At 59.6% G+C, this 53,857-nt stretch carries 58 protein-coding genes and 2 tRNA genes (2 of these 60 cut by a window edge); 31 read left to right on the top strand and 29 right to left on the bottom strand.

Annotated features, from left to right (window positions below):
• The 3 genes from J5Y17_RS03410 to J5Y17_RS03400 all read left to right on the top strand — a co-directional run.
• A protein-coding gene (locus tag J5Y17_RS03410; RefSeq protein WP_255571836.1) for a capsule biosynthesis protein crosses the window boundary here: on the top strand, window positions 1-1,221 show its 3' portion. 93 nt of this gene lie to the left of the window's left edge; 1,221 of the gene's 1,314 nt are visible here — the last part of the coding sequence; its start codon lies beyond the left edge, outside the window; it ends in the stop codon at window positions 1,219-1,221.
• Between the two features lie 243 nt (window positions 1,222-1,464).
• A complete protein-coding gene (locus J5Y17_RS03405) occupies window positions 1,465-2,595 on the top strand; it encodes a polysaccharide biosynthesis/export family protein (RefSeq protein WP_219783806.1) in 1,131 nt (376 codons plus the stop codon).
• A gap of 5 nt (window positions 2,596-2,600) precedes the next feature.
• Window positions 2,601-4,352 (top strand): capsular polysaccharide biosynthesis protein, encoded by a 1,752-nt coding sequence (locus tag J5Y17_RS03400; RefSeq protein WP_219783805.1) that lies wholly within the window; start codon window positions 2,601-2,603, stop codon window positions 4,350-4,352.
• Here J5Y17_RS03400 and ribD read toward each other — a convergent pair.
• From ribD to J5Y17_RS03370, 6 genes are all read right to left on the bottom strand, one after another.
• Complete coding sequence (gene ribD / locus J5Y17_RS03395) at window positions 4,338-5,441, bottom strand: bifunctional diaminohydroxyphosphoribosylaminopyrimidine deaminase/5-amino-6-(5-phosphoribosylamino)uracil reductase RibD (protein WP_219783804.1); 1,104 nt, start codon at window positions 5,439-5,441, stop codon at window positions 4,338-4,340. The two genes, J5Y17_RS03400 and ribD, sit on opposite strands and share 15 nt — an antisense overlap.
• On the bottom strand, window positions 5,438-5,905 hold the full coding sequence (gene nrdR, locus J5Y17_RS03390; RefSeq protein ID WP_219783803.1) for a transcriptional regulator NrdR: 468 nt from the start codon (window positions 5,903-5,905) through the stop codon (window positions 5,438-5,440). The genes ribD and nrdR overlap by 4 nt, the downstream gene beginning before the upstream one ends.
• 142 nt (window positions 5,906-6,047) lie before the next feature.
• Window positions 6,048-6,467 carry a secondary thiamine-phosphate synthase enzyme YjbQ gene (locus J5Y17_RS03385; protein WP_219783802.1) on the bottom strand — a complete coding sequence of 140 codons (420 nt, stop codon included), beginning with the start codon at window positions 6,465-6,467 and terminating at the stop codon, window positions 6,048-6,050.
• A complete protein-coding gene (locus J5Y17_RS03380; protein ID WP_219783801.1) occupies window positions 6,464-6,916 on the bottom strand; it encodes a hypothetical protein in 453 nt (150 codons plus the stop codon). The genes J5Y17_RS03385 and J5Y17_RS03380 overlap by 4 nt, the downstream gene beginning before the upstream one ends.
• Before the next feature lie 105 nt (window positions 6,917-7,021).
• Window positions 7,022-7,279, bottom strand: a complete 258-nt coding sequence (locus J5Y17_RS03375; RefSeq protein WP_219783800.1) for a hypothetical protein — start codon at window positions 7,277-7,279, stop codon at window positions 7,022-7,024.
• 134 nt (window positions 7,280-7,413) lie between these two features.
• The gene (locus tag J5Y17_RS03370) at window positions 7,414-7,803 is read right to left on the bottom strand and encodes a helix-turn-helix domain-containing protein (RefSeq protein WP_219783799.1); all 390 of its coding nucleotides are present in this window, start codon (window positions 7,801-7,803) and stop codon (window positions 7,414-7,416) included.
• Window positions 7,804-7,911: 108 nt separating this feature from the next.
• Here J5Y17_RS03370 and J5Y17_RS03365 point away from each other — a divergent pair, with 108 nt between their 5' ends.
• Window positions 7,912-8,766: an SDR family oxidoreductase gene (locus J5Y17_RS03365; protein WP_219783798.1), complete on the top strand. Its 855-nt coding sequence runs from the start codon at window positions 7,912-7,914 to the stop codon at window positions 8,764-8,766.
• A gap of 72 nt (window positions 8,767-8,838) precedes the next feature.
• Window positions 8,839-9,270, top strand: a complete 432-nt coding sequence (locus J5Y17_RS03360; protein WP_219783797.1) for a nuclear transport factor 2 family protein — start codon at window positions 8,839-8,841, stop codon at window positions 9,268-9,270.
• Between the two features lie 38 nt (window positions 9,271-9,308).
• On the opposite strand, the gene J5Y17_RS03355 is transcribed toward J5Y17_RS03360, so the two are convergent.
• The 4 genes from J5Y17_RS03355 to dnaG all read right to left on the bottom strand — a co-directional run bounded on the left by J5Y17_RS03355 (window position 9,309) and on the right by dnaG (window position 14,340).
• Entirely contained in the window at window positions 9,309-9,611 is a 303-nt protein-coding gene (locus tag J5Y17_RS03355) for an HlyU family transcriptional regulator (RefSeq protein WP_219783796.1), read from the bottom strand.
• A 154-nt stretch (window positions 9,612-9,765) separates the two neighbouring features.
• On the bottom strand, window positions 9,766-10,023 hold the full coding sequence (locus J5Y17_RS03350; RefSeq protein WP_219783795.1) for a hypothetical protein: 258 nt from the start codon (window positions 10,021-10,023) through the stop codon (window positions 9,766-9,768).
• A 49-nt stretch (window positions 10,024-10,072) separates the two neighbouring features.
• On the bottom strand, window positions 10,073-12,064 hold the full coding sequence (gene rpoD / locus J5Y17_RS03345; RefSeq protein WP_219783794.1) for an RNA polymerase sigma factor RpoD: 1,992 nt from the start codon (window positions 12,062-12,064) through the stop codon (window positions 10,073-10,075).
• Window positions 12,065-12,354: 290 nt separating this feature from the next.
• Window positions 12,355-14,340 (bottom strand): DNA primase, encoded by a 1,986-nt coding sequence (dnaG, locus tag J5Y17_RS03340; RefSeq protein ID WP_219783793.1) that lies wholly within the window; start codon window positions 14,338-14,340, stop codon window positions 12,355-12,357.
• Between the two features lie 372 nt (window positions 14,341-14,712).
• Between dnaG and J5Y17_RS03335 the strand changes: the two genes are divergently transcribed.
• The 3 genes from J5Y17_RS03335 to J5Y17_RS03325 are packed head-to-tail and all read left to right on the top strand — an operon-like array spanning window position 14,713 to window position 17,636.
• Complete coding sequence (locus J5Y17_RS03335) at window positions 14,713-16,407, top strand: TadE/TadG family type IV pilus assembly protein (RefSeq protein WP_219783792.1); 1,695 nt, start codon at window positions 14,713-14,715, stop codon at window positions 16,405-16,407.
• Entirely contained in the window at window positions 16,404-16,949 is a 546-nt protein-coding gene (locus J5Y17_RS03330; protein ID WP_219783791.1) for a TadE/TadG family type IV pilus assembly protein, read from the top strand. Before J5Y17_RS03335 ends, J5Y17_RS03330 begins: the two co-directional genes overlap by 4 nt.
• Window positions 16,950-16,958: 9 nt before the next feature.
• Window positions 16,959-17,636: a TadE/TadG family type IV pilus assembly protein gene (locus J5Y17_RS03325; RefSeq protein ID WP_219783790.1), complete on the top strand. Its 678-nt coding sequence runs from the start codon at window positions 16,959-16,961 to the stop codon at window positions 17,634-17,636.
• Window positions 17,637-17,708: 72 nt separating this feature from the next.
• Here the strand turns inward: J5Y17_RS03325 and J5Y17_RS03320 are convergent, their stop codons facing one another.
• On the bottom strand, window positions 17,709-18,212 hold the full coding sequence (locus tag J5Y17_RS03320; protein ID WP_370628845.1) for a hypothetical protein: 504 nt from the start codon (window positions 18,210-18,212) through the stop codon (window positions 17,709-17,711).
• A gap of 122 nt (window positions 18,213-18,334) precedes the next feature.
• Here J5Y17_RS03320 and J5Y17_RS03315 point away from each other — a divergent pair, with 122 nt between their 5' ends.
• From J5Y17_RS03315 to J5Y17_RS03295, 5 genes are all read left to right on the top strand, one after another.
• The gene (locus J5Y17_RS03315) at window positions 18,335-18,685 is read left to right on the top strand and encodes a hypothetical protein (protein WP_219783789.1); all 351 of its coding nucleotides are present in this window, start codon (window positions 18,335-18,337) and stop codon (window positions 18,683-18,685) included.
• A gap of 125 nt (window positions 18,686-18,810) precedes the next feature.
• Entirely contained in the window at window positions 18,811-20,121 is a 1,311-nt protein-coding gene (locus J5Y17_RS03310) for a homoserine dehydrogenase (protein ID WP_219783788.1), read from the top strand.
• A gap of 232 nt (window positions 20,122-20,353) precedes the next feature.
• The gene (glpX, locus tag J5Y17_RS03305) at window positions 20,354-21,316 is read left to right on the top strand and encodes a class II fructose-bisphosphatase (RefSeq protein ID WP_219783787.1); all 963 of its coding nucleotides are present in this window, start codon (window positions 20,354-20,356) and stop codon (window positions 21,314-21,316) included.
• 105 nt (window positions 21,317-21,421) lie between these two features.
• Window positions 21,422-23,167: a single-stranded-DNA-specific exonuclease RecJ gene (recJ, locus tag J5Y17_RS03300; protein ID WP_219783786.1), complete on the top strand. Its 1,746-nt coding sequence runs from the start codon at window positions 21,422-21,424 to the stop codon at window positions 23,165-23,167.
• A 125-nt stretch (window positions 23,168-23,292) separates the two neighbouring features.
• A tRNA-Glu gene (locus tag J5Y17_RS03295) sits at window positions 23,293-23,367 on the top strand.
• A 104-nt stretch (window positions 23,368-23,471) separates the two neighbouring features.
• Here J5Y17_RS03295 and J5Y17_RS03290 read toward each other — a convergent pair.
• Both J5Y17_RS03290 and J5Y17_RS03285 read right to left on the bottom strand, forming a co-directional pair.
• Window positions 23,472-24,107, bottom strand: a complete 636-nt coding sequence (locus tag J5Y17_RS03290) for a ChrR family anti-sigma-E factor (RefSeq protein ID WP_219783785.1) — start codon at window positions 24,105-24,107, stop codon at window positions 23,472-23,474.
• Window positions 24,100-24,693 (bottom strand): sigma-70 family RNA polymerase sigma factor, encoded by a 594-nt coding sequence (locus J5Y17_RS03285; RefSeq protein WP_304518547.1) that lies wholly within the window; start codon window positions 24,691-24,693, stop codon window positions 24,100-24,102. Before J5Y17_RS03285 ends, J5Y17_RS03290 begins: the two co-directional genes overlap by 8 nt.
• Window positions 24,694-24,903: 210 nt before the next feature.
• Between J5Y17_RS03285 and J5Y17_RS03280 the strand changes: the two genes are divergently transcribed.
• From J5Y17_RS03280 to J5Y17_RS03260, 5 genes are read left to right on the top strand one after another with little or no spacing between them, the layout of a single operon-like run.
• Window positions 24,904-26,229 (top strand): NAD(P)/FAD-dependent oxidoreductase, encoded by a 1,326-nt coding sequence (locus J5Y17_RS03280; RefSeq protein ID WP_219783784.1) that lies wholly within the window; start codon window positions 24,904-24,906, stop codon window positions 26,227-26,229.
• Between the two features lie 41 nt (window positions 26,230-26,270).
• Window positions 26,271-26,990, top strand: a complete 720-nt coding sequence (locus J5Y17_RS03275) for a DUF1365 domain-containing protein (protein WP_255571835.1) — start codon at window positions 26,271-26,273, stop codon at window positions 26,988-26,990.
• Window positions 26,990-28,144: a cyclopropane-fatty-acyl-phospholipid synthase family protein gene (locus J5Y17_RS03270; RefSeq protein WP_219783782.1), complete on the top strand. Its 1,155-nt coding sequence runs from the start codon at window positions 26,990-26,992 to the stop codon at window positions 28,142-28,144. Before J5Y17_RS03275 ends, J5Y17_RS03270 begins: the two co-directional genes overlap by 1 nt.
• Window positions 28,137-28,883, top strand: a complete 747-nt coding sequence (locus J5Y17_RS03265; protein ID WP_219783781.1) for an SDR family oxidoreductase — start codon at window positions 28,137-28,139, stop codon at window positions 28,881-28,883. Before J5Y17_RS03270 ends, J5Y17_RS03265 begins: the two co-directional genes overlap by 8 nt.
• A gap of 32 nt (window positions 28,884-28,915) precedes the next feature.
• Window positions 28,916-29,314: a DUF2177 family protein gene (locus tag J5Y17_RS03260; RefSeq protein ID WP_219783780.1), complete on the top strand. Its 399-nt coding sequence runs from the start codon at window positions 28,916-28,918 to the stop codon at window positions 29,312-29,314.
• An 83-nt stretch (window positions 29,315-29,397) separates the two neighbouring features.
• Here the strand turns inward: J5Y17_RS03260 and J5Y17_RS03255 are convergent.
• From J5Y17_RS03255 to J5Y17_RS03235, 5 genes are all read right to left on the bottom strand, one after another.
• Window positions 29,398-29,472, bottom strand: a tRNA-Glu gene (locus J5Y17_RS03255).
• A 133-nt stretch (window positions 29,473-29,605) separates the two neighbouring features.
• Window positions 29,606-30,631: a diguanylate cyclase domain-containing protein gene (locus tag J5Y17_RS03250; RefSeq protein WP_370628843.1), complete on the bottom strand. Its 1,026-nt coding sequence runs from the start codon at window positions 30,629-30,631 to the stop codon at window positions 29,606-29,608.
• Window positions 30,628-31,227 carry a heme NO-binding domain-containing protein gene (locus J5Y17_RS03245; protein ID WP_219783779.1) on the bottom strand — a complete coding sequence of 200 codons (600 nt, stop codon included), beginning with the start codon at window positions 31,225-31,227 and terminating at the stop codon, window positions 30,628-30,630. The genes J5Y17_RS03250 and J5Y17_RS03245 overlap by 4 nt, the downstream gene beginning before the upstream one ends.
• Before the next feature lie 149 nt (window positions 31,228-31,376).
• On the bottom strand, window positions 31,377-32,078 hold the full coding sequence (locus J5Y17_RS03240) for an HAD family hydrolase (RefSeq protein ID WP_219783778.1): 702 nt from the start codon (window positions 32,076-32,078) through the stop codon (window positions 31,377-31,379).
• A gap of 9 nt (window positions 32,079-32,087) precedes the next feature.
• On the bottom strand, window positions 32,088-32,366 hold the full coding sequence (locus J5Y17_RS03235) for a DUF3572 domain-containing protein (protein ID WP_219783777.1): 279 nt from the start codon (window positions 32,364-32,366) through the stop codon (window positions 32,088-32,090).
• Window positions 32,367-32,560: 194 nt separating this feature from the next.
• Here J5Y17_RS03235 and J5Y17_RS03230 point away from each other — a divergent pair, with 194 nt between their 5' ends.
• Together J5Y17_RS03230 and J5Y17_RS03225 are read left to right on the top strand one after the other, a co-directional pair.
• Window positions 32,561-33,937, top strand: a complete 1,377-nt coding sequence (locus J5Y17_RS03230) for a diguanylate cyclase domain-containing protein (protein WP_219783776.1) — start codon at window positions 32,561-32,563, stop codon at window positions 33,935-33,937.
• A 76-nt stretch (window positions 33,938-34,013) separates the two neighbouring features.
• Window positions 34,014-34,511 carry a hypothetical protein gene (locus J5Y17_RS03225; protein WP_219783775.1) on the top strand — a complete coding sequence of 166 codons (498 nt, stop codon included), beginning with the start codon at window positions 34,014-34,016 and terminating at the stop codon, window positions 34,509-34,511.
• Window positions 34,512-34,531: 20 nt separating this feature from the next.
• Here the strand turns inward: J5Y17_RS03225 and J5Y17_RS03220 are convergent, their stop codons facing one another.
• From J5Y17_RS03220 to J5Y17_RS03205, 4 genes are all read right to left on the bottom strand, one after another.
• Window positions 34,532-35,134, bottom strand: coding sequence for a periplasmic heavy metal sensor (locus tag J5Y17_RS03220; protein ID WP_219783774.1), 603 nt, complete (start codon window positions 35,132-35,134; stop codon window positions 34,532-34,534).
• 3 nt (window positions 35,135-35,137) lie between these two features.
• Window positions 35,138-35,572, bottom strand: coding sequence for a hypothetical protein (locus J5Y17_RS03215; RefSeq protein ID WP_219783773.1), 435 nt, complete (start codon window positions 35,570-35,572; stop codon window positions 35,138-35,140).
• A 10-nt stretch (window positions 35,573-35,582) separates the two neighbouring features.
• Window positions 35,583-36,173 (bottom strand): RNA polymerase sigma factor, encoded by a 591-nt coding sequence (locus J5Y17_RS03210; RefSeq protein WP_219783772.1) that lies wholly within the window; start codon window positions 36,171-36,173, stop codon window positions 35,583-35,585.
• 91 nt (window positions 36,174-36,264) lie between these two features.
• Window positions 36,265-37,020 carry an EF-hand domain-containing protein gene (locus J5Y17_RS03205; RefSeq protein WP_219783771.1) on the bottom strand — a complete coding sequence of 252 codons (756 nt, stop codon included), beginning with the start codon at window positions 37,018-37,020 and terminating at the stop codon, window positions 36,265-36,267.
• A 277-nt stretch (window positions 37,021-37,297) separates the two neighbouring features.
• On the opposite strand from J5Y17_RS03205, the gene J5Y17_RS03200 reads away from it, so the two are divergent.
• Window positions 37,298-37,744 carry a DUF983 domain-containing protein gene (locus J5Y17_RS03200; RefSeq protein WP_255571833.1) on the top strand — a complete coding sequence of 149 codons (447 nt, stop codon included), beginning with the start codon at window positions 37,298-37,300 and terminating at the stop codon, window positions 37,742-37,744.
• A 5-nt stretch (window positions 37,745-37,749) separates the two neighbouring features.
• On the opposite strand, the gene J5Y17_RS03195 is transcribed toward J5Y17_RS03200, so the two are convergent.
• Window positions 37,750-38,226, bottom strand: coding sequence for a GNAT family N-acetyltransferase (locus J5Y17_RS03195; RefSeq protein WP_219783770.1), 477 nt, complete (start codon window positions 38,224-38,226; stop codon window positions 37,750-37,752).
• Window positions 38,227-38,405: 179 nt separating this feature from the next.
• On the opposite strand from J5Y17_RS03195, the gene J5Y17_RS03190 reads away from it, so the two are divergent.
• Complete coding sequence (locus J5Y17_RS03190) at window positions 38,406-39,350, top strand: isopenicillin N synthase family oxygenase (RefSeq protein ID WP_219783769.1); 945 nt, start codon at window positions 38,406-38,408, stop codon at window positions 39,348-39,350.
• 81 nt (window positions 39,351-39,431) lie between these two features.
• Window positions 39,432-40,124: a 7-cyano-7-deazaguanine synthase QueC gene (gene queC / locus J5Y17_RS03185; RefSeq protein WP_219783768.1), complete on the top strand. Its 693-nt coding sequence runs from the start codon at window positions 39,432-39,434 to the stop codon at window positions 40,122-40,124.
• 52 nt (window positions 40,125-40,176) lie between these two features.
• Here queC and ppk2 read toward each other — a convergent pair whose 3' ends face one another.
• Together ppk2 and J5Y17_RS03175 are read right to left on the bottom strand one after the other, a co-directional pair.
• Complete coding sequence (ppk2, locus tag J5Y17_RS03180) at window positions 40,177-41,178, bottom strand: polyphosphate kinase 2 (protein ID WP_255571832.1); 1,002 nt, start codon at window positions 41,176-41,178, stop codon at window positions 40,177-40,179.
• Window positions 41,179-41,329: 151 nt separating this feature from the next.
• A complete protein-coding gene (locus tag J5Y17_RS03175) occupies window positions 41,330-42,301 on the bottom strand; it encodes a glycosyltransferase (RefSeq protein ID WP_219783767.1) in 972 nt (323 codons plus the stop codon).
• Between the two features lie 172 nt (window positions 42,302-42,473).
• Between J5Y17_RS03175 and parE the strand changes: the two genes are divergently transcribed.
• The 4 genes from parE to J5Y17_RS03155 all read left to right on the top strand — a co-directional run bounded on the left by parE (window position 42,474) and on the right by J5Y17_RS03155 (window position 46,832).
• The gene (gene parE, locus J5Y17_RS03170) at window positions 42,474-44,429 is read left to right on the top strand and encodes a DNA topoisomerase IV subunit B (RefSeq protein WP_219783766.1); all 1,956 of its coding nucleotides are present in this window, start codon (window positions 42,474-42,476) and stop codon (window positions 44,427-44,429) included.
• A gap of 39 nt (window positions 44,430-44,468) precedes the next feature.
• Entirely contained in the window at window positions 44,469-45,392 is a 924-nt protein-coding gene (locus tag J5Y17_RS03165) for a restriction endonuclease (protein ID WP_255571831.1), read from the top strand.
• Window positions 45,393-45,490: 98 nt separating this feature from the next.
• Entirely contained in the window at window positions 45,491-45,913 is a 423-nt protein-coding gene (locus J5Y17_RS03160; protein ID WP_219783765.1) for a hypothetical protein, read from the top strand.
• A gap of 61 nt (window positions 45,914-45,974) precedes the next feature.
• Window positions 45,975-46,832, top strand: coding sequence for a phosphotransferase (locus J5Y17_RS03155; RefSeq protein WP_219783764.1), 858 nt, complete (start codon window positions 45,975-45,977; stop codon window positions 46,830-46,832).
• Here J5Y17_RS03155 and J5Y17_RS03150 read toward each other — a convergent pair.
• The 3 genes from J5Y17_RS03150 to J5Y17_RS03140 form a co-directional block, all read right to left on the bottom strand.
• Window positions 46,829-47,509, bottom strand: coding sequence for an ABC transporter ATP-binding protein (locus J5Y17_RS03150; RefSeq protein WP_219783763.1), 681 nt, complete (start codon window positions 47,507-47,509; stop codon window positions 46,829-46,831). The two genes, J5Y17_RS03155 and J5Y17_RS03150, sit on opposite strands and share 4 nt — an antisense overlap.
• Window positions 47,502-48,797, bottom strand: coding sequence for a lipoprotein-releasing ABC transporter permease subunit (locus J5Y17_RS03145; protein ID WP_219783762.1), 1,296 nt, complete (start codon window positions 48,795-48,797; stop codon window positions 47,502-47,504). The genes J5Y17_RS03150 and J5Y17_RS03145 overlap by 8 nt, the downstream gene beginning before the upstream one ends.
• Before the next feature lie 112 nt (window positions 48,798-48,909).
• The gene (locus J5Y17_RS03140) at window positions 48,910-49,416 is read right to left on the bottom strand and encodes a DUF2937 family protein (RefSeq protein WP_219783761.1); all 507 of its coding nucleotides are present in this window, start codon (window positions 49,414-49,416) and stop codon (window positions 48,910-48,912) included.
• 306 nt (window positions 49,417-49,722) lie between these two features.
• Here J5Y17_RS03140 and J5Y17_RS03135 point away from each other — a divergent pair, with 306 nt between their 5' ends.
• The gene (locus J5Y17_RS03135) at window positions 49,723-50,235 is read left to right on the top strand and encodes a fasciclin domain-containing protein (RefSeq protein ID WP_219783760.1); all 513 of its coding nucleotides are present in this window, start codon (window positions 49,723-49,725) and stop codon (window positions 50,233-50,235) included.
• Window positions 50,236-50,312: 77 nt separating this feature from the next.
• On the opposite strand, the gene proS is transcribed toward J5Y17_RS03135, so the two are convergent.
• Window positions 50,313-51,650: a proline--tRNA ligase gene (gene proS, locus J5Y17_RS03130; RefSeq protein ID WP_219783759.1), complete on the bottom strand. Its 1,338-nt coding sequence runs from the start codon at window positions 51,648-51,650 to the stop codon at window positions 50,313-50,315.
• Window positions 51,651-51,820: 170 nt separating this feature from the next.
• Between proS and J5Y17_RS03125 the strand changes: the two genes are divergently transcribed.
• From J5Y17_RS03125 to J5Y17_RS03115, 3 genes are all read left to right on the top strand, one after another.
• Window positions 51,821-52,903: an AI-2E family transporter gene (locus tag J5Y17_RS03125; RefSeq protein WP_219783758.1), complete on the top strand. Its 1,083-nt coding sequence runs from the start codon at window positions 51,821-51,823 to the stop codon at window positions 52,901-52,903.
• Between the two features lie 2 nt (window positions 52,904-52,905).
• The gene (locus tag J5Y17_RS03120) at window positions 52,906-53,589 is read left to right on the top strand and encodes a DnaA ATPase domain-containing protein (RefSeq protein ID WP_219783757.1); all 684 of its coding nucleotides are present in this window, start codon (window positions 52,906-52,908) and stop codon (window positions 53,587-53,589) included.
• Between the two features lie 99 nt (window positions 53,590-53,688).
• On the top strand, window positions 53,689-53,857 hold the 5' portion of the coding sequence (locus tag J5Y17_RS03115) for a Ppx/GppA family phosphatase (protein WP_219783756.1). 1,415 nt of this gene lie beyond the right edge of the window; only the first 169 of its 1,584 coding nucleotides appear in the window; the start codon lies at window positions 53,689-53,691; its stop codon lies off the right edge, out of view.

Here is a 53,857-nt window from a genome sequence, read left to right as displayed (position 1 = left end):
CTGTCGAAAATGTTACGCGCGGCGGGGTCCACTGTTTGGCGCGTAGGTTTCAACGCTGGCGACCGGGCGTTCTGGTTCTCGGCCAAAAGTTTTCTGCCCTACACGGAGCCAGCCGATGACTGGCCGGACCGATTTGCAGAGATCGTGCGCGAAAAATCCGTCACCGACATTGTGCTCTACGGCGACACGCGTCCCGTCCATGCGCTGGCGATCGAGAAAGCGCGCGAAATGGGCCTGACCATCCATGTGTTCGAAGAGGGCTACATCCGACCCTATTGGGTCACTTACGAGCGCGACGGCTCGAACGGGAACTCTACCCTTATGGCGCTGTCAGTAGCCGAGATGCGCGCCGCTTTGGACAGGATCGACCACGACAATATCGAGCCACCAGCACTTTGGGGCGACATGCGCCAGCACATCTTTTACGGCGCGCTCTACCATTGGTTCGTGATGTTCAGAAACTCCGCCTTCAAACATTATCGCGGCCACCGCGAACTGCCGGTCACGAAAGAGTTTTCCCTGTATTTCAAACGCCTGATCATGATGCCGCAGCATTGGCTGTCGCGGGCGTGGCATACACGTTCGATCCTCTCTGCGGGACATCCGTTCCACATCGCGCTGTTGCAGCTCGAACATGACACCAGCTTTCAGGTTCACAGCCCCTATTCCACCATGCCGGAATTCATCGCCGATGTGATCGAGGGCTTCGCGCGCGGTGCACCACAACACCACCACCTCGTGTTCAAGGCCCATCCTCTGGAAAACGATCGCCGCAACCTGCGCCACGAAATTCGCCGTATCGCTGCGGAATTTGGCGTCGAACATCGCGTGCACCACGTCCGGGGCGGCAAATTGCAACGCCTTTTGCACAACGCCCGCTCCGCCGTGACCGTGAACTCCACGGCCGGCCAACAGGTGCTGTCCCTTGGCATCCCGCTGCGCATTCTCGGCCTGGCCGTCTATGACAAGCCGGAGTTCGTGTCGCATCAAACGCTCGAGGCGTTTTTCAACCAACCGGACCGCCCCGACACCCGTGCCTATCGCGATTACCGCCAGTTCCTGTTGGAAACCTCGCAAGTGCCAGGCGGGTTCTACTCCAAACGCGGGCGCCGCCAACTCATGCGCCTTGTTGTCGACCTGATGCTGTCCGAGGACGCCCCCGATGTCGCACTTTTGTCCGGCACGGCGCCCCCGCGCCAACCTTTGCGTCTTGTGAAGTAAAGACCTGAGGTGGTGCACCGCCCACACCGAAAATGGCGGCAACGCAGCAGGAAATACGCGGTTTTCACCCCTATATCCTGAGGCAAAAATTTACACGACCACATTCCCTATGGGACCCGCGGCCTTCGGGCAACACCCCCCTTTGGGCCGCATCGAGTCTGGTCGCTACCATGGATTTTTGACTCGCTATTCATTAATCTTCTGATTAAACCCGATAAAAATATGGGGTAAGGAGTTCGACCAGTGCAGATCCTGACATCGCGCATCACCCGCGCCATTACGCTTGTGGCCGTGGCTGCAAGTCTGTCCGCCTGTGCTCTGCCGCGCTCTGGTCCGAACAAAAGAGAAATCTTTGCCGGCTCTGTGCTTGAAAAAGGCGATTCCTTCGTCGTCGCCGTCAATGACCAAGTCAACGCCGCAACCGCCATCAACCAAGAGCTCGGCTTTTCCTCCGCCTTCCAAAACGCAGGCGTGATTGGCTCCGACACCATCGCCCCGGGCGACGTGCTGTCCCTCACCATCTGGGAAAACGTTGATGACGGGCTTCTGGCAGGCCAAGGCGCCAACGCGACCGTCCTCTCCGAGGTTCAGGTCGACGGCGGCGGCTTTATCTTTGTGCCCTACGCAGGCCGCATCAAAGCTGCGGGCAACAGCCCCGAAGCGATCCGTCGCATCATCACTGAAAAACTCGACACCCAGACCCCGGACCCGCAGGTCATGGTCGCCCGCGCCGCTGGTGATGGCGCAACGGTCACCATCACTGGGCAAATCTCAGGTCAGGGTGTCTATCCGATCGAACGCCCGACCCGTCGTCTGACCGCGATGCTGGCCAATGCCGGCGGCATTTCCGTCGAACCCGACGTGGCCCAGGTCAAAGTCATTCGCGGCAGCAAAGTCGGCACCGTATGGTTCGCCGATCTCTATGAGAACCCGAAATTCGACATCCCGCTGCGCGACGGCGACCGCATTCTCGTCGAAGCCGACCCCCGCTCCTTCACCGCAATGGGCGCAACCGGTGGGCAAAGCGTGATCTCGTTTGAGACCCGCAACCTCTCCGCGTTGGAAGCCATCGCGCAAGTCGGCGGGCTGCAAACCAACGCCGCCGACCCGACCGGCGTTTTCGTGTTCCGCAACGAACCTGAAGAAATCGCCAAACAGGTGCTGGGTCGTGACGATCTGGTCGGCACTCAGCGTTTGATTTACGTGCTGGACCTAACCCAGCCGAACGGGTTGTTCCTCGCGCGCGATTTCCTGATCCGCGACGAAGACACGCTTTATGTGACCGAGGCGCCGTTCGTCCAATGGCAGAAAACTCTGGGCGCCATCACCGGCACCGCGACCTCGGCCAATTCGCTCAACAACCTCGCAAATTAAGGCCCATGGTCGATCCCGACCGCATTGCATCCAAAGCCGCCCCGACCCTGTCCGGGCGGCTTTCCTTTGCGCTCCCTCAATTGTTCGAACGCGTTCTGTCCGAACCCGATCTCACTTGTTTCACCCGACAGGATTGGGACGCGCTTCTGGCTGAAAATGGTCTGGATGACAGTGCACAATTGGCGCGAGCCCGAGACGCAATCGAATGGCTGGTCTCGTTGGAATTGTCTAAGTTTTCGGACGAAAAGCACGACGAGACGATCCCAAATGTTCCCTATGTGTTGGTTTTAGACCAACCCCGCACCTCAAAAGAGGCGCCCGCAGAACTTGACATGGCCGAAATGCTGGTCTTCGCACAGACCGAATTGCTCAATGCGCAGGTTGCAATCCTGACCTGCGAGAATGGTTTTTTCTCGGACCATAACGACCCGCGCGTGACGCTCTTGCCGCCAGAGACGCCGCTTTACCCGCTTTTGGAGAACGCCACCTCGGTCTACACTCACAGCGCAGGTCCCGGATTTGATGCCATTCTCGCGGGGCATCGCCCTCGGGTGTTTGGGCGCCCCTGGTACGGCAGCCTCGATCTCACTCAGGACGAAAACCCCAATCCTTACGCCACACGGCGCCTCACCCGTGCTCAGCTTTTTTGCGGCGCTTTCATGTTGTCGACGACATGGCAAAGCGGCGACCAAGAACTCGAAATAGAAGACATCCTGAGCCGCCTTGAAGCGCGGCTTCGTGCCCGAGCGGAAGATAGATCGGGCTATGTTGCCTCCAATATCCTGCCGTGGAAACGGCCCTTTTTGCGGCGCTATCTCGGTCACTCTCGGATTGTGTTTTCCGACAAAGCAGAAGATATCGCCCGCCACAAAGACGAAGGCGCCCGCCATATCGTTTGGGGCCAGAATGCAGAGGCAGACCTGCGTCTCGAGGACGGCTTCCTTCGCTCGCGCGGCCTAGGTGCTGCCCTCGTCCGCCCGCTGTCTCTCGTGTTGGACGACAGCGGCATTTACTTTGACCCGACCCGCCCCTCCCGACTTGAGGCCGTGATAAATGCGCGTGCGGACTTAAGCGCTCAACACCGAAGGCGCGCAGAGGCATTCGTGAGACGTATGACCCAATTGCGCCTCACCAAATACAATGTTGGTGAGGACCTACCTGCTCTGCCAGAGGGGTATCGCATTTTGGTCGCTGGACAGGTTGAGGATGACGCCTCAATCCGGCTTGGCGCTGGGGATATTTCGACCAATCTTGCGCTGCTGCAAGCGGCGCGCGCAGCCCATCCAGAGGCGGTGATCGTCTACAAACCCCACCCGGATGTCGAGGCGGGGCTGCGGCGCGGGAAAACCTCAGAGGCTCATCAGATCGCCGATGTGATCGCCGAGAGAGCCGACCCGATCGCCCTTATCGACGCTTGCGATGAGGTCTGGACCATGACCTCTCTTCTGGGCTTCGAGGCTCTGTTGCGCGGCAAGACTGTGACCTGCACCGGCGCGCCGTTTTATGCGGGCTGGGGGCTGACGACAGATCTTGGATCGACGCCCGCCCGACGCGCGGCGCGCCCCGATCTTATGGGGCTCGCGCATGCGGTTCTCATTGATTATCCTCGTTATTTTCATCCGGAAACAGGTGCCGCTCTGGCGCCCGAAGAGGCACTGGAGTTATTGGCATTGGCCCCTAATGGACGCAGCCACGCTGCACAGCTTGCCCTCGCAAAACTGCGTCAACTTCGCGCTGCCCTCCTAGGTCTCCGGTAGCGTCCAAAGGCTCAGCGCATCCGGACCGATCTGTTCGATGCTCTCAAGCCGATAGCGCGGCGCGGCCGCCAGACGCTCCAGACCCAGCGCCCCCAACCCCGGCATCCCTTCGGCGCCGATCGCAAGACCTGCGGTGAACAGAGCGACTCGATCCACCAGTTCCGTCGACAAGAGGGACGCAGCCAAAGCACCGCCCCCCTCGCAAAACACTCGCGTCAGACCATGTGCGCCAAGCGCCTCGAACGCCGCACGTGGATCGAGATGTCCGCCCAGGACGCCGACTTCGATCAACTCTGCACCGAGACCGAGCCAAGCGGATTTCAGTTCCGCGCTGACATCCGGGCCATGGAGGATCCAAACCGGCACCTCCTGCGCGGTCCGCGCCAACTGCCCGCTCAGCGGGAGATCAAGACGCCGCGACATGACCAAGCGCACCGGTTGATGAGACACGCCAATACCGCGCACGGTCAGCCCGGGATCATCGACGCGCGCGGTTCCGCCCCCGACAAGGACGGCGTCATGGTTGGCACGCATGGCATGCACCCTCCGCCGCGCCTGCGGGCCGGTGATCCATTGGCTCTCGCCGGTCGCGGTCGCAATACGCCCATCCCAGGACAAGGCCAGTTTCAGCGTCAGCATCGGCCGGCCTTTTGTCACTTTGGACAGAAAGCCCACCTGTTGCTGTCGGGCCTCTGCCTCAAGCACCCCCGAGGTCACGGAGAGACCGGCATCTCGCAATAGCGCAAAGCCCTTGCCGTTCACACGCGGGTCCGGATCGCCCAAGGCGACGACGACACGCGAAACGCCCGCTTCAATCAGCGCCTCGGAACAGGGCGGGGTTTTGCCGTGGTGGGAACAGGGTTCGAGCGTCACATAGGCGGTCCCGCCGCGCGCCAGTTCGCCCGCCTGCGCAAGCGCCATCGCCTCCGCATGGGGACGCCCCCCCGGCTGAGTCCAGCCACGTCCGACGACGCGTCCGCCTTTGAGGATCACACAGCCGACTGCGGGATTTGGCCACGTCCGCCCAAGTCCACGCGCCGCCAGAGACAGCGCGTGACGCATATGGCGTTCATCATCAGTGCGGGTCATTCGTCAGGCTTGGTGTCCGGACGCAACTCGCTGACAAATTTGTCGAAATCGTCAGCCGCCTGGAAATTCTTGTAGACGGAAGCAAAGCGCACATAGGCCACCGTGTCGATCCGCGCGAGGCTTTCCATCACGATCTCGCCGATGGTTTTCGACGGAATGTCGGTCTCGCCCATGCTCTCAAGGCGGCGCACGATGCCGGAAATCATCTGATCGAGACGCTCTGGTTCGATCGGGCGTTTCTGGGCCGCGATCCGGATCGAACGTTCGAGTTTGTCACGGTCGAAATCTTCGCGACGGCCATTGGTTTTCACCACGACCAGATCGCGCAGTTGCACCCGCTCATAGGTGGTAAACCGCCCGCCGCAAGCCGAGCAAAACCGCCGACGACGGATCGCTACGTGATCTTCAGCTGGTCGGCTGTCTTTCACCTGGGTATCGACATTTCCGCAAAATGGACAACGCATCAGCGCCCCCTTATCTCATCACTGCCTCGGTCCTCTGGGGTCTCTGCCCCAGTTATCCACAGGCACTATAGGGGGAAGCCCAGAATTTGGGTAGTGATAATTTGCGCCGCTAGATGTTGTGGGATCACTCTTTTTCCCACAGTCACCGCAAAAGCGCCACGACCCGCCGAGTGTGCGGGCGGCTGCGATGTTCGAAAAGGTAAACTCCTTGCCATGTTCCGAGCGTCATTCGCCCATTCAAGACGGGAATTGTGATCGTTGTGGGCAGAAGCGCGGATTTGATATGCGCCGGCATATCGTCCGGTCCCTCATAGGTATGGGTCAGATAGGTCATCGACGGATCGGTGGTTGGCGGCACCAATCGGTGGAAAAACGCCGCCAGATCGGTTTGCACTTCCGGGTCGGCGTTTTCCTGAATGACGAGGGAAGCCGAGGTGTGTTGGACCATCAAGGTGAGCGCTGCCTCCATTGACCCCTCGCCCGCGACCCAGCGCGCCAGATCCGAGGTGAACTCGTAGAGCCCTGGGCCGTGCGTGGATATTTCGAAGATGCGATGGCTCATTCACAGCGCTCCTGCCAATGATTGGCCCCCAAATCCCAACAATAGCCTGCCGCCTCATAGGCGTCCGAAAAAGAGAAAAGGGTGTAGTTAACCGTGTAAGGCAAACAATCCAGCCGCGCCAAGTCTTCGTCGCCCCGCTCGACCAAAATACCGCCCGTCACCTCATGCTCTTCCGTCATGCGGTCAAAATTCCCCCAGATGCGATAGGTGACATCACCATTCGCAAACGCGATGTCTTCCCATATTGACCGACCAACGCCATTCCAGGGCGTCACTTCAATCTCGTCGAATGTCCGCCATAAGGTCAATTCCGGCGTGGAATGCTGTCGTCCAAATGCATAGGACATGCCCGTCTCGGTGACCCGCAGTGTGACCTCTTTCGCATTCGCGAACTGGCAATGAAATAGGGAGGCCTCTTGAGCTTGAGCGAAAGACGGAAGCACCGTCATGGCACAGCTCATACAAATGGAAAATCGCACTTTCATGCACTCAGATTAACGCGGCAGACTCGATCTTGAAACGGGGAAAGCTGGCTCCCTCTCACCGTCACGGCATCACTCCACGACACAGCGAACGGTTGGCCCGGCCTGCGCCTCCGTCAGAGACGCGCTTTGAACGGTGGCTTCTTCGACAGGTGCCAAAAACACCTGCTCCAATGTCGCGACACAGCGATCCAGATCTTCGGCCGGCACCTTGATCAGAACAGGCTCGGGGGACAGGTGTTCCTCGGTCAAAGGCACATAAGGCGAAGCCATAGCAGCCCCTGCGAGGGCGGCACAGATCAGGGCGAGAAGTTTGGTCGTCTTGGTCATGTGTTTCTCTCATCGCTGTTGCAGCTCTGATAAAGAAACGCCTGAAAGGTTAATCGAGTTTCATTGCGGCCTGAAAATCTTGTGGACAACTCTCCTCTCCGGGTAGCTTCGCATAAGATTTCAGCTTTGATTATTCAGCTTTGATCGAACTGTGCCCGCGCAGCTTCGACCTTGGGCATCATGGTCTCGGCCCAAATGATCATATGATGCAGCGGCTCAAGGAAAGAGTGCCCCATCTCGGTCAGGCTATAGGCGACCGAGGGTGGCTTGGTGTCGAAGACCTCGCGCGCGACCAACCCGTCCCGTTCAAGATCACGCAAAGATTGCGTCAGCATGCGTTTGGAAATATCCGGCAGCGCACGCCCGAGCGCATTGAACCGCTGCGGCCCGTTTTCCAGCTCAAGCAAAATGAGCGAGGTCCATTTCGCCGCCACGTGATCCAGCACCTGCCGCACAGGGCAGTTCTGGAAATCGAATCCCATCGCCTTCCATTCCTCAAGGCGGCTCAGCTGCATATCCCGCATAGGTGGTTCCCTCTATGTTACCTGGGACCGAAAAACTGCCTCCTTTTCAAAGGCGATTTTGGTCTCTAAATGAGACTTGTATTCGAAACGATCCCAAAAGGAAAGATCATGACAACCTATCTCGTCACCGGCGCCTCCGGCCAACTCGGTCACCTCGTCGTCGATCACCTCGCCACCCTCGTCGCCAAAGACGACATCCTCGCCCTCGTCCGCTCCGACAAAGCCGCCGACGCCTATGCCGCCAAAGGCATCGCCACCCGTCGCGGTGATTACACCGATGAAGCTGCCCTCGAAGCCGCTTTTACCGGTGTCGACCGCCTGCTGCTGATCTCCTCGTCGGAAGTTGGCCAGCGCGCCACCCAGCACGGCAATGTCATCAAAGCCGCCAAGGCCGCAGGCGTTGGTTTCATCGCCTACACCTCGATCCTCAAAGCCGACAGCGGCAACATGGCACTGGCAGAAGAGCACATCGCAACCGAAGCCGCCCTCAAAGACAGCGGCATCCCGCACACCCTGTTGCGCAACGGCTGGTATTCCGAAAACATCACCATGACGTTGGGCCAAGACCTTGAACTGGGTCAGCATTTCGGCGCCGCGCAGGACGGAAAACTCGCCACCGCATCGCGCAAAGACTACGCCGAAGCCGCCGCCATCGTGCTCGCTGGAGGTCATGACGGCGAAGTTCTCGAACTCGCCGGTGACGCGGCCTACACGCTAACCGAATATGCCGCCACGGTGACCGAACTGTCCGGCAAAGAGGTCAAATACACCGACATGCCCGAAGCCGCGTTCACCGAGGCGCTCGTGGGCGCTGGCCTGCCCGGTCCCTTTGCCGCTATCCTCGCGGATTCGGATGCGAAAGCCGCCAAAGGGTCGCTGTTTGACGACAGCCACACGCTCTCCAAACTGATCGGCCACCCGACCGAGCCGATCGCCGAGACGATCAAAGCAGCTCTGGCCTAAACCTCTTCACGGCGCGGACGTGATTGCCAGCCGCGCCGCGACACGCTTAGATGTGGCAAAGGGAGATCGCAGATGAAACAGCTTTTTCTGGCGGCGGCAGTGATGCTCGCGCCATTTGCCACGCAGGCGGAAAGCGCCCGCGACATCGTTATCGCGGGCGTAACCGCCGTCTTCATTGAACCGGATGTGACGGCCATCGACCGCCTGTTCCGCGAAGACTATATTCAACACAATCCGAATTTTCCGAACGGCCTCGACACCTTGCGCGGCTTTGCCAGCGCGCCCGCAGAGGGCTTTACCTATGAGATCGGCAAGATCATCGCGGATGAAGACGCACAGTTGGTCGCCGTGCATTTCCGGGCGACAGGCTGGGGACCGGACCCGATGGTGGGCGTCGACATTTTCCGCGTTGAGGACGGCCAGATCGCCGAGCATTGGGATGTGATGCAAGCTGAGGTGCAGGACACCGCCTCTGGCAATCCGATGTGGACGCCCGCGCAGTAGGATGCTGCGAGCTCTCGCTTTGACAAAAGCTTGGCCCGTCAGTCAAAGATACGCACCCCCATCTGGTCGATGAACATCTGCGCTTTGTGCAGGCTGGCCATGCGCGCGTCGTCTTCGCCGCCCATCGTATCGGCGCGGATCATATGGTGGGTCTTGGTCTCGCCGTCGATGTCCTTTTCGATCCGCGCGGCGACGCGGTAGCCGTTCGCTTCCTTGATCGGCTCGGGAAAAATGCGGAACTCATCGCCGTAAAGTTCGGGTTTGACGTCCTCTTTCGACGCGCTTTGCGCCTCGGATGTGCTGTCAGATTTACCGCCGAAGAGTTTGGAGAGAATGGACATTTGGGCCTCCTGTTTGAGAGGCATTTTGAAGCCCTTGCTGTCCAAGTGCAAGCCGTGCACCGCCTGAACTCCGGACGGGTCATGCCGGTGGCATGCTTTCAGCATGAACCGATGCGCGGCGGCCTGCAGCCTTGTTCCGCGCAAAGAAATAGCTTCAGAACATATTCACGATCACTGGAACCATCTGAAGAAAGCTACCGGCCACGATCAAGAGCAATCCTTTCCTCGCCAAACGAGAGGCATTTAAAAGTGCTTGAGCGAGCGGCAATTCCTCATACGTTTCTTTCCTTGCTCCAGCTATTCGGCTGACCGCTATTTCACCGGCGCGATTTCCGGTCAACATGACGCCACGGGCCGTGACATATGCTCCCAGCGCTGTCAGCAATAATCCGACTGCAGAGAAAAATTCCATACCAGTTCCCCAATCAAAAACGCCCCCCTTACGGGAGGCGCCTCTAACTTTACTGATCCAAGAACGACCGCAGCTTCCGCGACCGGCTTGGGTGCTTCAGCTTCCTGAGCGCCTTCGCCTCGATCTGACGAATACGCTCTCGCGTCACGGAGAACTGTTGACCCACCTCTTCGAGCGTGTGGTCGGTGTTCATCCCGATGCCAAACCGCATCCGCAGCACGCGTTCTTCACGCGGCGTGAGCGAGGCCAGCACGCGGGTGGTGGTCTCTTTGAGGTTTTCCTGAATGGCCGCGTCGAGGGGCAGAACTGCGTTCTTGTCCTCGATGAAATCGCCAAGTTGGCTGTCTTCCTCGTCGCCGATCGGCGTCTCGAGGGAGATCGGCTCCTTGGCGATTTTCATCACCTTGCGAACCTTTTCGAGCGGCATTTGCAGCTTCTCGGCCAATTCTTCCGGCGTCGGTTCGCGACCGATTTCGTGCAGCATCTGACGACCGGTCCGTACCAGCTTGTTGATCGTCTCGATCATATGCACCGGAATACGGATGGTGCGGGCCTGATCCGCGATGGAACGCGTGATCGCCTGACGGATCCACCAAGTCGCATAGGTCGAGAATTTATAGCCGCGACGGTATTCAAATTTATCGACCGCCTTCATCAAACCGATGTTGCCTTCCTGAATGAGATCAAGGAATTGCAGGCCACGGTTGGTGTATTTCTTGGCAATCGAGATCACGAGACGCAGGTTGGCCTCGACCATTTCCTTCTTGGCCTGACGGGCTTCTTTTTCGCCCTTCTGGACCTGCGCCACGATGCGGCGGAATTCGGAGATGTCGACACCGACGTATTGACCGACCATGGCCATTTCGCCACGCAGTTCTTCGACCTTGTCGGAGTGACGTTCGATGAACATCTGCCAACCGCGGCCCGCTTTCTCGGCCATTCGGTCGAGCCAGTTCGGGTCGAGTTCCGCGCCGCGATATTCCTCGATGAATTCGCGACGGTTGATCCGCGCCTGGTCGGCGAGTTTCACCATGCTCGAGTCGATGGTCATGATGCGCTTGTTGATGCCGTAAAGCTGGTCGATCAGCGCTTCGATCCGGTTGTTGTGGAGGTGCAGCGAGTTCACCAGCGTCACGATCTCGGAACGGAGCTGTTGATACTGTGCCTCTTCGCCTTCGGAGAAGGAGCCATCTTCATTGAGCGTAGCGGACATACGAAGGTCCTGCATCTCGGAGAGATGTGCAAAGTCCTCTGAAATCCGAGCGAGCGTTTCCAGAACCTGAGGCTTCAACGCCGCTTCCATTGCCGCGAGCGACATGTTGGCCTGTTCGTCCTCGTCCTCGTCGTCGTCATCCGTGGAGATCGGATTGCCGTCGGCGTCGTATTCCTGTTCTTTTTCCTTGGCCTCACCGCCACCGGAGCCAACATTCAGGCCCTCGACGACATTCTCTTCCTCGTCCCCATCGACACCACCGCCAAAGGTGGCTTCGAGGTCAATGACGTCGCGCAGGAGAATATCTTCGGACAGAAGTTCGTCGTGCCAGATGGTGATCGCCTGGAAGGTCAGCGGGCTTTCGCAGAGCCCGGCGATCATCGTGTTGCGGCCGGCCTCGATGCGTTTCGCGATGGCGATCTCGCCCTCACGCGACAGCAGTTCGACAGAGCCCATCTCGCGCAGATACATCCGCACCGGATCGTCCGTGCGGTCGAGTTTCTCGGTCTCGGACGCGGCAACAGCTACCTCACGCGAGGTGTTGGCGGTGACGAGTTCACCACCTTTAGCGGCGCCCTCTTCCTCGTCTTCAACTTCCTCGTCTTCAATGACGTTGATGCCCATCTCAGAGAGCATCGACATCACATCTTCGATCTGTTCCGAGCTCACCTGTTCCGGCGGAAGGACTTTATTGAGCTGATCGTAAGTGATGTAGCCCTTTTCGCGCGCCTCGCCGATCATCTTTTTGACCGCCGCTTGGCTCACATCGAGCATTACGTCCTGGTCCTGATCCTCGGTCTTGGCGTCGTCATTGTCCTTAGCGGCCATGCGGCTCTCCCCTCATCAATCCTGCGCGGTCCCCATGGCGATGGCTTGGGAGACCAGATGGTGCGATTTTGCCCGAATCGCTTCGAACGCATCGTGGTTCGACTGAATTTTCGAATCATGTCATGCGAATCGGCGATTCGCCACCCGAATACCCATATTTCCTTAACCAAGCCTGCACCAGAGGCCCACGCACGTTGCTTTTACGCATCGTTTGAACCAGCTAGTGCCAGCCCAGCACAGATCAAACCCCTTGTTTGTCCGTTTCCTGAGCGCGATTTGTCTCAGACTTCCTACTTCTGACGCCCGGGGGCAATCCGGTCCAACAGAGCCCGAAACGCCTCGCGTTCATCACGCGACAGCTCGAGACCATTCTCGGCAGTGTCGAATTCGGTTTTATCTTCGGCCTCCGCCTTTGTGGCCCGGTTGCGGGCCTCGGCGGCCTGTCTGAGCCGCCACGTCACTTTCTCGTCTTCCGCCGCCAAGAGATCGGCCAACCCCTCGTCCAACTCGGTTTTATAACCGCGCCGCGCCTTGAGTTTGGCCAACTCTTCCGTGAGGCACATCTGCGCGATCTCGCGATCAGGCCGCCGCACGGGGGGCGTGATTTGCACATGGGGATGCGACAGCAATCGATCAAGGGGGCCACGCCCCACATCCATCGCAACTTTTTCCTGAAGCTCTTCCGCCTCTTCGACATCCGCATGAACCAACAGCGCATGAAGGAGCGCCGCGTGCTCTTCGGTGCGGGGATGGAGTGCTTCGAGTTGCGACAGGAATTCGAGCGCCATGCCCGGATTGCACAGGAGCACGGCGAGCACCACGGCCTCGCGCATCAGATCGGCTTGGGCCTCGTCTCCCGAAACAATGAGCGAGGCTTTAAGCCCCTCGGTGGGCACAGCAACGCCTTTGCCAAACCGGCCACCGAACTTGCCTTTGGAGGGCGCCCAAGGCCGACGCTCACCGCCACCTTCAAAGGGCGCACTCTCGCTCCGTTTGCCGCGGAACAGCTCAAACCGCATGTCTTTGAGGATTTCGCCATAATGGCCCTTGATCGACGCATCCGCGATGGGGCGGATCGCGTCGCGCAGGCTTTTGTCCAGCGCCGCGCGGCGTTCGGGACTGTCGAACACCTTGCCCTCGGTTTCGCGCCGCCAAAGGAGCGCGACCATCGGCAAAGCACTGTCCAGCACCTCTTGCATCGCCTCGCGGCCCTTGGCCTTGATCAGCTCGTCCGGGTCCTGCCCTTCGGGCAGAATGGCAAACCGTAGCCCTTTGCCGGACTGCAGCAGCGGCATCGCGAGATCAATCACCCGATACGCCGCGCGCAGCCCCGCCTTGTCGCCATCAAGCGCAATCACCGGCTCGTCGGACATCCGCCACATGAGCTGCAACTGCCGGTCGGTGATAGCGGTGCCCAAAGGCGCCACGGTGGCCTCGAACCCGGCTTCGGCCATGGCGATCACGTCCATATACCCCTCGGCCACCACGAGCGTCTGGCCCTTGCCACAGCCCGCGCGGGCGTCTTTGTGATTATAGAGCGCAGCTCCCTTGTCAAACAAAAGCCGCTCGGGGCCATTAAGGTATTTCGCCCGAGCATTCGGATCCATGGCGCGGCCACCAAAAGAGATCAGCCGCCCGCGCGCGTCACGGATCGGGAAGGTGATCCGGTCGCGGAAAAAGTCATAAGGATCGCGCCCATCGTCGGGTTTCGCGACAACCCCCGCTTCAATGGCTTTCTCGACTGAAATGCCTTGCTCCTTCAGCGCGCGCAAAAGCGCGTTGCCAGAGGGCGCAAAGCCGATTTCAAACCGTTCGCGGGTCTCCGGTTTCATTCCACGTTTGTCGAGATAGGCCCGCGCCTGCGCACCGCCCTGCTGTTGCAGGTTCAGCCGGAAAAAGCGGTTCGCCGCCTCGTTGACCTCGGCCAGTTCCGCACGCTTATCGGATTTCTCCTGCGCTTTCGGGTCGCCCTTTGGAACTGGCATCCCCGCCTCTTGCGCAAGGATTTCAATGGCCTCCATGAAGCCGACATTCTCCGTCTCGCGCACAAAGGTGATGGCATCGCCCTTGGCGTGGCAGCCGAAGCAATAATAGTAACCGTCCTTGTCGTTGACGTGGAAGGAGGCGGATTTTTCGTGGTGAAACGGGCACGGCGCCCACATGTCGCCCTTGCCGGGATTTGATTTCCGGTTGTCCCACATGACTTTGCGGCCGACCACATCGGTCAGCGACAGGCGATTGCGCAGCTCATCCAAGAATCCCGGGGGTAACGACATGGCGCGAGTATTCTCCGAAATCACGTCAAGGTCCAGAGGGGCACAGACGGACCGAAGGCGGATGTCCAGCCCGCAGGACAAAGCCGCGCCGAATCGCATTGCAGCAAAGCCACGCCCAAATCATGGCGCAAAAAAGGCAGAACATGGCGAAATAAAGGCGACTGCGGAACAGACGTAGACAGTCGCGGACAATCGCGCCGATTTGGTCACCGATTGTGACCATTTCGGGGCTCCGTTTTTCTAAACTTTACTACAGACAAATAGGGGAGCAAATTGCGCTCGTATAAAGTGCTGATGAACGGGAAAACCCGTCTGCATCAAAGCACTTATGTGGGAATTGGGGGCGCCACTCGTAATTAAAGAGACGGTGTCATGTTGGGTAAGATTGAAAGCCGCGAAGCGGGACTTCATCTGTTAAAATTGAAGAGTGAGGGCAAACTCGTGTCCGATCATGCTTGCGGCCTGCGGGCTGATGAATTGCGGCCTGGGCGTAGAAGCGCACTGGCCGCTCTCTGGCGTTTGCGCGGAAATTTTGCTCGCGACGAGGAGGGCTCGTTCGCGATCTTCGGGCTGTTCAGCTTTGTGATCATCCTGCTGCTGGCCGGCATTGGGATCGACATCGTGCGTCATGAAGCATTGCGCACGGAATTGCAGAACACGCTCGACCGCGCAGTTCTGGCCGCAACCAACCTGGAAAACACCAATGCGCCGAAAGACGTCATCATCGACTATTTCGCCAAGGCGGGCCTGAGCCAGTATCTCAACAAAGACGACATCAAAATCGTGCCTTTGGGCGACGGCCGTCAGGTCAGCGCCACGGTGGAGGCCACCCTGCCCACCTACTTCATGAAGTTCGCAGCGATCGATAAACTCGAAACGTCCAGCTACAGCATGGCCGAGCAAGGCCTGTCGGGCCTCGAAGTGTCCATGGTGCTCGACGTCTCCGGCTCCATGAACAGCTATAGCCGCCTGACGAACCTCAAATCCGCGGCGCGTGATTTTACCGACACCGTCTTCGCCAATGCAGGCGCCGACGACGTGTCCTTTTCCGTCGTCCCCTATGCGACGCAGGTGAACGCGGGCGCAGGCATCCTGTCCAAACTTAACGTCAGGAACGCGCACAACAATTCCCACTGCATCAACTTCGTTGCAGACGATTTTTCCATGCTCGGCCTGCAATATGCCGATGCCGAAGGCACGACCCGCTACTACGACCAGACCATGGATTTCGATGCCTTCAACAACAATTGGAGCGATCTCGACATGGCCTTGCAGGACGAAACCTGTGCACCGGCCAGCTCTCGGGAAATCCTGCCGTTCTCCAATAACCAGACCCGGATCAAGAATTACATCTCGGCACTGTCGGCCTATGGCAACACCTCGATCGATCTAGGCATGAAATGGGGCGTCGCACTACTCGACACGAGCGCACGAAGCGTCTCTGGCTCCGGACATCCGGCGGACGCCTCGGACGCACAGAAATTCGTCGTGGTGATGACCGACGGCGCGCACACCAGCCAGTATTACATGCGCGATCCCTATCGCGACGATGACGAAGACACCGGCGTCTACAAGGACAAGAACGGCTACATCTATGTCAGTGCCGACCGCAGAAGCTGTAACTATTACAACTGCTGGACGACAACCTATTACACGAACATCCAGAACAGAAACGTCTCGAGTAACCTGCCCTACAGCCTGAACTCCAATGACATCCGCGAAATGACCTGGGCCGAGGTCTGGTCCTCGATGACCGTCTACAACCACGCCTATGCCCGCTACCTCGCGGCGAACAACAGCAACGTCTACTACAGCTGGCGCGACGCCACACGCACCAGCTACAACGCAAGCACAAAGAACAACCGCTTGCTGGACATCTGCTCCGCGGCAAAAGAGGCCGGGATCATCGTTTTCGCCATCGGCTTTGAGGCGCCCTCATCGGGTCAGGACGTCATGCGCCGCTGCGCCTCCTCTGACGCGCATTATTATGATGTGGAGGGGATGGAAATCGCTGAAGCCTTCTCTGCCATCGCCACGAAGATTACTGAGTTGAGGTTGGTAAAATGAGTTTGCTTTCCAAACTGCGCCGCCTTGGTCGATGTCACGCGAAGGACACGGAAGGCACCGCCACCGTCGAATTCGTTCTGGTTTTCCCCGCGTTCATGTTCCTGATCATGGGCGGCTATGAGATCGGTTATTACACCGTCTCGGGCGCCATGCTCGACCGCGGGCTCGATCTGGCGGTCCGTGATGTGCGTTTGGGCAACATGCCGTCGGTCACACTGAACAGATTGAAATCTGCGACCTGCGAATATGCCCGCTACGTGCGCAAATGCGAGGAGAACATCCACATCGCACTCGAACCGGTGGACGCCCGCAATTTTGTGCGCCCGAGCGAGATTGCGGCCTGCATCGACCGCTCAGAGAACGTGACGCCCAACACCACGTTCCGGGATGGCGGCGAGAACGAGCTGATGCTGGTGCGTGCCTGCGTCAACGTCGACCCGATTTTCCCGACCACGTGGCTGGGCGCCTCCATGCAGCGCACCCCGGGCTCGGGCTACGCGCTGGTGTCGACGGCTGGCTTCGTCAATGAACCGAACAGTTAAGGAGAGGCCATGACACCCGTGCACAAAAAGCCGCTTCTGCGCAAACTCACCAAGGCCTTTCATCGCGACGAGGCCGGGTCGATGTCCTTGGAGGCCATCTTCATGGCCCCGTTCCTCATCTTCCTCTTGATGTTCATCTACACGTTCTTCGCCGCCTTCGAAGCGAAGACCAAGGCAAACAAAGCCAATTACACGATCTCCGACTACATCTCGCGTCAGACCGACGCGATCGACGCGAATTTCTTGGACGGGCTGGGCGATCTTTACCGCTTCCTCAGCAACGAGGGCGACATCGACATGCGCGTTTCCGCCGTCAAATTCGTGATCGATGAGGATGAGAACGAATATTACGAACTGGTCTGGTCCTACGGGATTGGCGATTACGCCGCTCTGACCGGCGACACCGTCGGAGGCATCGAAGATCGCCTGCCGCTCATGGCCGATGGCGAGGAGGTGGTTGTGGTCGAGACCCAGCGCCCTTGGATGCCATTGTTCCGGGTCGGCGTGGCCGAATTGCAATTTGCCGACATCGTCACCACGAAGCCGCGTTTTGCCTCGCAGGTGGTGTTTGATGATGGCTCTGAAGTCGGCACCGACCCCGAACATCAGGATTCAGATGACAGCGACGTCGACGCCTCTGGCAATTCGACGGGAACAAACACGTCCGGCTGGAGCTGGTGGAACTAAAGCGCCGTCACCTCATCCGAAACCGAGGGAGCGCCTGTCTCATCTGTGTGAGGCAGGCGCGCCTATATCCGATCAGTCGATCCGCCCCATACCGCCAATCCGCGCCGCGATCACATCGGCCATGGCTTTGCCCTGCCCCGCAGGTGTGACACCGCCGACGCCCAAACGCGTACCGAACCGCCACCAAAGCCCCGGCGCCCAGACACGGGCGGCGGGGGATTTCAGCCGAATGATAAATCCGTTCGAAGGTTTGAACGCAAAAGTGCCACGCTCGACCCGCACGATGTCGTCAAGGCGGCAAAGTTCACGCCCGCGCGTTCCATCCAGATCTTCTTCGACCAGCGCATCTTCGGTCAGAACCAGCCGCATGGCTGTTGCCTGCCACAACCGCCACGAAACAAAAAACACAGCCGCGGCCATAGCCAAAAGCATCACAAGCCAGCCCGCGCCCAGCCCCTCCGGCCCGAGCGCCACCCGCAACAGCAACACGCCTAGCACCACCAACATCACCACGGCCGTGATCCGGCGCATCGGCGATGGGGTCACATTCAGATCGGTGGTCTTCGGATCGGTCACAAGCTCTCTCCCGGGCGGTCCTTTGTTCCAACCGCTTTAGCCCGTGCCTCGGCAAAGGGAAAGGCGGATTGTCCCCTTGCCGCGCGCGAGGTAAAACGTGAGCACTGTTTTAGGAATCTCTCATGCCGCATCCTCGTGCCATGCCTTTGCTAACAGCAGGCTTGTTCAAAACTGGCTTGCTCGCGCTCGTTCTGGGTCTTTCGGCCTGCACGGATCGCCCTGATCTCTCGGGACGCGTGGCGCCGCTGGATCCGGCAACGCCGTGGCCCAGCCTCTTGGACACCACAGCCTTGGCGCAAAGCGGTGCGAATTTGAGCACGGCAGAAGACGGCCAGACGCAGGTGCAAAGCCTTGAGGCCCGCGCCGCGGCACTGCGCTCCCGCGCCCGCCGCCTCTCGCAGACGCCGGTTCTAAGCGCCTCCGATCGTAGCTTCCTTTTGTCTGCCATCGCACGCCTCGAAGCCGCCCAGTGATCCTACGCGTGATGCGCAGCGAGCTTTGAGCCGGAGCCTGCCTCCCAGCCGCTCCAACATGAGTTGCATATGCCCCCGTTCGCGGCTATCAGAACGGTCAGTTTCTCACCCAGCCGGAGCTTCTCATGCCCAAACCTTCGTCCTCCCAAGCCCCCCTGCGTCTCGGCATTGCAGGTCTTGGCACCGTTGGCGTCGGCGTGATCAAGATCGTCCAGCGCAAGGCCAATCTTCTGGCGCAGCGCACCGGGCGCCCCGTGGTGATCTCTGCCGTTTCCGCGCGTTCGAAAGACAAGGATCGCGGCGTCGATATTTCGAACTTCGCCTGGGAAGACGATCCGGTCGCTCTGGCGCTACGGGACGATGTCGATCTCTTCGTCGAGCTGATGGGCGGCTCCGATGGTCCGGCCAAGGCTGCGACCGAAGCAGCTCTCGCGGTCGGCAAGGACGTCGTCACCGCCAACAAGGCAATGCTGGCGCATCACGGCCAGATGCTTGCTGAAAAGGCCGAATCCAAAGGCGCAGTGCTGCGCTTTGAGGCCGCCGTCGCAGGCGGTATCCCGGTGATCAAATCGCTGACCGAAGGATTGGCTGGCAACCGCATCGAGCGCATCGCGGGTGTGATGAACGGCACCTGCAACTATATCCTGACCCGGATGGAGAACGAGGGCCTGACATACGATGAGGTCTTCGAGGCCGCCAAAGCTCTTGGCTATCTCGAAGCCGATCCGACCCTCGACGTCGGCGGCATCGACGCCGGGCACAAGCTGGCGCTTCTGGCCTCCATCGGCTTTGGCACGCAGGTGGATTTTGACAATATGGTGCTCGAAGGCATCGAACGGATCACCATTGAGGACATCCGCCACGCCGCCGATATGGGCTATCGCATCAAGCTTTTGGGTGTGGCCCAGATGACGGGGCGCGGCCTTGAACAGCGCATGACGCCCTGCCTCGTGCCCGCTCTGTCTCCGCTCGGACAATTGGAAAACGCCACCAATATGGTCGTGCTCGAAGGCGACGAAGTGGGTCAAATCGTTCTGCGTGGCGCCGGCGCTGGCGAAGGCCCCACCGCGTCCGCCGTCATGTCCGACGTCTTGGACATCGCGCGCGGCATCCGCGTGCCGACCTTTGGTGCCCCGGCCGCAACACTGGAAAAATCCACCCCCGCCGTGGCCGCAACACCTGCGCCTTATTACCTGCGCATGTCGCTCTTGGACAAACCCGGCGCTTTGGCGAAAATCGCCGCCGCTTTGGGCGATGCGGGCGTTTCCATCGACCGGATGCGCCAATACGGCCAAGACGCCAACCCGGACATCGCGCCCGTGCTGATCGTGACCGATGCCACCTCGCGCGGCTCTCTCGACGCCGCGATTGCCGGGATGAAAGCCACCTCTGTGCTGGCCACCGACCCGGTCGCGATCCGTATCGAAAACGTCTGACAGGCGGGGCCACAGGCCCCGACCTCCCCTTTTCAATCCCATGGATTTTGACCTGACCAATTGCCATGCAAGTGTGGTGTATTTGTTGTAAAAACTTCATCCACACGAAACTGTTCGCGCAAACATTACGATGTTAGCGCCTTGAGGGAACCAGCACCCTTGCTCCGATTGGGAACATGTGGTCATGAAGAAGGACAGAACTTCCTGTCCGTCTCAAAAGGACCCCTACACTATGTCGCAAGCCCCCGCTTTTTATGACCGCATGCTTTCCCTTGGCCTCGCCCGTGTGGCCGAACAGGCCGCCATCGCCTCCGCCGATTACGTCGGCCACGGTGACGAGAAAGCCGCGGACCAGGCCGCTGTGAACGCCATGCGCGAACAGCTCAATTCTCTGGACATCCAGGGCGTCGTAGTGATCGGCGAAGGCGAACGCGACGAGGCCCCGATGCTCTACATCGGTGAAAATGTCGGCACCGGCAACGGCCCGGCGGTGGACATCGCGCTCGACCCGCTCGAAGGCACCACGCTGACCGCGAAAGACATGCCGAACGCGCTGACCGTGATCGCCATGGCGCCGCGTGGCACGTTGTTGCACGCCCCCGACGTTTACATGGAAAAACTGGCGATCGGGCCGGGCTATCCGAAAGATGTCGTCTCGCTGGACATGACCCCGACCGAACGCGTCGAGGCGCTCGCGAAAGCCAAAGGTGTCACGCCGAAAGAGATCACGCTCTGTGTGCTCGAGCGTCCGCGTCATGAAGAGATGATCGCCGAGCTGCGCGCTACGGGCGCTGCGATCCGTCTGATCACCGATGGCGATGTCGCCGGCGTGATCCACTGCGCCGAGCCGAAAACCGGCATCGACATGTACATGGGCTCCGGCGGCGCGCCTGAGGGTGTTCTGGCGGCTTCCGCATTGAAATGCATGGGCGGTCAAATGTGGGGCAAGCTGTTGTTCCGCAACGATGACGAACGTGGCCGCGCCGCCAAAGCGGGCATCACCGATCTCGACAAAATCTATTCCCGCGACGAGCTGGTGACCTCCGACGTGATCTTCGCCGCCACCGGCGTGACCGATGGGTCCATCGTGCCGGGGATCAAGCGCGAGCCGGGCTTCCTGACCACGGAAACCATCCTGATGCGCTCGAAAACCGGCTCCGTGCGTCACATGACCTATCGCAACCCGATCAAGTAAACCGATCGGGAAAATGAATTGAAAGGCGGCGCTCCGGGGCCGCCTTTTTTCTTGGGAATTTCATGCGCGATTGCAACTCTCGCGGGCTTCGGCGATACAGGGTCCATGCGTGATTTTCTCAATGTCTCCGCCTCCCTCACAGGCCGCCGCTGGGTCGGCCCCTCGGTCGAGCGCGACCGTCAGGCCGAGGCTCTGGCGCAGCAAACCGCCCTGCCACTGCCCTTGTGCCAAACGCTCGCACGACGTGGCGTGACGCCTGAGGAGGTCGCAGGATTTCTCGATCCGAAGCTCAAGGAATTGCTGCCCGATCCTTTAACGCTCAAGGACATGGGCGTGGCGGCGACGCGGTTTCTCAAAGCGGTCAAAGCCCATGAGAAGATCGCCGTCTTTGCCGATTACGATGTCGATGGTGGCACCTCGGCAGCACTTTTGATCACATGGCTCAGACAGATGGGGCGCCCCGCGACGCTCTATATTCCCGACCGGATCGACGAGGGCTACGGACCGAATGAACCCGCCATGGAAGCGCTGGCCCGCGATCACGACCTGATCATCTGCGTCGATTGCGGAACACTGAGCCATGACGCCATTGCCGCTGCGAAGGGCGCGGATGTGGTCATTCTTGATCACCACTTGGGTGGCGAGACCCTGCCCGATTGCATCGCCGTGGTGAACCCGAACCGACAAGACGAAAGCGGCGATCTGGCGCATCTCTGTGCCGCCTCTGTCGTGTTTCTCATGCTCGTCGAGGCCGGGCGTCAGATGCGTGCAGAGGGCGCAAAAGGCCCCGATCTCATGGCGATGCTTGATCTCGTGGCACTGGCCACCGTCGCCGATGTCGCGCCTTTGATCGGCGTGAACCGTGCGCTGGTGCGCCAAGGCCTTAAGGTTATGGCACGGCGTGAACGCATCGGGCTGCGCGCGCTGGCCGATGTCTCGCGAATGGATTCGGCGCCGACATCTTATTCGCTAGGCTTCATGCTCGGCCCCCGGATCAACGCGGGCGGGCGCATCGGCGCTGCGGATCTTGGCGCGCGGCTCCTGTCCACCGAAGACCCGCATGAGGCGCAGGCGCTCGCTGAACGACTTGATGCGCTCAACACCGAGCGTCGCGAGGTCGAGAACGCCGTGCGCGACGAGGCGCTGGTTCAGGCCGAGATGCGCGGGCTCGACGCGCCGCTGGTCTGGGCCGCGGGCGATGGTTGGCACCCCGGTGTGGTCGGCATTGTCGCCTCGCGCCTGAAGGAATCCACCAACCGCCCCGCCGTGGTCATCGGTTTCGACGAGGACGGCGTCGGCAAGGGCTCCGGGCGGTCTGTGAGCGGCGTCGATCTTGGTGCCTCAATTCAGAGACTGGCCGCCGAGGGGCTCTTGGTCAAAGGTGGCGGGCATAAGATGGCGGCGGGTCTGACCGTGATGCGCGATCAGTTGGAACCTGCGATGGAGCGGCTGGCCGAGCTGTTGGCGAAACAGGGCGCGGGCGATCTTGGACCGTCGGATTTGAAACTCGACGGGCTTTTGATGCCCGCCGCCGCCACGCCCGAGCTGATCGCACAACTGGAGGCCGCCGGCCCCTATGGCGCCTCGGCCCCTGCCCCGCGCTTTGCCTTCCCCGACTGCGCCATTCATTTCGCCCGCCGCGTCGGAGAAAGCCATCTCAAGGTGACGTTTTCCGCCGGTGTCGGCCCGCGCATCGATGCGATCAGCTTTGGCGCTTTCGACGGTCCGCTCGGCCCCGCGCTCGAACGCCACGGCGGCGCGCGCTTCCATCTGGCGGGACGTCTGGAGATCAACTCTTGGGGCGGGAGACAATCCGTGCAATTGCGTCTCGAGGATGCGGCAGAAGCGTGAAACGGCAGCCTTCGCCCGCCTGTTTTCACCCACCGTCATAAGTTTTTCAAAAAACGCACTCGAAAGACAAAATACCTCTTGCGCGCCCCGTCGGGATTTCATAGATACGCGCTCACACCAAGCGCGGTCCGTTCGTCTATCGGTTAGGACGCCAGGTTTTCAACCTGGAAAGAGGGGTTCGATTCCCCTACGGACTGCCACTTCTTCCTGAAAATGTAAGTGCAAAGCATGTGTCAGATGCTCTGAGTGCCTGCGCGCGAATGCTCCTGCCGGCACACATGCGTCTTGAACCGCGCGCGGCGGTTCAAATGCGGAAAATCGGTTGCAGAAGCCGCGGCACAAAGGAATTGAACCGCAAAGGCGCATCTGTCGCGGCAAGGCAGATACAGGGCGGCCCGGCATCGGCAATCGGCGTGTGCTCCAAATCCTGATCCGCAAGTTCAACATCACCTGCGCCGAACCAACCGGTTTCGTCGCTGAAGCTGCCCTGAAGAACCAGTGTCATCTCCAAGCCGTTATGACCGTGATCCGGCACGGCTTGCCCTGGCGGAATGTACAACAGCCGCACCGAGCCTTCAGAATTGCCCGAGAGGATACATTGGCGCACCCCAAGGCCCAGAGATTTCCACCTCGGCGCACGGCCTTTGAGCGCTGTCATGATCGGGCCGGGATAGACGCCGGAGCGTTTGTACACCGGCTCGGACGCCACAGGAGCGTCCAACAGCGCCATCACATCGGATTTCAACACCTCGGACACAGCCGCCTCGCCAGCGGTCTCAAGCACCGCGCCCCCCAGCGCCTGATGCGCCTCATAGCTTGCGTGGCACTCCAGACACATCGACACATGCGTCGCTACAACCAAAGCGTAGGGTTCCGGCAAGGAACCCGCTGTATATGCCGCCATCAAGTGGTCGGGAATATGATGCGTGATCTCAGTCATCTGACCGCATGTCCTTCAGTTCATGGCGCAATCTCTCAAGGCCCAGACGAATCCGGGATTTGATTGTGCCAAGCGGCAGGCCGGTCTGGGATTTGATCTCCTGATGGGTCAACTCCCCCAGATAGGCCTTCTCTATCATTTCACGCTGGTCCGGTTTTAGCCGAGCGAGCGCCTGTCTCAATTCACTGGCTTCCTGTTCAAGGCCGACAATCTGACTGGCGTCGGGTTCGCTGCCCTGATCCTCGTAAAGCTCTTCGGGTACGGGCCGATTTTCCTTTCGGATCACGTCGATCTGTCGATTTCGCGCAATTTGGTAGATCCAACCGGAAACTTGCGCCCGGCCCGGATCAAAGAGATCCGCCTTGCGCCAGACCGTCAACATGACCTCTTGAACGATCTCTTCGGCCTGACCGCTGCCCATGCCGGACCGCATGATGAAGCCCTTGAGCCGCGGTGCAAAATGATCGAAGAGCGCCGAAAATGCCGCCTTGTCCCGCTGATCGCGCACGGCGAGCATCCAGAGCGTTTCCTGCGTGAACCCTGCTGCGGCAGAGGTGTCGGGATCGGGCGACGTCACTTCTGTCATGGTCTTGCGCGCCCTTTCGTTGCGCCCGCTCGGCAAAGCCGTCGGAAGTGGGCGCTGGCGATCCCTGCGAGAAGACGCGGGATGATCTTTGCTTGCGATCAACATAGTCTTTTTACGGGCGCGAAAGAAAGCCGGATCATTTTTGATCCATTTTTTTCGCGGCGCCGTAATCTCTTCTAAACAAAGCAGCAAACCAGAGCGGAGCACCCGATGTCTTTCGATGCCTTTCCTTTCGAGCCCCAGCGTACGGATCCGGGTGCAGCGCGTGTCGCAATCATCGGTGGTGGCATTTCGGGTCTAGCGGCGGCCTATCTTTTGGCGCCGAAGCATGCGGTGACACTGTTCGAGGCAGCCCCGCGCCTGGGCGGACACGCGCGCACTGTCGTGGCCGGGATCAACGGCGATCAGCCGGTCGACACCGGGTTCATCGTCTTCAACTACGCCAATTATCCGCATCTTACGCGCATGTTCATGGACCTCGACGTGCCGGTGATCAAAAGCGACATGAGCTTTGGAGCCAGCATCGATCAGGGCCGGATCGAATATGGTCTGAACGACCTCACGGCCCTGACCGCCCAGAAACGCAACCTCGCGCGCCCCGGCTTTGCCCGGATGATCCGCGACATCCTGCGCTTTAATGCCTGTGCAGAAGAACTTGCGAAAGATGACAGTCTGACCATCGGCGAGTTGATGGATGAACTGCGATTGGGGACATGGTTTCAACGCTTTTACCTAACGCCCTTGTCGGGCGCGATCTGGTCGACGCCGCCGGATCAAATTCGGGCGTTTCCGGCCCGCGCTCTCGTGCAATTTTTCCGCAATCATGCGCTTCTGAGCACCTCAGGACAGCACCAATGGTGGACCGTTGAGGGCGGCAGCCAGTCTTATGTCTCACGCCTCGAACACCATCTGCGCGGGGTGGGCGTGGCGCTCCGCCCCGGCACCCCGGTCGAGAGCGTGATGCGGCTCGGATCGCAAAGCCTCGTGCACAGTGCAGCGGGGCCTTTGGAGCCCTTCGATCACGTAATCTTCTCCTGTCACTCCGATCAGGCTCTGCGGCTTTTAGATCGCCCGACGCAGGCGGAACAGGCCACGCTGTCGGCCATGCGGTTCCAAGATAATGAGGTGATCCTGCACCGCGACACCGCGCAAATGCCGAACCGCAAAAAAGTTTGGTCGAGTTGGGTCTACAAGGCCGACACGACCAAGGCGGAAACCGCGATCGGCGTCACCTATTGGATGAACAAACTGCAAAACATCCCCAAGAGCGATCCGCTCTTCGTCTCTTTGAACCCCTCCCAGCCGGTGCGCGAGGAAATGATCTACGACCAGACAACCTTTCGGCATCCGGTCTTCGACGGCCCGGCCCTTGCGGCGCAAAAGCGCTTGGCCGAGATACAAGGCGAGAACAACACTTGGTTTGCAGGCGCCTACACGCGGCACGGCTTCCATGAGGATGGGTTCGCGAGTGCCGTGCGGATCAAACGCCTGATGGAAAGCCGCATGAAACGCGATCTGGAGCGCTCGGTGGCATGAACGCGCACGTGAGCAGTCCGCACCACATACCGGCCGTGACAATGCACAAACGCCGGGGGGCCGTGCGCCACGGGTTTCGCTACGGCGTGGATTACGTGCTGATCGAACCGGAGGTGGATCAACCGACGCCACTGTTTTTCTCGCGCAATCGTTTCAACCTGTTTTCGGTGCATGACATCGACCATGGCGGGCCGTTGAAGCAGGGGCGCGGCGCAGTCTGGGCAAGAGAGGTCATGGCGGATCATGGCCTTACGGACCCTGATCTCAGACTGCATCTGCTGACCCAGCCGAGGTTCCTTGGCTATGTGTTCAACCCGGTGAGCTTTTGGCTCATTCGTCGCGGCGCAGACCTGATCGCGGTGATCGCGGAGGTCTCGACCCCCTTCGGTGACCGGCATTCCTATTTCTGCAACGACGGCAATTTTGCCCCTATCACGGTCAAAACCCGTTTGGAAAAGCCAAAGGCCCTTCATGTCTCGCCCTTCCAAGAGATCAAGGGCGGCTATGAATTCGGCTTTGGCATTTTGGACGATCAGATCGCCATCCGCATCCTGCATCGCAACGGCGATGAGGGCGTGGTGGCGACACTCTCCGGCCCGCGCCAGCCGATGACCAATTTAGGGTTTGTCAAAGCCGCGTTCCGCCGTCCGCTGGGCGCGCTGCGCACGATCATCCTGATTTATTGGCAAGCCCTGCGCCTGAAACTCAAGGGCGCGACCTACCGCACCCGCCCGACACCGCCCGAACAGGAGGTCAGCTGATGTTGTTTCTTACCAACCGTGTGCAGCGTGATTTTTTAGAGACCTGCGCCCAGATCAGAGTGGGGAGCCTGCGCCTCCATACGCCCGAGGGCGAGATTGTCGATTTTGGAACCGGTGCACCCGCAGCCGAAATGCAGATCTATGACTGGTCCGTGGTGACGGCGATTGCGGCGCGGGGCGACATCGGGCTTGGTGAAACCTATGTCGCGGGGCTTTGGGACACGGGTTCGATCCGTGATCTGACCGAAATGGCCCTTCGCAACCTCGACCAGTTTCGTGGCTACGCCTATGCGGGCTTTTGGAACACACTGAAATACCGCGTCGTCAACCGGCTGATGCGCGCCAATTCCCCGCGCGGCGCGGCCCGGAACATTCGTGCCCATTATGATGTCGGCAATGAATTCTATCAGCTTTGGCTTGATGACAGCATGACCTATTCCTCGGCGCTCTTTGGCGGCGATCAGACCGATTTGGCCACCGCTCAAGCGCAGAAATACGACCGCATTCTAAATCGCTTGAAGGGAGAGCGCGTGTTGGAGATCGGCTGCGGCTGGGGCGGGTTTGCCGAACGCGCTGCGGAAGCGGGTCATACTGTGACGGGCCTGACGATTTCGCCCAGCCAAAAGGGCTATGCAGACGCGCGTCTCGACGGGCGTGCCGAGATTCGCCTTCAGGACTACCGCAAGACCCAAGGCCGCTTTGACCATATCGTCTCCATCGAGATGATCGAAGCGGTGGGCGAAACCTACTGGCCGACCTATTTCGCGACCCTCAAAGCGCGGCTCAATGAGGGCGGACGCGCTATGGTGCAGGCCATCACCGTGCCTGACAGCTATTTCGCAACCTATCGCAAAAGTGCCGACTACATTCGCCAGCACACCTTCCCGGGCGGCATGTTGCTCAGCGACCGGGTGATCCGGGAGCAGGCCTCCAAAGCAGGTCTCAGCATTACGGATCATTTCGCCTTCGGTGCGGATTATGCCCGCACCTGCGCGCTCTGGGATCAGCGTATGACGGCACGGCGCGAGCGCGTGAAGCGTCTCGGCTATAGCGAAGAATTCCTGCGCAGCTGGCATTTCTACCTCGGCATTTGCGCGGCCTCCTTCGCGGCCGGTCAGACCGATGTCGTGCAAGTGGAACTGCGCCATGCCTGACGCGTCCAAACCAGAGCGCATATGGATTATCGGCGCCTCCGACGGCATCGGCGAAAAGCTGGCCGAGGCCTATGCGGCCAAGGGCGCGCATCTCATCCTCTCTGCGCGCTCCGAGGACAAGCTGACAGCGATGACCGCCCGGCTCGGCCCACAACATCGCGCGGTGGCACTGGACGTCAGTAACCGTCAAAGCCTTGAAGCCGCTGCTGCAAAGATCTCTGCGACCGGCCCGCTCGACCGCGTCATCCATCTCGCCGCGCTTTATGATCCCGGCAAGATCAAGGACCTGGATGCGGAGCGCGCTGCGGATCTTGTCTCCGTCAATCTCATGGGCACCTTCCACATCGCCCAGATCGTGCCGCCCTTGTTGCGGGCTGGCGGCCAAATGGCGCTTTGCGGCTCGGTCGCGGGCTATATCGGCCTGCCGCAGGGCCAGATTTACTCCGCCACCAAGGCCGGTGTGATCAATCTGGTCGAAAGCCTGCGGGCAGAACTCAGCGGTCAGATTGACGTGCGCCTGATCAGCCCCGGTTTCGTTGATACACGCCTGACTGCGCAAAACAGTTTCGAGATGCCCGCAGTGATCCCACCGGAAAAAGCCGCAGAGCGCATTGTAAAAGGTCTGAATGGGCGGCGTTTCGAGGTGCATTTTCCATATCGCCTGACCGTCGTTCTCAAGCTGATGCGCGCCTTGCCCTATTGGGCATCCCTGCCGCTCACCCGCCGCCTCGTCCAGTAACCGTCGCAAAAGACACCATAAAGGAGCACGCTATGAAACTCGCGATTCTCTATGTTTCGACCGCCCTGATCTTTTTCGTCGTGGACGCCATCGGGCTACGCATGTTGATCAAGCCGGTGTTCGAACGTCATATCGGCCATCTCTTCGCCGACCCGTTCCGCGTGGGCCCCGCCGCCCTGTTCTATCTCGGCTATGTGGCTGGCCTGTTGTGGTTTGTCTCCTGGCCCGCACTTCGAGAGAATGATCCCGTCGCGGCGCTGATCGGTGGCGTGCTTTTGGGACTTCTGGCCTATGGCACCTATGAGTTCACCAACTACGCGACGCTCAGAGACTGGTCCCTGCAACAGGTGCTTACCGATACGATCTGGGGCGGTTTTTTGACCGGGATGTCCGCTTGGGCGGGTGTTCTGATTGCACGCAATTTCAGTTGAAAGCGCAACAAAATGAGCGCCGTGAGTCGGTGCCAGGGCACACAGGAAAATTCTGAGGTCTTGGAAAGATTTAGGGGAAGAAGTGGCAGTCCGTAGGGGAATCGAACCCCTCTTTCCAGGTTGAAAACCTGGCGTCCTAACCGATAGACGAACGGACCGCGCTTGGTGTGAGCGCGTATCTATGAAATCCCGACGGAGGGTGCAAGAGGGATTCTTTAATGAAATGCGGTTTTCCTGATCGAAACGTAAAACTCATCGAAATCGGGCTCATCTTTTGTCGATGGAGCCCCCTCACGGAAAGGCCGAAGCACCCGTATCGCCGGGAGGTTCATGATGCACCTCTGGGTCGAATAAAGTCGCCTGAGCGCGGCCTTCGTATTTCGAACTGTAAAGCGCCAGATCCGCATCATGAATCATCCCATCCGCTGTGGGCTTTTTGTAATAGTCAGTTGTGGTGATGCCGACAGAGCCGGCAATTCTGCAAAATGTCTCTTGATAGGGCACCGGAACCTCCAGCCGCGAAATTATCCGTTCCGCTGTGTGCAGCAAGCGCATTTTGTCCGTGAAACGCGTGTAGATAAGAATGAATTCATCCCCCCCCACCCGAGCTACCAGATCGTCATTACGGGTTTCTTCCAAGAGAATCCGAGCCACCTCTTGCAGCACGGTATCGCCCGCCGCATGTCCAAGTGTGTCATTGACGGATTTGAAATAGTCGAGATCAAGATGCATCAGCGCGAAGGGCACTTGCGTGCGCAGCATCCGCGCCAGAACGTGATCCATCGCGCGGCGGTTCTTTAGCCCTGTCAATGTGTCGGTAAAGGCCTGTTCTTCGGCCGCAACTTTGGCGCCCTGCAAGCGGGCGTTCAGCTGTTTGGTTTCTTCCATCACGGCAGATTTTGCTTCGACCAGATAGAGCAACTCAATGGCCAGATCGGTGTGCGCGAAATCCCCTGCGGTGAGGCGATAATCCGCGACCGCATCGACGATGGAAATACCAAAGGACAGGTTCAGAATATTCACGCCGGTGCCGGGGATGGAGGCGGCCATACCTTTGAGCCGCGTGTTCACCCCCGTGCGGAATTTCAGATAGAGTTTTGTATCCAAGGGAATGGGACAATTGCCCTGCCCGCGCCCATTGTCACGCACGGTAAAGACTTCCGCAACATGTTTGCCGATCAACTCCTTGGCCGGACGCAATTTGGCCAAGGTCGGGCCGATCGACAGGATCACACCCGACTCCGCATAGACCAAACTCATCGGCATGAAGGACAAAAATGGCGCCGCATCGAATGTGACGGGGGTTACGACAGTCACAGCTCACCCCCGATCCGCTCGGACAGCTCGAAACTGCGCCCTTCGGTATAGGACGCTTCCAACAGGTTGATGGTGATGATCTCTTCACCCGAATCCATCCAGCCCTGATGTTCCAAAAACACCAAAGCGCCGTAATCATCCGCCATCGCCCGCATTACTCCCACCATGGCATAGCCAAAGCCGGGCATGGCACTTGAACAACTGAGACGAAACCGCCCGTCTTCGATATGTGCCACCTTGAGCGTCGGCACCTCGAGATCCGGCAATGCCAGTCGTGCACGCCCTTCCAATTCATTGAGAGAAAAAAGAAATTCCGTGAAATTTTCTCCCCCGAACCTCAAGAGACGACGGATCGCCTCGACGTTGGGATGGGAGACGAGATAGGTGCCGAGATCCTCGAGAAAGGTTTCCACAGGTTTGTGCAGCTGACGCGCGGCACGACCCAGAACATCCAGAGTGATCTGGTCTGGGTAGCTGAGCATCGCCTCGAAATTGTCGAAGCCGAGGTCCGCCTTTTCCGCGACTTTTTCCCAGATGTCCTCACCATAGGTGTCGCGCATAAAGCATTGGATCGCCCGGTTAATCATACCATGCATGGTCGCCATGCCTCCCACGTTCACATGCGGGAGGTGTATCGAGCCACTCTTAAGAAATTACCAATTGCCGCCAAAGGGCCTTGGATAAACTCTTAAAATTGTTCCCATTCTTTCGGAAGACCGCATCAAGGCGTTGTCTTTGCACCAAGTCAGGTCTTGCCGGACATCCACAATGGCAGATCGGCCACGCTGCCCAAAACAACCTCCGCATGATCCGAAAGCTCGGCGGCGGTGGCCACGCCCGTGAGCACTGCGACCGGGATCATCCCCGCACGCCGCGCCGCCTCAAGATCATGCAGACTGTCCCCCACCATCGCACAGGTCTCAGGTGCCACCCCAAGTCGTTCTGCAGCCCCCAGACAAGGTCCCGGCTCAGGTTTACCGCCGTAGCCGCTATCATATCCGATCACCTCGTCAAAGAGAGGTGCCAATCCCATCTGCTGCAGATGATCCCGCGCCGCTGCTTCGAAATCATTGGTGACGACCGCCATGCCCAGACCCAAGTCCCGAAAGGCGGCGCAGCACTCAAAAACACCCGGAACCGGCGCAGGCGCGAAACTCTCGACGTCGGGCTCAAGCCAGCCAGTGATCTCATCTGCGCTGTTGGTCGGGAAAAACGGTTGCAACAGGGTGACAACATCTTCGGGCGTGCCCGCAATGACGGCGCTCTGTGGCAAGAACCGCTGAGCCGCAAGATCGAGACCAAGCGCCTCCGCAAGGGCCAGTTGTTTTTGCCGATCAGGCCCACAGCGGCGCTGGATCATTGCAGCCCCCCAAGGCCCCCAGCTGCTTTGGAAATCCATGAGCGTGCCGTCCTTGTCGAACAGGATCGCCTCTATCTTACGAACCATCGAAACGCCTCACGTCCAATGGATCTGCGCGCCACCCGGCAGGGCCTGACGTGCGCGCATCGGATCATACGGATCAAGCCCCGTGGCTTGAGCACAGGCCTTAACCCATTCGTCATCCATGGTCACGAAATCGAGAACGGCACTCAGGATCTCCGCCTCGGAGGCCTGTGCCATCAACTCTTGGGCCGAAATGCCGCTAGCTCCAAGAAAAACTGGAAAAATATCCTCTTCTGCGGCGAGCCAAGCCAGAACTTTCAGGCCAATCAACTCGGCGGTTTCTTGCTGCATCTGTGGATAACCTCTGGGCTTTGGAAACGGTTTCTTAACCTTTGTCACCGACATTCTTAACCATACGCAACAGCAGAAACACAACACACCGCATCAAATCAGACAAAGTGATGAGGCAAGACGGACACCTCAAACACAGGATGCGTCACCCGCACCCGGACCTATAGACCCGTTACAAAGGACGCGCAGCAGATATGGCAGGCAGAATTCTCATCGCTGACAATGTGCCGACCAATCGGATCATACTAAAGGTCAAACTCTCTTCGGCCTTCTACGATGTGACACAGGCTCGGACGGGTCAGGAGGCGCTCAAAATTGCGCGCGAGACGCGGCCCAATCTTATCATCCTCGACGGGGATCTTGGCGATATGACCGGCTATGATGCCTGCGCTGCACTCAAGGCCGATCCTGTAACCGCGCATATTCCCATCGCCATCATTACGCCCGCTCAAAAGCCCGAGGCCAAGATTGCGGCTCTCAAGGCGGGCGCCGATGAATTCCTCTCGAAACCGCTCGACGAATTGACCCTGACCGCGCGGGTTCGCGCCCTGATGCGTGCCTCCGCCACATCAGAAGAACTGCGCCGCCGCAATGAGACCGCACATGCGCTCGGGTTCTCCGAAGCGGCCAGCCATTACGCGAGCCCCGGCAAAATCGCTCTCATCGGCTCCACGTCTGAGGAAGCGATGAGCTGGCGCGCAGGTTTGAAGGGGATGGTGCATGACGAGATTACCATCGAACGCGCCGATCATCTGCTAGAATCGATTTATTACGGCAAGGTAGCCGACCTGTACGTGATTTCCGCGCAGGCCGGTGGATCGAGCGAGGGTTTGCGGCTGATCTCCGATCTGCGGGCGCGCGAGACGACGCGCAGCGCGGGCATCGTGGTCGTGCATGGTCCGCAGGACCGTCGCGAGGCACTCATGGCGCTTGATCTCGGCGCAAACGACCTTATTACTCGCGGCGCCGATCCGGAGGAAATGGCCCTGCGCCTACGCACCCAGATGCGCCGCAAGAAAGAGGCCGATCTGTTGAAATTGACCCTCGACGAGGGGCTGCGTCTGGCCACCCGAGATAAGCTGACCGGGCTCTTCAATCGCCATTACGCCATGCCGCATCTGGAGAAGCTCGCCCGCGACGCGCGCGAGAATCACCAGCATTTCGCAGTGATGCTTCTGGACATCGACAAGTTCAAATCGGTCAACGACACCTACGGCCATGCAACCGGCGATGCGGTTCTGATCGACGTGGCGAACCGGTTGAACGACAGTTTGCGCGGCATGGATTTGCTGGCGCGATTTGGTGGCGAGGAATTTCTGGTCTGCATGCCGATGACAACGCTGATGGAGGCCCGCGCGGTGGCGGAACGGCTGCGCACGGCGATCTGTGCCCGCCCCTCAGCGATTGCAGCTGATGGCACGCCAGTGACGGTGTCCGCCTCCATCGGGCTGGCCATGGGTGGCACGGAATCCCATGACATCGACACGCTACTGGAGATCGCCGACCGCGCGCTTTATGCCGCCAAGGCAGAGGGGCGCAATCAGGTGACTTTGGGCTCTCACGCGGCCTGAGCCCCCGCCCCTTGCACCCCGCAAGCGATCATGGTCCATTCAAGATGTGTCACTTCCAAAGGTCAGCGCATCTCTCATGAAAAAAGGTTTCACGGCTCTCCTTCTGGCGACGATCTTTCCAACCGCCAGCGTCGCGCTCTCGCCACTGGAACGCGAGATCCTTGAGGAATTGTCCTGCGAGGTGTCGCCCATGTCTCTCGAAATCCTGACAGAGTTGACCGAGGCCAAGAAAATCATCCCGGAGGACAATATCGGCTATGACAGTTTGAGCTGTTGGACTTTGCTAGGCGGGCTGAACGTCGCCGGAATGCGGTTCGACAGCATCTGCGCCTATGAAGAGGACCCAGAACTGCAACGCGCGCATCCGGAGTTCTATTACCGCGGCCCCGGCACCTCCCCCGGACAACATTTGTCACTCGGCACATCTGTAAGCGTTACGGCGCTTGTCGATTGGTCTCGAAGCATCTTCGGACCGGGCAAAGTCAGTTCCGCTATTTCCTCAGACGGATCAATCCTTGAGGGCCTGAATGACGTGACCTGCTCGCGCTTTCTCGCGGCCTCACCTCGCCCTTAAGGCACTTCCCCCTCGACACCTCACTGGTTGTCTTGTGGTCGCACCCCACCTTGATAGCCATCACCGCGCCCGTCTCCGTGCGGTCCTTTCGGGCCACCGTCGCGCATCCCCGGACGTTGCGGGGGACGTTTGAGCGCCTCGACCAGACGGTCCGCATAGGCCATACGCTTTTCGGCACTCATCGCTTCGATCTGATCAACCACCAATCGCGCGCCGATTTCTTGGCGATCAGAGAAATTCTTTTGCTGGCGCAACAGCAGCGTCTCAAAAGCCTCCGCGTCGAAAGGTTCGGTCTTGAGCGTTGTCACCATAGTTTCAAACATCTCGCGCACTTGGCTTCGCGCCGCCTTCGGGTCGCCAGCGGACCGGCTGAACGCGCGCCCCAAAGCCCGGCGTTCCTGCGTGTCAAAGGCACCTACGAAAGGCCCGAACCCGAAATCCCGCGCCTGAAGCGCCTTGGCCCGGTCCATGCCTGCGTCCCAGCGCAACAAAGCGCCGCCAACGATGCCAAACACCGCAATATTCAGCGCCAGAGACCCCACGAGCACGATGCGGCTCCAGCGGATGCCCTTGTTCTTGGTGGCATTTCCAGACGGGCCGGGTTGTGTCATTTTATCGCTCATGGATTACCCCTCAGACGCCAGATCGTAAAAGCTCGGCACCAGATCGTCGAGCGCATAACCGCTCTCGCCAGCGTCATAACTCGTGGCTTCATAGCTCGTCGTCTCGTAGCTCGCGTCACTGTCCGCATAACCGCCGGTCGCAAGCGTGGTGACGGTCATCGGCGCGCCGAGTCCAATAGCCAGACCTGCGACACCCGCTGTCGCCAAGCCCGCAACTGCCCGCCAACCGCCCAGCGCGGCAACCATGGCCGCGAGGACCGGATGACGCTGTTTGGGCTGTCGGTCTTTGATCCGGGCAATCTCTTCAGCCTCGCGGGTCGCGATCACGCCTTCGGCGTCGGCCAGAACCCGCGCCATGAGATCGCCAGACGGCAAAGGCGCCGCATCCCGCGCCTGAGCAAAAAGCGCGTCCAGCGAACTGTCTGTCAGCTCTGTCATCCGTTTGTCGTTACGATCCGTCACTTTCGAACCCCAATATCTCGCGCTGGGAGGCCAGAGCCTTGGCCAGCGCCCGTTTGCCTCGGGCGGTCAGGCTTTCCACCGCCTCGACGCTGATGTCCAGAACCTCGGCAATCTCGGGATTGCCCAAGCCTTCGATGTGGCGCAGCACCACGGCCTCGCGCTGACGGTCTGGCAAAGTGTCCAGCGCCGCCTGCAAAGCATCCACCCTCTGACGCTGCATCAGCACCGCGTCCTGAGAGGGCCGTTCGTCTTCCGGCTCGGCGATCTCGTCGAGCCCCTTCCCGCGTTTTTTGCGCAACCTATCGGTGCAGAGGTTGGTCACCACGCGGTAGAGCCATGTGCTGACCTGCGCTTCACCCTGACGCCACTCAGGCGCAATCTTCCAGAGCCTGAGCATGGCCTCCTGGGCCACGTCTTCGGCCTCCGCCCGATCCCTAAGAAGCCGCGCGGAATAACCTAGCACCTTTGGCGTCAGACGCATCGTAAGAGCGCGGGCAGCCTCCCTGTCGCCATTGCCGAAGGAAATCAGCAAAGCTTCATCAGACACGTCATTAAGGGCGTCAAAAGGCATGGTCATTACCGGGTCTGCGTATCGCACTCGAGCAGGCAGGTCCATCACGTCCTGAGTTGAAGGTCAGGGGCATAAGTGCCCCCGACCGGTCTCAGGCTCAGTTGCCGTCCGTCGCCGGAGCATCCGTAGACGGGGCTTGTTGAGCGGGCGCTTGCTGGCCGTACATCGGACCGTAGCCCATGCCTTGCCCCATACCCTGGCCTTGCATCTGTCCGCGCATCTGACCCGGCATCATCATGCAACCATCATTAGAACCCTGCATCATCTGGCCGCGATATTGGCCATGGTGCCCCCCCATGCGGGCGTATTTTTGCCCTTGCTGCATACCCGGACGGCCTTCCATGCGCGTCTGCGCCTGACGTTTGATCATGCTCAGCTCTTCTTCGCTCACAGCACCGTCGCCGTCGCGGTCCAAGCGGTTAAACATGGTCCCGGCCCGCGGCCCTTGCATCTCTTCGGCACTCAAAAGGCCGTCGCCATCGCTGTCACGGTTCTCGATCATCGATGCTGCGCGGGCCTGCATTCGAGCAACCCGCTGGGCTTCTTGATGCGCGAACAACTCGTCTGCATCGACCGTGCCGTCGCCATTGGCATCGACTTCAGCAAATTGCGCGGCGCGGAAGGCGTCAATCTCCTCTTGGGTGATCTTGCCGTCCTCATCGGCGTCTACCGTCGCAAAATCAAAATTCGGCCCAAACGGCGACATGTTGCCGCCCATCTGTTGCATCTGGCCTCTCATGCCGCGATCTTGCGGCCCCCAGCCCTGCGATCCATAGCCTGCGGCATAGGCGCCCAAAGTGCCTCCCAGAACCGCGACAAGAGCGACAGCGGAGATCAGAGTTTTACGTTTCATGGTCTTACCTCTTTCAGGTCTGTTTGGCGCGGCGTTGTGTGGCCCCTCCTCCGCGCTTTCGATACTCTGTAAACGGGCCAGATCGCGCTTTCCGTCGCACCTCAGAAAAGAATTTCCTTCACAGCGCCGTGATCCTTGGCCATGGTGTCCGAAGGAGGAGGAGACGCCTGACCGGGCGGGCTGCTGCGCGACATCGCGCCGCAAGGACAATTTGCGCCCCATACAAAAAGGACAATTCGTAATACGCCCATCTCCGCACGAAAGAGGCGCGCCGCATATGACAGACACACAGAGCCATTCCCCCACCTACTCGCCCAAGGAGCCCGCCCCCTCCCTTCGCACCCCTGCGGATGGGGAGCGTGAGCTGCGCCCGGCCTTGCTGAGAGGATGGAAGCGCCGTTGCCCGGCCTGTGGCGGGGGGCCGATGCTGAAAAGCTATCTCAAGGTGCGTGACGAATGTCCTGTCTGCGGTGAGGATTTACATCACCACCGCGCGGACGATGGCCCGGCCTATCTGACCATTCTGATCGTCGGCCATCTGATGGCACCGCTTTTGGGCTGGGTCTTTATCGAATTCCGCCCCGACCCTCTGACATTGATCGCGATTTTCGCCACGGGCACGGTGTTGCTCTCGCTTTACCTTTTGCCGCGTTTCAAAGGCATGATCGTCGCCTTTCAATGGGCGAAGCGCATGCATGGCTTTGGCGGCGACGACAGGAATTAGTGGCGCTAAAGTCGTTTCTCGTAATGAATGCGCTGGTAGCCATCGCTTTCGCCGCGGTGGGTCTCCGTGTAACCGAGCTTCGGGTAGAGCCGTTGAGGCCCCGCCATCACTGCATTCGTATAGACCCGCATGAGCGAGGCGCCGTCTCGTCGCGCGCGTGCTTCGGCCTCCAAAATCAGCCGCATGGCAATCCCCCGCCCCCGCGCAGCCTCCGAAACCGCCAACACATCAAGCATCACGCCGCCGTCCTGTTCCGGATAGGTGTAGATCACACCGACGATCTGCACGCCGCAGACGGCCACACGCACCCGCCCCGTCTCGATCAACGCGGCATAGTCATAGAGCGCCGGCGCAGGCGGTTTGCCGATCAGTGGCGTGTATTGCCCGAAAGCTGCGCGCACCAGAGCGGTGATTGCTTCGGTGTCTAAGTGGTCCGCCCTGCGCAAGATAACGTTCTTATCCTCAATCATGCGCTCACTCATCCATGCCCCTGCGCCAATCGCAAGACCACATCTTGGGGCCAGGGCTGCTCATTTATAGGGCCTGCGCCCGCGCGTCTCCCCCGTGCAATGGCCCTGTGCGCGAGACAGTCCCAAGAGCCGATTGACAGTCGGAGCCTCGGGTTTTCAGATCGGCTCAAGCCCAACAGAAAGACCTGCACATGACTGATTTTCCACTTCTCGATCTCTCCGCCTTCCAAGCCGCAGACGCCGACGGGCGCGCCCAGATCGGCGCCGAGGTGGATCGCATCTGCCGGGAAACTGGATTTCTGGCCGTCACCGGCCACGGCGTCCCACAAGAGGTGATCGACGCGCTCTGGTCGCAGGCCCGCGCCTTTTTCGAACAATCTCCTGAAGAGAAACACGCCGTCGCCCCGCCCCCCGGCGGCCCATACGGCTATCTCGGCCCGGGCACCGAGGCCTTGGCAAAATCGCGCGGCGAAGACACGCCGCCCGATCTCAAAGAAAGCTTTAACGGTGGCCCCGCCGCCATCCCACCGGGCGAAACAGACCCGGACGCTTTGGCCTTTTGCTACGCGCCGACCCCCTTCCCGGCTCTGCCCGGTTTCAAAGAGGCTTGGCGCAGCTATTACGCCGAGATGGAGGCCTTGGCCGCGCGGATCATGGAGGTCTTCGCCGTGGCGTTGAACCTGCCCGCAGATCATTTTGCGCCCTATATCACCACGCCAATCTCCGGCATGCGGGCGCTAAATTACCCGGCACAAGACAAGGCGCCCGAGGAAAAACAGCTCCGCGCAGGCGCCCATACCGACTATGGCTCGTTGACGATCCTCTTGCCGGAACCCGGCTCTGAGGGCCTTGAGATTTTGACGCCCGAAAAGGAGTGGAAAGGTGTGCCGCCGATTGACGACGCCTTCGTGATCAACATCGGCGATCTGATGACTCTTTGGACCGGTGGGCGCTGGACCTCGACGCTGCACCGTGTTGTCACGCCGCCCAACTGGGCCACGCGGCGGCGCATGTCGATTGCCTATTTCCATCAGCCGAACTGGCATGCGGAGGTCAAACCGCTCTCGGGACCGACCTCCGAGACGGTGACCTCAGGCCCCTATCTGATGAGCAAATTCGCTGCCGCCAACGGCTAATCCCCTTGCCTCAAGGTCCTTCAAGACGCAAAACAGGACCACCGGTCGCAGCCTACCCGGTTACAAAACAAGGACAGCCACATGAAAACCCTCGTCATCTGCTCCGGCGGATTGGATTCCGTATCGCTCGCCTATCTGCTGGCGAGTTCCGGCGATCTGTCGCGCCTCGTCTCTTTCGATTACGGCCAGCGCCACGCCAAGGAAATCGCGTTCGCCGCCTTGGCCGCCGAGCGCCTCAAAGTCCCGCACCAGATCATCGACATGCGCCCCATTGGTGCGGCTCTGACCGGCTCGGCTTTGACCGATGACATCGACGTGCCGGACGGGCATTACGCCGAGGAGACGATGAAGATCACCGTCGTGCCCAATCGCAATGCCATCATGTTGACCATCGCTTTCGGGATCGCCGCAGCTGAGGGGGATGAGGCGGTCGCCACCGCCGTGCATGGTGGCGATCATTTCATCTATCCGGATTGTCGACCCGCCTTCACCGAGGCCTTCGAGACGATGCAAAAGGCCGCGCTCGACGGCTATGCCGACATCCGCCTGACAACGCCTTTCGTGCACCAGAGCAAAGCGGATATCGTTACCGCAGGGGCTGCCGCAAGCACGCCCTTTACCGACACATGGTCCTGCTACAAAGGCGGCGCGCGGCATTGCGGGCGCTGCGGCACCTGTGTCGAGCGGCGTGAAGCGTTTCACCTTGCGGGCATTGAGGACCCGACAAAGTACGATGATCCGGAGTTCTGGAAAGCGGCGATCGCGAACGCCTGAGATACCCAAAGCGAAAGCCCCGCCTCAAAGACGGGGCCCTTGCTATATGTGATTAAACCTTGCCGTTCTTGCCGCGCCGTGCCTCCGGGTGCAGCGCCGTGCCGAGGATATGTTCGGCCTTATGCACCACATGTCCGGCGTGACCGACGATCAGCGGATCAGGCTCCCCGATCAGCTCCTCGTCTTTGTCAGGGTAGTCGAGCGTCATCAGGAAATGCTTCATGCATTCGATCCGGGCGCGTTTCTTGTCGTTCGATTTGATGATCGTCCAAGGCGCATCCGCCGTGTCCGTATAAAAGAACATCGCCTCTTTCGCCTCGGTGTAATCGTCCCATTTGTCCAGCGAGGCCTTGTCGATCGGCGAGAGTTTCCACTGTTTCAGCGGATCGGTTTCACGGGCCTTAAAGCGACGTTGCTGTTCGGCTTGGGTCACTGAGAACCAATACTTATAAAGCCGAATGCCCGAACGCGTCAGCATGCGTTCAAATTCCGGCGTCTGACGCATGAATTCGAGATAATCGTTTGGGCTACAGAAGCCCATCACCCGCTCGACGCCCGCGCGGTTGTACCACGACCGGTCATAGAGCACGAATTCGCCGCTGGTCGGCAGGTGCTCGACATAGCGCTGAAAGAACCACTGCCCGCGCTCTTCGTCGGTCGGTTTATTGAGCGCCACAACACGCGCATGACGCGGGTTCAAATGCTCCATGAACCGTTTGATCGTACCGCCTTTGCCTGCCGCATCACGGCCCTCGAAGAGCAGAACGAATTTGTCGCCGGTCTTCTGCGCCCAGAGCTGCGCCTTCAGCAACTCCGCCTGGAGCGCCACTTTGGTGCGCTCATATTCGGCGCGGGTCATTTTTTTACGATACGGGTATTTCCCACTCTCGAAAGCTGCGCGGATTTTGTCCGGCGTCACGGTCGGAAAGCTTTTCGGCCCGCCATGCACCGCCGCCTCGGGGGGCGCAACCGGCGCTGCGGCTGCGGGCTTAGACTCCGCGACAGGGTCTGCAACAGCGGGGGTGTTGGCGGCGGTTTTCAAAGGCGTCGTCATGTGGGCATATCTCCATCGGTGGGCAAAGCGGGGCAAACTGTGCGCTTGTCACCTCCCTATTACATGAAAACCCGTCGCTTTTCCTTGATCTGGGGCAAGGTTTCCCACGCCCTATCCAGATGTGCCGCTTTATCCGACGCCTAAAGGGGCCTCAGACCGACACATGGCGTTTGACAAAACTCGGCGCGATCCAAGAGACAAGTTCCGAGAGGAACACGATCAAGGCGTATCCAAAGCCGCCCAAAGCGCCGAGCGCGCCTCCGATCAGGCCGAAGTGCAAATTCCGATTGCGCGACACAACCCGCGACGGCAACTGCAGAACGGTACGCAACAGGCGAAACACAGCCCCGACCGGACTGGCCTTGAGCCATCCTGCCTTGCGCTGGCGGTTCCAATACACATTGTCAAACCCCTTCGCCGCCGCACGGTTCAGGATATGGCTCACCCCGTTCGGCGCCGGATGTGACATCCACGCGGCTCCCGCTGAATGAATCGCGACACCATCCTGGATCAGCGCCCGTGCCATTTCGTTACACTGACCACGGTAGGCCTGCGCCTCGGGGAACGGATGCGCATCAAAGGTCGCTTTCCGGATGGCCAAATTATTGGCAAAAAAGCTGCGCCGGGTGCTCAGATCCGGCAAACTGCGCTTGGGTTTGAAGAACCAGAAGAGCGCAAAAGCCTTTCCCGTCGCGTCCGGTGTGTCGAGATAAGTGTTGCCGCCGACAATCTGTACTTCGGGATCCTGAAACGGTGTCAGCAACGCCTCGAGCCAACCCTCTTCCGGCACCACATCGCTGTCGACGAACACAATCAGGTCCTCGTCGCGCTGAGCAACCGCATGGGTCTTCAGCGCGTAATAATGCCGATCTCCCGCATCCATGAAGGTCACAGTCCCCGGCCAGCTCTCTTCTTCGATACAATCGTCCACGGCCCCTTGGGGCACCGAGATGTCGACATCATGCGGGTTATACGCAATCACGAGATGAAACCGGCAGCCCTCGCGCTGTGCGAAAGCAATGGCTTGGCCTTGCAAACGACGTAGCATTTCCTTGGGGCGCTCAAGCTCCGCCAAAAGCGCATTTTCCCATTCGACGATGATCGCCACGTCCCGATATGACATGTTCCCCCCCAGGTGTTGCCATGAAGTATTCGAGCGAGAATATCACTGCGGCCTCGTCTGATAACTGGAAAAACGAGCAATTTTTCCCCGTAACCCTACAAGATATTGCCCCCGACCTCATGCAATGGTCTAATGGTCCACCAAAGAACCACAAGAAATCGAGCCTCTTTATATGTCCGACGACCTGCTGGCCAACGGCCCCGACGAGTATGATGCATCTTCCATCGAGGTGCTGGAGGGGCTTGAGCCCGTGCGCAAACGCCCCGGCATGTATATCGGCGGCACGGATGAGCGTGCGTTGCATCACCTTGTAGCAGAGATTCTCGACAACTCGATGGACGAGGCCGTCGCGGGCCATGCCAACCGGATCGAACTCATCCTTCATGCCGATTACTCCGTCACCGTCACCGACAACGGGCGCGGCATTCCGATCGACCCACACCCAAAGTTTCCGGGCAAATCTGCGCTCGAAGTCATCCTTTGCACGCTCCACGCAGGCGGTAAATTCTCCGGCAAGGCCTATCAGACCTCTGGCGGTTTGCACGGCGTTGGCTCCTCTGTGGTGAACGCGCTCTCGGACCTAATGATCGTGCAAGTCGCCAAGAACAAGGAGCTGTTCGAACAGCGGTTTTCCCGCGGCATCCCCGAAGGTCCGGTCGAGAAAATCGGCGCCGCTCCCAATCGGCGCGGCACCTCGGTGAAATTCCATGCCGATGCGCAAATCTTCGGCTCGCACCGTTTCAAACCCAAGCGCCTGTTTACGCTGGCGCGCTCCAAGGCCTATCTCTTCTCCGGCGTTGAAATCCGTTGGAAAAGCGAGATCGACGATGGCGAGACGCCCACCGAGGCCACTTTTCACTTCCCCGGCGGGCTGGCGGATTACCTGTCCGAGACGCTGGGCACCTCGTCGACCTATTCCGAACGCCCTTTTGCAGGCGTGGTCGAATTCGGTGCGCGCTTTGGTGTGCCGGGCAAGGTCGAATGGGCGATCAACTGGACGCCGTCGCGCGATGGCTTCATCCAGTCCTATTGTAACACAGTGCCGACGCCCGAGGGCGGCACGCATGAGACCGGCTTTTGGGCCGCGATCCTCAAGGGTGTGAAGGCCTACGGCGAACTTGTCGGCAACCGTAAGGCCAAGGACATCACCCGCGATGACCTGATCACCGGCGGCTGCGCATTGGTCTCCTGTTTCATTTCCGATCCTGAGTTTGTCGGCCAGACCAAGGACCGCCTCGCCACCACCGAGGCCGCGCGTCTGGTTGAGAACTCTGTGCGCGATCACTTCGACAACTGGCTGGCCGCCGACACGAAATCCGCAGGCGCCATCCTCGATTTTCTGGTGCTCCGCGCCGAAGAACGCATGCGCCGCCGTCAGGAAAAAGAGACCCAGCGCAAATCCGCGACCAAGAAACTGCGCCTTCCGGGCAAGCTCACCGACTGTACCTCGAAAGACCGTTCAAACACCGAACTGTTCATTGTCGAGGGCGACTCGGCCGGTGGTTCCGCCAAGGGCGCGCGCAAACGCGAGACGCAGGCCTTGCTGCCCTTGAAGGGTAAAATCCTGAACGTGCTGGGCGCGGCGTCGAACAAACTCACGTCGAACCAGGAAATCTCGGACCTCTGCGAAGCGCTTGGCGTTGGCATGGGCACACGATTCAACGTCGATGACCTGCGCTATGAACGCGTGATCATCATGACCGACGCGGACGTCGATGGCGCGCACATCGCGTCGCTGTTGATGACGTTTTTCTACACCCAGATGCGCCCCCTCATCGACCAAGGCCACCTCTACCTCGCCTGCCCGCCGCTCTACCGCCTGACACAGGGCGCGAAACGCGTCTACTGTCTGGATGAGGCGGAACGCGACATGTGGTTGGAGAAAGGCCTTGGCGGCAAAGGCAAAATCGACGTTTCGCGGTTTAAGGGGCTTGGCGAAATGGACGCCAAGGATTTGAAAGAAACCACGATGGACCCGGCCACGCGCAAGCTGATCCGGGTGACGATTGACGAAGACGAACCGGGCGAAACCACCGATCTGGTCGAGCGTTTGATGGGGAAAAAGCCGGAGTTGCGGTTCCAGTACATTCAGGAAAACGCGCGGTTTGTTGAGGAATTGGATGTGTAATGGTTTTCACGCGAACAAGTTCGCGTGAAGGGGGTAATAATGCCGGTACCTGATTATCAAACGCTCATGTTACCCGTGCTTCGGCTCTTCGCAGCAGGAAAAACCAATATTTCAGAATGCTTAGATGATCTGAAGCGTGAATTTGACATTTCGGACGAGGAAGCTGAAGAACTCCTTCCTAGTGGAAAGATGACATATCTTGGTAACCGCGCTCATTGGGCAAGGACATATCTAGGCAAGGCCGGTCTTCTTCAATCTCCGAGACGTGGATTTCATGAAATCACGGAACTCGGGAGGGATTTTCTTGCGACGCATCCAAAAGAACTTAACAACAAGGTCTTGGAGCAGTTTGACGCTTTTGCAGAATGGCGCTCAACACAATCAGCGACAGATTCTGACATAGAAACGCCTCTACCCAAGGGCAGTGATCAAAGCGACCAAACTCCCGAAGACGCTATTCAGGAAGCAAGCCAAATACTAAACCGCACCCTGCGTGATGATCTTTTAACGGAATTATTACGTGTTAGTCCGGCTCGGTTTGAACAGCTTATCTTGGATGTTTTGTCTGCAATGGGCTTTGGTGGCGGCAAACTATCCAACAAAACTTTAACTCCTATTTCTGGAGATGGCGGCATTGATGGTGTCATCAATGAAGATGCGCTGGGGCTTGACGCGGTCTACATCCAAGCAAAAAGATACGCTCCAGAAAACAAAGTCGGGCGACCTGACATTCAAAGATTTGTTGGCTCACTGACAGGAGAAAGCGCGACGAAAGGTGTCTTTGTCACGACTTCGGACTTTTCACGCGAGGCACATGAGTACGTTCAACGTGTCCAGCAAAGGATAGTCCTCCTCAACGGCCAACGTCTCGCGCAGCTCATGATCGAACATAATGTTGGTGTTCGAACTCAAAGCACTGTTGTTATCAAGAAACTAGATGACGATTATTTCACGAGCGATTGACCCCCTCGGCACCCTTCCGCCCATCCCCAAACTTGGGGGAACCCTTCCCTCTCACGCCGCGTTATACTCTCTGAAAACAAAATTCAGAGGCGCACATGATGAACCGCTTGAAAACCCCGACACTCTTCGCCCTCACGCTTTTGACGGCGAGCCCGGCCTTTGCCAATCCGAACAAGGTCAAGCATGGCAACGGGCATGGCAATGGCAACGCAGGTCACGTGCGGGTGCACATCCCGGCGGGCTGCGATCTGCCGCCCGGCATTGAAAAGCAAATCCGTGAGGGCAAGCGCACCTCCCTGCCCCCCGGCATCGCCAAGAACTGTGCCGAGCGCAAAGGTTTCGCCAAAGGCGACCGCCTGCCCGACGGCTACACCATCCTGCGCGATTACGGGCGGTATGGCCTGCCCGATCCGGGCCGCGACCGCTACGCCATTTCCGGCGATACGATCTATAAAATCGCCCGCGACGCGGCCATCGTCATCACCGCGATGGGGATTTACAACAACATCGTAAACAACTGATCCGACACGGAGGATCGCGGGGCAGATTGACGCTCTCCCCCGCGCTCTCCATAGTCCCGCCATGGCCCGCTCCTTTGACACGCTCGATCTGGTGGCCGCCCATCGGCGGCTTTTGGACTTCTTCGAAGAGCGTCCTCACCTCGGCGCGCGGGCAAGCGGGATCGAGGCCTTTCAAACCTATCACCAACGCGCCGTGTTTCGGCTCACGTGGGACGGTCGCCCGGCGATTGCCAAGCTGATTTGGCATAGTGAAAAAGCCCGCGCCGTGAGTGGCCAGACCGGCGCGCTCAAACAGATCGCCGAGGCTCTCGAAGGCCGGCCAGCACATGTCCCAGAGGTGCTGCATATCGCACCGAAAGCCGGGCTCTTCGTGATCTCTTTTGTCGAGGGGCCGAGCGGGTTGGAGCATCTGCGCGAGGGGCGGATGGCGGAGGTGGTGGACGCCGGACGTCAGTGGCTTCAGGAGGCGACGCGCTCGAACCGGATGCAGAAGCCCTTCCCCATGGCCCGCTTCATCCGCGCATTAGAAACCTGCGCTCAAGGCCCTGCGCAAGAGGTTGCTGACCGCATACGGTCCCTGTTAGAAAACGCGCCAGAGACCCTGACCATCGCGGCGGGACACGGCGACTATTGGCCCGGAAACCTGATCCTAAGCCGCAATGGCCCCACCGCGATTGACCTCTCCGGCCACCGCGACATTCCCCTGATCGAGGACATCACCCGCTTTGCAAGCGGTGTCTGCGAGCACAACGAGGCAGGGTTAACCGAAGCGATCACGGCACCGCTCTTGTCTCTTCTGCCAGAAGTTGAGGCCATGCGGAGTTTCGATCTGTTTTACGGGTTGGCGCTTACGCAAAAACTCCACGCAAGCGGTGGGAACGGCTATTCTCAAGAGCGCGCTCGGTTTTTAGGCCTTTAAACCGGGACGACCCGCCCCGCGTCCAACCGGACCACACGGTCCATTTTCGCCGCCAGTTCAAGGTTGTGCGTGGCAATCAGCGCGGACAATCCCTCGTCGCGCACCAACCCCATCAGCACATCGAACACCAAATCCGAGGTTTCCGGATCGAGGTTGCCGGTGGGTTCATCCGCGAGCAAAAGCCCCGGCTTGTTCGCCAAAGCACGACAGAAGGCAACGCGTTGCTGTTCGCCACCCGAAAGCGCCGAAGGCCGGTGCTGGGCACGTGGACCGACGCCGACTTTTTCCAGCAACCCCATGGCGCGTTCCGAGGCCTCAGCCTCCGGCACGGCATTGGCGAGCTGGGGCAGGATGACGTTATCAAGCGCGGTAAATTCCGGCAGCAGGTGGTGGAACTGATAGATGAAGCCGACGCCCGCGCGGCGCATGGCAGTGCGGGGCCTGTCACCCAAGCCCGTCATTTCCTGACCCGCGATTTTGACCGATCCGCTGTCGGGCAGATCCAAAAGCCCCGCGATGTGCAAAAGCGTCGATTTGCCGGCGCCCGAGGGCGCAATCAGACCCACGATCTCGCCGCGCGCCACCGTCAGGTCGATGCCACGCAGCACGTCGACCTCGTTGGGTTTGCCGGCGTTATAGGTCTTGGCGACCCCGTTCAGAGACAACATCTCACTCATAGCGCAGCGCCTCCACAGGGTTCATGCGGGCCGCGCGGCGGGCCGGGAAAATGGTCACGATGAAAGAGAGTCCCAAGGACAAAGACACCGCCTTGAGAATATCGACAGCGCGCAACTCGGCAGGCAGTTCATAAATGCCACGGATCGACGGATCCCAGGCGCCACCGCCGTTGAGCCAGTTCACAAAGCTCAGCACCTGGTCGATGTAAATCGCAAAAAGCGACCCGAGGATGACGCCGAAGAGCGTGCCCAAGACACCCGTGATCGCGCCGCAGATGAAGAAAACGCGCAGGATGGAGCCTTCAGTCAGGCCAATGGTGCGCAGGATGCCGATGTCGCGGCCCTTGTTTTTCACCAACATGATGAGGCCCGAGACGATGTTCATCGCGGCGATCAGCACAAGCACCGAGAGGATCACGAACATCACGTTGTCCTCAATGTCCAAGGCGCGAAGGAAGGACCCAGAGGCATCGCGCCAGGTCCAAACCATGCCGTGCTCGCCCACCGCTTGAAGCAGAGGAATGGCCATGTCGTCGACCGCTTCGGGATGCTCCACCATAACCTCGACTTCATCCGCCGCCCCCTCGCGATTGAAGAACTTCTGCGCCTCGGCAAAGGGCAGATAAGCGCGTGTTTTATCAATATCATAGCGCCCGGCGGAGAAGACATAAACGACCTCGAAAGAGGACACACGCGGGCTTGTGCCAAAGGCGGTTTTGGCGCCGTCGGGCGAGATCAGCTTGATCTTATCGCCCACAGTGACGCCCAGATCGCGCGCCACGCCGGAGCCGATGGCGATGCCTTCGGAGAACCGCGTCACGTCGCCCCAATGTTGATCGGGCTCAATCGCAACACGCGGAATGGTCATCAGGTCCTCGGGCGAAATGCCATAGACCTCGACGCCCGCATTGGTGCCTCGGGACGAGACCATGACCTGACCACGCACGAGAGGAGCGGCGCGGGTCACGCCCGGCACGGCACGGAGTTTCTCGGCCCAGCCCTCGTAATCGGTAAGCGCGCGCGAAGTATTGCCCTCTTCGGTCACATAGATCGAGGAATAGACGGTCACATGGGCGTTGGAGCCCAAGATCGTATCGACAAATTCGGCACGAAATCCGGTGCGCACGGCAAGCGTGATGATCAGCGCCGCCACGGCCAAAGTGATGCCGATCAGCGAAATCCATGTCATCACGGAAACGCCCCCCTCTTCGCGCCGCGCGCGCAGGTAGGCAAAGGCGATTTTCCACTCGAAGCGGGAAAAGGGCTTGGTCGTTCTGGCCGCGTCCACGAAAAGGCTCCTGAAAACTTTGCCAGACCAAACCCTTTGGCAGGGCAAAGGTCAAGCGCTGCCCTGCCCCAAGTGCTGCCCGTCGCGATGAAAGCCGCGTGAGGGAAGCGGATTAAAACGTGAGACCGGCCTGCGCTTTGCGCCGGCGGAACGGCCAGGCCAGAAGCGCCAGCACGCCGGTGACAGCCAGCCAGCCGCCCAGATAGCCCACAGCGGCGGAAATACCGCCCTCGACCGTCAAGGGCAGCGCAGGGCGGAAGTCATCGTAGGTGGCACGCGCCAGCACCGTGTCAGCGACGCGTTGCGGCATCGTCAAACGCTCCAGAGGCGTCGCCTCTTTCAGCACCGTCAGATCCTCCGACAGGCGCGCATGGCGGTCGATGGTGCTGCGCATGTCACGACGGCGGTTCTCAAGGAAAATCGACCCACCCATGGAGGCCAGCGCCTCTTCGCGGGTCATCTCGGCGCGGTGTGCGGAGGCATCGAAATCGGCGATGACCGTTTGCAGGGCCTCGACCTGACCGCCTAAGCGTTGCGTGTATTGCTGGGTGAACTCAGGAAACTGGGAAACAACGGCGGCCCCCAACAGGCCGCCCGAAAGGGCGAGTGCTCTCAACATGTCTGCCTCTTTTCCGTCTTCTGCGGGTTTTGATGCAGCTAGCCTAGGGGGATTCGGGGATAAACCTCAAATCGTCCGCTCCCACTTGTGGGATTTGTGCGAGTTTTCGCCAGTGAACCGCAGGTCAATTCCCAAAAACAACACTCGACAGAGAAAGCAAAGCACTGGCAGGCGCGCGCAGCACGGTGTCAATCCTCTATCAGCCACGATCACACCCTGATCACACAAAGATCACATAAACGTCATAGCGAAATCCGAGAAGGCAGTCGTTGCGTATCCGGAACATAACAACCACGGGAGGATACCATGAACGTACTGAAATCCACGACCGCTGCCGCACTTCTCGCTCTGACAGCAACAGCTTCTCAGGCAGACTCAATTGTCGAGATCGCCGCTGCCGATGATCGGTTCTCCACACTCGTTGCAGCGGTGCAAGCTGCGGACCTTGTCGATGCACTTTCTGGGCCTGGCCCCTTCACCGTGTATGCTCCGGTCAACGACGCGTTTGCCGCGCTGCCTGAGGGCACTGTAGAGACCTTGCTCGAGCCGGAGAATAAGAGCCAGCTGACCAACATCCTCCTCTACCATGTCGATGATCGCAACTTGCCGGCTTCGAACATTCCGATGGGGTCGAATTACTTCAAACCCATGCTGGAAAGCGAACGTCTTTGCATCACCAAGAGTGCGAACGGCGTGATGATCTCGGATGGCACGGGCGAGATGGCCAACGTCGTGATCGCGGACATCCAGGCCGACAATGGCGTGATCCATGTGATCGACAAGGTGCTCCTGCCTGGCAAGCGCCCAAGCTGTCACTAAGAGGGCCATAACCCCGGCAACAAAAAGCCCCCGAAGTGTCCTTCGGGGGCTTTCTTAATTCTTCATTGCGTTCTCTTTCAAAGACCCGCGTAGATTTTCACGATTTTCTCGACCGCCAGCTCCGGCGTCATCTCTTCGCTTTCGCCCGTCTTGCGGCAGGTCACTTCGACCACGCCGTTTTTGAGGCCGCGCGGACCGACGGTGATGCGCCACGGCAGACCGATCAGGTCCATGGTGGCGAATTTGCCGCCCGCACGTTCATTTCGATCGTCATAAAGCGCCTCAAGGCCCAAGGTTTCAAAGGACTTATAAAGCGCCTCACAGGCCGCATCGGCCTCTTCGTCGCCCTGTTTCAGGTTAACGATGCCAACGTGGAAGGGCGTCACACCCTCCGGCCAGATGATGCCTTTGTCGTCGTGGCTGGCCTCAATGATCGCACCTAAGAGACGCGACACACCAATGCCATGCGAGCCCATGTGCACGGGCACAGGCTTGCCATCCGGGCCTTGGACGGTCGCGCCCATGGATTCGGAATATTTCGTGCCGAAGTAGAAAATCTGACCGACTTCGATGCCGCGCGCGGTGCGGCGGCGTTCTTCAGGCACCTCAGCAAAGATCGCTTCGTCGTGGGTCTCATCGGTGCGGGCGTAGCGCGAGGTGAACTCTTCGAGAACGTCCTGACACTGCTCGACACTGTCGAAGTCAATCTCACGGTCGCCGAATTTCAGATCGGTGATCTCGCTGTCGTAGAACACCTCGGATTCGCCGGTCTCGGCCAGCACGAGGAACTCGTGGGTGTAGTCGCCGCCAATCGGGCCACCGTCCGCGCGCATCGGGATCGCCTGAAGCCCCATGCGCTCATAGGTGCGCAGGTAGCTCACAAGGTGACGGTTATAGGCATGAAGCGCGTCATCCATCGTCAAGTCGAAGGTGTAGCCGTCTTTCATGAAGAACTCGCGGCCCCGCATCACGCCGAAACGCGGACGGATCTCGTCACGGAATTTCCACTGGATTTGATAAAGCGTCAGCGGCAGGTCTTTGTAGGACTTCACGTAGCCGCGGAAGATGTCGGTGATCATCTCTTCGTTGGTCGGCCCGAAAAGCATATCACGGCCATGACGGTCGGTGATCCGCAGCATCTCATCGCCATAGGCATCATAGCGGCCGGATTCACGCCAGAGATCGGCCGATTGCATCGTCGGCATCAGCACCGGGATGTGCCCCGCGCGTTGTTGTTCTTCGTGCACGATCCGTTCGATGTTCTTGAGCACCTTGTAGCCCAGCGGCAGCCAGGAGTAGATGCCCGCAGATTGCTGGCGGATCATGCCGGCGCGCAGCATCAGACGGTGCGACACGATTTGTGCCTCGGACGGGGTTTCTTTCAAAACCGGAAGGAAATAGCGCGACAAACGCATAGGCGGAGCCCTCAAGTGATCAGTGTTTGCATCGGTCTAAGCGATCACCAAAGCACAAACAAGACTGCGCAACCTTTCGGCGTCCTCCAAAACAGCGGCGCACTTGCGCCCTCTTCCCCTTGAAACCCATGTCGGCACGGGCGATATGGGAGGAAAGACAAAGGGGCGACATGGCATTACCGGTCCGCGATCAGATGAAATATTGGGGGGTCGCTGCGGCGGTGTTCCTCGCGTTGTTGTGGCTTTTGGGCAATGTCATTCTGCCTTTTGTGCTCAGTATGGCCGTGGCCTATATGCTCGACCCCGTCGCCGACAAGTTGGAAAGCTGGGGCTTTAGCCGCATTGCCGCCACCGTGGTGATCACTCTTGTCGCGGCGGTGCTCTTTGTCATCATGGCGCTTCTGGTCATTCCGACGCTGATCAAACAGACGACGGATCTGGTGAATATCGCGCCAGAATTGATCAACAATCTCCAAAACTTCCTGACTGAGAAATTCCCCACCCTGCTCGACCAGAGCAGCCAGCTGCGGCAGACGCTGGTCAAGATTGGCGAGACGATCCAGTCGAAAGGCGGCGAGTTGCTCTCGACCGCGCTGGCCTCCGCGATGAGCCTGTTCAACGTCGTGATGCTGTTGGTTCTTGTGCCGGTGATCACCTTTTATCTGTTGATGGATTGGGACCGCATGGTCGCAAAAATTGACGGGCTACTGCCCCGCGATCACGCGCCGGTCATCCGCCGCCTCGCCTCCGACATCGACAACACGCTGGCTTCTTTCATCCGTGGTCAAGGCACCGTCTGTCTCATCCTCGGCACGTTTTATGCCGCCGGTCTCATGCTCGTGGGCCTCAAATTCGGTCTGGTCGCGGGCGCCGTGGCGGGGGCTTTGACCTTTATTCCCTATGTCGGCGCCATCGTCGGCGGGCTTTTGTCCATCGGCCTCGCGCTGTTCCAGTTCTGGGGCGAATGGCAATGGATCGCCGCCGTGGTCGGCATTTTTGCCGTTGGCCAGTTCGTCGAGGGCAATATCCTGACACCGAACCTCGTCGGCTCCTCCATCGGACTGCATCCCGTCTGGCTGATCTTTGCGCTCTCCGCCTTTGGCACGCTCTTTGGCTTTGTCGGCATGCTAATCGCCGTCCCTGTCGCCGCTGCCCTCGGTGTGGTGGCACGCTTTGGTATCGACCAGTATCAGGACAGCCGTCTCTACCAAGGCCTCAGTGCCGATGAGAGCCACGAGGCAGAAGACAGCTGACCATGGCAGAACAGCTCATTCTCGATCTTCCCACGCGTGAGGTGCTTGGGCGCGATACGTTTTTCGTCTCGCCCTCGAATGCCATGGCAATCGCGACACTCGATTCCGTGGCCACTTGGCCCTCGGGCAAACTGGTGCTCGTCGGCACAGCCGGCTCCGGCAAAACCCATATGGCGCACGTGTTTGCCGCCGACCATGGCGCGGTGATCCTCTCGGTCGCCGATCTGACCGAAGCCGACATTCCCGCCTTGGCCGCTGAGCGCTACGTTGTGGTCGAGGACGCCGACCGGCTACCAGAACTGCCCGATCCGAAAGCGGCTGAGAATGCGCTGTTTCACCTACACAACCTGACCTTGGCTGAGGGCGGTCGGCTGTTGGTGACGGCACGCACCGCGCCGAACCATTGGCAGCTCACCCTGCCCGATCTGGCCTCAAGGATGCAGGGCACGACCGTGACCCGGATCGATCCGCCCGACGACATGCTGCTGACCGCCATGCTGGTCAAACAATTCGAGGACCGGCAAATCACCGTGCCCGTCGCACTGATCCCTTGGCTCGTAAAACGCATGGAACGTTCGGCAGGAGCCGCGCGGGATATGGTCGATGCGCTGGACCGTGAGGCGCTCCGCGCGGGCAAGCCGATTTCGCGTAGCCTTGCCCTGAGCCTATTTCCCTCCGACACGTAAGCAGCCCAAAAGGCGCTGGATTTTGCCCAAAATCCATGCGATTTACGAAGTCGAAGCCATTTGGCACTGTCGTTTAAGACCAACGAGATAGGCACCGTCATGACCGATCTTTCGCAAGATGCGACGGAACACCAAGGCGCAACAGCAGCAGAGACCGAGACACAAGACTGGGGCGTTTTCGGCCGCCCGCTGTTTCTCGACGCGGAGGCGCGCGCCCTGTCGCGGGTCGGCGTGGTCGATGTCGGATCGAACTCCGTGCGTTTGGTGG

The organism is Celeribacter sp. PS-C1, assembly GCF_019429625.1.
Lineage (GTDB): Bacteria > Pseudomonadota > Alphaproteobacteria > Rhodobacterales > Rhodobacteraceae > Celeribacter.
This window is presented reverse-complemented; position numbering and strand designations above follow the sequence as displayed.

What these genes read in the sequence shown, in the direction of transcription:
- J5Y17_RS03400 (WP_219783805.1), top strand. Translation starts at nt 2,601, where the DNA reads ATGGTCGATCCCGACCGCATTGCATCCAAAGCCGCCCCGACCCTGTCC.
- ribD (WP_219783804.1), bottom strand. Translation starts at nt 5,441, where the DNA reads ATGACCCGCACTGATGATGAACGCCATATGCGTCACGCGCTGTCTCTG.
- nrdR (WP_219783803.1), bottom strand. Translation starts at nt 5,905, where the DNA reads ATGCGTTGTCCATTTTGCGGAAATGTCGATACCCAGGTGAAAGACAGC.
- J5Y17_RS03385 (WP_219783802.1), bottom strand. Translation starts at nt 6,467, where the DNA reads ATGAGCCATCGCATCTTCGAAATATCCACGCACGGCCCAGGGCTCTAC.
- J5Y17_RS03380 (WP_219783801.1), bottom strand. Translation starts at nt 6,916, where the DNA reads ATGACGGTGCTTCCGTCTTTCGCTCAAGCTCAAGAGGCCTCCCTATTT.
- J5Y17_RS03375 (WP_219783800.1), bottom strand. Translation starts at nt 7,279, where the DNA reads ATGACCAAGACGACCAAACTTCTCGCCCTGATCTGTGCCGCCCTCGCA.
- J5Y17_RS03370 (WP_219783799.1), bottom strand. Translation starts at nt 7,803, where the DNA reads ATGCGGGATATGCAGCTGAGCCGCCTTGAGGAATGGAAGGCGATGGGA.
- J5Y17_RS03365 (WP_219783798.1), top strand. Translation starts at nt 7,912, where the DNA reads ATGACAACCTATCTCGTCACCGGCGCCTCCGGCCAACTCGGTCACCTC.
- J5Y17_RS03360 (WP_219783797.1), top strand. Translation starts at nt 8,839, where the DNA reads ATGAAACAGCTTTTTCTGGCGGCGGCAGTGATGCTCGCGCCATTTGCC.
- J5Y17_RS03355 (WP_219783796.1), bottom strand. Translation starts at nt 9,611, where the DNA reads ATGTCCATTCTCTCCAAACTCTTCGGCGGTAAATCTGACAGCACATCC.
- J5Y17_RS03350 (WP_219783795.1), bottom strand. Translation starts at nt 10,023, where the DNA reads ATGGAATTTTTCTCTGCAGTCGGATTATTGCTGACAGCGCTGGGAGCA.
- rpoD (WP_219783794.1), bottom strand. Translation starts at nt 12,064, where the DNA reads ATGGCCGCTAAGGACAATGACGACGCCAAGACCGAGGATCAGGACCAG.
- dnaG (WP_219783793.1), bottom strand. Translation starts at nt 14,340, where the DNA reads ATGTCGTTACCCCCGGGATTCTTGGATGAGCTGCGCAATCGCCTGTCG.
- J5Y17_RS03335 (WP_219783792.1), top strand. Translation starts at nt 14,713, where the DNA reads ATGTTGGGTAAGATTGAAAGCCGCGAAGCGGGACTTCATCTGTTAAAA.
- J5Y17_RS03330 (WP_219783791.1), top strand. Translation starts at nt 16,404, where the DNA reads ATGAGTTTGCTTTCCAAACTGCGCCGCCTTGGTCGATGTCACGCGAAG.
- J5Y17_RS03325 (WP_219783790.1), top strand. Translation starts at nt 16,959, where the DNA reads ATGACACCCGTGCACAAAAAGCCGCTTCTGCGCAAACTCACCAAGGCC.
- J5Y17_RS03315 (WP_219783789.1), top strand. Translation starts at nt 18,335, where the DNA reads ATGCCGCATCCTCGTGCCATGCCTTTGCTAACAGCAGGCTTGTTCAAA.
- J5Y17_RS03310 (WP_219783788.1), top strand. Translation starts at nt 18,811, where the DNA reads ATGCCCAAACCTTCGTCCTCCCAAGCCCCCCTGCGTCTCGGCATTGCA.
- glpX (WP_219783787.1), top strand. Translation starts at nt 20,354, where the DNA reads ATGTCGCAAGCCCCCGCTTTTTATGACCGCATGCTTTCCCTTGGCCTC.
- recJ (WP_219783786.1), top strand. Translation starts at nt 21,422, where the DNA reads ATGCGTGATTTTCTCAATGTCTCCGCCTCCCTCACAGGCCGCCGCTGG.
- J5Y17_RS03290 (WP_219783785.1), bottom strand. Translation starts at nt 24,107, where the DNA reads ATGACTGAGATCACGCATCATATTCCCGACCACTTGATGGCGGCATAT.
- J5Y17_RS03285 (WP_304518547.1), bottom strand. Translation starts at nt 24,693, where the DNA reads ATGACAGAAGTGACGTCGCCCGATCCCGACACCTCTGCCGCAGCAGGG.
- J5Y17_RS03280 (WP_219783784.1), top strand. Translation starts at nt 24,904, where the DNA reads ATGTCTTTCGATGCCTTTCCTTTCGAGCCCCAGCGTACGGATCCGGGT.
- J5Y17_RS03275 (WP_255571835.1), top strand. Translation starts at nt 26,271, where the DNA reads ATGCACAAACGCCGGGGGGCCGTGCGCCACGGGTTTCGCTACGGCGTG.
- J5Y17_RS03270 (WP_219783782.1), top strand. Translation starts at nt 26,990, where the DNA reads ATGTTGTTTCTTACCAACCGTGTGCAGCGTGATTTTTTAGAGACCTGC.
- J5Y17_RS03265 (WP_219783781.1), top strand. Translation starts at nt 28,137, where the DNA reads ATGCCTGACGCGTCCAAACCAGAGCGCATATGGATTATCGGCGCCTCC.
- J5Y17_RS03260 (WP_219783780.1), top strand. Translation starts at nt 28,916, where the DNA reads ATGAAACTCGCGATTCTCTATGTTTCGACCGCCCTGATCTTTTTCGTC.
- J5Y17_RS03245 (WP_219783779.1), bottom strand. Translation starts at nt 31,227, where the DNA reads ATGCATGGTATGATTAACCGGGCGATCCAATGCTTTATGCGCGACACC.
- J5Y17_RS03240 (WP_219783778.1), bottom strand. Translation starts at nt 32,078, where the DNA reads ATGGTTCGTAAGATAGAGGCGATCCTGTTCGACAAGGACGGCACGCTC.
- J5Y17_RS03235 (WP_219783777.1), bottom strand. Translation starts at nt 32,366, where the DNA reads ATGCAGCAAGAAACCGCCGAGTTGATTGGCCTGAAAGTTCTGGCTTGG.
- J5Y17_RS03230 (WP_219783776.1), top strand. Translation starts at nt 32,561, where the DNA reads ATGGCAGGCAGAATTCTCATCGCTGACAATGTGCCGACCAATCGGATC.
- J5Y17_RS03225 (WP_219783775.1), top strand. Translation starts at nt 34,014, where the DNA reads ATGAAAAAAGGTTTCACGGCTCTCCTTCTGGCGACGATCTTTCCAACC.
- J5Y17_RS03220 (WP_219783774.1), bottom strand. Translation starts at nt 35,134, where the DNA reads ATGAGCGATAAAATGACACAACCCGGCCCGTCTGGAAATGCCACCAAG.
- J5Y17_RS03215 (WP_219783773.1), bottom strand. Translation starts at nt 35,572, where the DNA reads ATGACAGAGCTGACAGACAGTTCGCTGGACGCGCTTTTTGCTCAGGCG.
- J5Y17_RS03210 (WP_219783772.1), bottom strand. Translation starts at nt 36,173, where the DNA reads ATGACCATGCCTTTTGACGCCCTTAATGACGTGTCTGATGAAGCTTTG.
- J5Y17_RS03205 (WP_219783771.1), bottom strand. Translation starts at nt 37,020, where the DNA reads ATGAAACGTAAAACTCTGATCTCCGCTGTCGCTCTTGTCGCGGTTCTG.
- J5Y17_RS03200 (WP_255571833.1), top strand. Translation starts at nt 37,298, where the DNA reads ATGACAGACACACAGAGCCATTCCCCCACCTACTCGCCCAAGGAGCCC.
- J5Y17_RS03195 (WP_219783770.1), bottom strand. Translation starts at nt 38,226, where the DNA reads ATGAGTGAGCGCATGATTGAGGATAAGAACGTTATCTTGCGCAGGGCG.
- J5Y17_RS03190 (WP_219783769.1), top strand. Translation starts at nt 38,406, where the DNA reads ATGACTGATTTTCCACTTCTCGATCTCTCCGCCTTCCAAGCCGCAGAC.
- queC (WP_219783768.1), top strand. Translation starts at nt 39,432, where the DNA reads ATGAAAACCCTCGTCATCTGCTCCGGCGGATTGGATTCCGTATCGCTC.
- ppk2 (WP_255571832.1), bottom strand. Translation starts at nt 41,178, where the DNA reads ATGACGACGCCTTTGAAAACCGCCGCCAACACCCCCGCTGTTGCAGAC.
- J5Y17_RS03175 (WP_219783767.1), bottom strand. Translation starts at nt 42,301, where the DNA reads ATGTCATATCGGGACGTGGCGATCATCGTCGAATGGGAAAATGCGCTT.
- parE (WP_219783766.1), top strand. Translation starts at nt 42,474, where the DNA reads ATGTCCGACGACCTGCTGGCCAACGGCCCCGACGAGTATGATGCATCT.
- J5Y17_RS03165 (WP_255571831.1), top strand. Translation starts at nt 44,469, where the DNA reads ATGCCGGTACCTGATTATCAAACGCTCATGTTACCCGTGCTTCGGCTC.
- J5Y17_RS03160 (WP_219783765.1), top strand. Translation starts at nt 45,491, where the DNA reads ATGAACCGCTTGAAAACCCCGACACTCTTCGCCCTCACGCTTTTGACG.
- J5Y17_RS03155 (WP_219783764.1), top strand. Translation starts at nt 45,975, where the DNA reads ATGGCCCGCTCCTTTGACACGCTCGATCTGGTGGCCGCCCATCGGCGG.
- J5Y17_RS03150 (WP_219783763.1), bottom strand. Translation starts at nt 47,509, where the DNA reads ATGAGTGAGATGTTGTCTCTGAACGGGGTCGCCAAGACCTATAACGCC.
- J5Y17_RS03140 (WP_219783761.1), bottom strand. Translation starts at nt 49,416, where the DNA reads ATGTTGAGAGCACTCGCCCTTTCGGGCGGCCTGTTGGGGGCCGCCGTT.
- J5Y17_RS03135 (WP_219783760.1), top strand. Translation starts at nt 49,723, where the DNA reads ATGAACGTACTGAAATCCACGACCGCTGCCGCACTTCTCGCTCTGACA.
- proS (WP_219783759.1), bottom strand. Translation starts at nt 51,650, where the DNA reads ATGCGTTTGTCGCGCTATTTCCTTCCGGTTTTGAAAGAAACCCCGTCC.
- J5Y17_RS03125 (WP_219783758.1), top strand. Translation starts at nt 51,821, where the DNA reads ATGGCATTACCGGTCCGCGATCAGATGAAATATTGGGGGGTCGCTGCG.
- J5Y17_RS03120 (WP_219783757.1), top strand. Translation starts at nt 52,906, where the DNA reads ATGGCAGAACAGCTCATTCTCGATCTTCCCACGCGTGAGGTGCTTGGG.